Origin of the sequence: Actinotignum saccati (assembly GCF_051265055.1) — a bacterium.
Classification (GTDB): Bacteria; Actinomycetota; Actinomycetes; order Actinomycetales; family Actinomycetaceae; genus Actinotignum.
In genome coordinates, this window is sequence record NZ_JBOZCC010000001.1 from 287,672 (window position 1) to 345,342 (window position 57,671).

At 63.2% G+C, this 57,671-nt stretch carries 48 protein-coding genes and 6 tRNA genes (1 of these 54 cut by a window edge); 40 read left to right on the forward strand and 14 right to left on the reverse strand.

What is annotated here, in order from left to right:
- Positions 1–631 carry the 3' portion of a hypothetical protein gene (locus ACRQEC_RS01180; protein ID WP_284889551.1) on the forward strand. Its footprint begins 725 nt before the window's first position, so 631 of the gene's 1,356 nt are visible here — the last part of the coding sequence; its start codon lies beyond the left edge, outside the window; it ends in the stop codon at positions 629–631.
- Positions 632–924: 293 nt separating this feature from the next.
- A complete protein-coding gene (locus ACRQEC_RS01185; protein WP_435711546.1) occupies positions 925–2,715 on the forward strand; it encodes an RNA polymerase sigma factor in 1,791 nt (596 codons plus the stop codon).
- On the opposite strand, the gene ACRQEC_RS01190 is transcribed toward ACRQEC_RS01185, so the two are convergent.
- Complete coding sequence (locus tag ACRQEC_RS01190) at positions 2,663–3,418, reverse strand: 3'-5' exonuclease (protein WP_284889550.1); 756 nt, start codon at positions 3,416–3,418, stop codon at positions 2,663–2,665. The two genes, ACRQEC_RS01185 and ACRQEC_RS01190, sit on opposite strands and share 53 nt — an antisense overlap.
- Positions 3,419–3,499: 81 nt before the next feature.
- On the opposite strand from ACRQEC_RS01190, the gene ACRQEC_RS01195 reads away from it, so the two are divergent.
- From ACRQEC_RS01195 to ACRQEC_RS01205, 3 genes are all read left to right on the forward strand, one after another.
- Positions 3,500–3,694: a DUF7455 domain-containing protein gene (locus ACRQEC_RS01195; RefSeq protein ID WP_026428827.1), complete on the forward strand. Its 195-nt coding sequence runs from the start codon at positions 3,500–3,502 to the stop codon at positions 3,692–3,694.
- Between the two features lie 155 nt (positions 3,695–3,849).
- Positions 3,850–5,973, forward strand: a complete 2,124-nt coding sequence (locus ACRQEC_RS01200; protein ID WP_026428828.1) for a DNA gyrase/topoisomerase IV subunit B — start codon at positions 3,850–3,852, stop codon at positions 5,971–5,973.
- Positions 5,974–6,028: 55 nt separating this feature from the next.
- Complete coding sequence (locus tag ACRQEC_RS01205; protein ID WP_284889547.1) at positions 6,029–7,063, forward strand: hypothetical protein; 1,035 nt, start codon at positions 6,029–6,031, stop codon at positions 7,061–7,063.
- An 87-nt stretch (positions 7,064–7,150) separates the two neighbouring features.
- On the opposite strand, the gene ACRQEC_RS01210 is transcribed toward ACRQEC_RS01205, so the two are convergent.
- The gene (locus tag ACRQEC_RS01210; protein WP_284889546.1) at positions 7,151–9,583 is read right to left on the reverse strand and encodes a DNA gyrase/topoisomerase IV subunit A; all 2,433 of its coding nucleotides are present in this window, start codon (positions 9,581–9,583) and stop codon (positions 7,151–7,153) included.
- Between the two features lie 77 nt (positions 9,584–9,660).
- On the opposite strand from ACRQEC_RS01210, the gene ACRQEC_RS01215 reads away from it, so the two are divergent.
- Positions 9,661–10,806: an alkaline phosphatase family protein gene (locus tag ACRQEC_RS01215; protein ID WP_284889544.1), complete on the forward strand. Its 1,146-nt coding sequence runs from the start codon at positions 9,661–9,663 to the stop codon at positions 10,804–10,806.
- A 125-nt stretch (positions 10,807–10,931) separates the two neighbouring features.
- On the opposite strand, the gene sepH is transcribed toward ACRQEC_RS01215, so the two are convergent.
- Positions 10,932–12,182 (reverse strand): septation protein SepH, encoded by a 1,251-nt coding sequence (sepH, locus tag ACRQEC_RS01220; protein WP_284889543.1) that lies wholly within the window; start codon positions 12,180–12,182, stop codon positions 10,932–10,934.
- Positions 12,183–12,407: 225 nt separating this feature from the next.
- Here sepH and ACRQEC_RS01225 point away from each other — a divergent pair, with 225 nt between their 5' ends.
- The 4 genes from ACRQEC_RS01225 to ACRQEC_RS01240 all read left to right on the forward strand — a co-directional run bounded on the left by ACRQEC_RS01225 (position 12,408) and on the right by ACRQEC_RS01240 (position 14,701).
- Entirely contained in the window at positions 12,408–12,707 is a 300-nt protein-coding gene (locus ACRQEC_RS01225; protein ID WP_016442648.1) for a DUF4193 domain-containing protein, read from the forward strand.
- A gap of 182 nt (positions 12,708–12,889) precedes the next feature.
- Positions 12,890–13,681 carry a DUF3710 domain-containing protein gene (locus tag ACRQEC_RS01230; protein WP_284889542.1) on the forward strand — a complete coding sequence of 264 codons (792 nt, stop codon included), beginning with the start codon at positions 12,890–12,892 and terminating at the stop codon, positions 13,679–13,681.
- Positions 13,682–13,703: 22 nt separating this feature from the next.
- Positions 13,704–13,955 (forward strand): hypothetical protein, encoded by a 252-nt coding sequence (locus ACRQEC_RS01235; protein ID WP_026428833.1) that lies wholly within the window; start codon positions 13,704–13,706, stop codon positions 13,953–13,955.
- Between the two features lie 47 nt (positions 13,956–14,002).
- Positions 14,003–14,701, forward strand: a complete 699-nt coding sequence (locus ACRQEC_RS01240) for a DUF3159 domain-containing protein (RefSeq protein ID WP_284889540.1) — start codon at positions 14,003–14,005, stop codon at positions 14,699–14,701.
- Here ACRQEC_RS01240 and ACRQEC_RS01245 read toward each other — a convergent pair.
- Both ACRQEC_RS01245 and ACRQEC_RS01250 read right to left on the reverse strand, forming a co-directional pair.
- Entirely contained in the window at positions 14,653–15,378 is a 726-nt protein-coding gene (locus ACRQEC_RS01245) for a potassium channel family protein (RefSeq protein WP_284889538.1), read from the reverse strand. The two genes, ACRQEC_RS01240 and ACRQEC_RS01245, sit on opposite strands and share 49 nt — an antisense overlap.
- A complete protein-coding gene (locus ACRQEC_RS01250) occupies positions 15,375–16,022 on the reverse strand; it encodes a potassium channel family protein (RefSeq protein ID WP_035276902.1) in 648 nt (215 codons plus the stop codon). Before ACRQEC_RS01250 ends, ACRQEC_RS01245 begins: the two co-directional genes overlap by 4 nt.
- Before the next feature lie 51 nt (positions 16,023–16,073).
- Here ACRQEC_RS01250 and ACRQEC_RS01255 point away from each other — a divergent pair, with 51 nt between their 5' ends.
- Both ACRQEC_RS01255 and ACRQEC_RS01260 read left to right on the forward strand, forming a co-directional pair.
- Positions 16,074–17,861, forward strand: coding sequence for an APC family permease (locus tag ACRQEC_RS01255; protein ID WP_284889536.1), 1,788 nt, complete (start codon positions 16,074–16,076; stop codon positions 17,859–17,861).
- The gene (locus tag ACRQEC_RS01260) at positions 17,858–19,126 is read left to right on the forward strand and encodes a class I SAM-dependent RNA methyltransferase (protein ID WP_284889535.1); all 1,269 of its coding nucleotides are present in this window, start codon (positions 17,858–17,860) and stop codon (positions 19,124–19,126) included. The genes ACRQEC_RS01255 and ACRQEC_RS01260 overlap by 4 nt, the downstream gene beginning before the upstream one ends.
- A gap of 75 nt (positions 19,127–19,201) precedes the next feature.
- Here ACRQEC_RS01260 and ACRQEC_RS01265 read toward each other — a convergent pair whose 3' ends face one another.
- Both ACRQEC_RS01265 and ACRQEC_RS01270 read right to left on the reverse strand, forming a co-directional pair.
- Entirely contained in the window at positions 19,202–20,419 is a 1,218-nt protein-coding gene (locus tag ACRQEC_RS01265; protein ID WP_284889533.1) for an HRDC domain-containing protein, read from the reverse strand.
- 103 nt (positions 20,420–20,522) lie between these two features.
- Positions 20,523–21,095: a DUF3000 domain-containing protein gene (locus ACRQEC_RS01270; protein ID WP_284889532.1), complete on the reverse strand. Its 573-nt coding sequence runs from the start codon at positions 21,093–21,095 to the stop codon at positions 20,523–20,525.
- A 60-nt stretch (positions 21,096–21,155) separates the two neighbouring features.
- Between ACRQEC_RS01270 and ACRQEC_RS01275 the strand changes: the two genes are divergently transcribed.
- Complete coding sequence (locus ACRQEC_RS01275) at positions 21,156–22,199, forward strand: lipid II:glycine glycyltransferase FemX (RefSeq protein ID WP_284889531.1); 1,044 nt, start codon at positions 21,156–21,158, stop codon at positions 22,197–22,199.
- A gap of 58 nt (positions 22,200–22,257) precedes the next feature.
- Here ACRQEC_RS01275 and treZ read toward each other — a convergent pair whose 3' ends face one another.
- The 4 genes from treZ to ACRQEC_RS01295 form a co-directional block, all read right to left on the reverse strand.
- Positions 22,258–24,171, reverse strand: coding sequence for a malto-oligosyltrehalose trehalohydrolase (gene treZ, locus ACRQEC_RS01280; protein ID WP_435730290.1), 1,914 nt, complete (start codon positions 24,169–24,171; stop codon positions 22,258–22,260).
- On the reverse strand, positions 24,171–26,741 hold the full coding sequence (treY, locus tag ACRQEC_RS01285; RefSeq protein ID WP_284889529.1) for a malto-oligosyltrehalose synthase: 2,571 nt from the start codon (positions 26,739–26,741) through the stop codon (positions 24,171–24,173). The genes treZ and treY overlap by 1 nt, the downstream gene beginning before the upstream one ends.
- A 10-nt stretch (positions 26,742–26,751) precedes the next feature.
- On the reverse strand, positions 26,752–28,914 hold the full coding sequence (glgX, locus tag ACRQEC_RS01290) for a glycogen debranching protein GlgX (protein WP_284889528.1): 2,163 nt from the start codon (positions 28,912–28,914) through the stop codon (positions 26,752–26,754).
- 52 nt (positions 28,915–28,966) lie between these two features.
- Positions 28,967–29,038, reverse strand: a tRNA-Val gene (locus ACRQEC_RS01295).
- A gap of 213 nt (positions 29,039–29,251) precedes the next feature.
- On the opposite strand from ACRQEC_RS01295, the gene ACRQEC_RS01300 reads away from it, so the two are divergent.
- The 21 genes from ACRQEC_RS01300 to ACRQEC_RS01400 all read left to right on the forward strand — a co-directional run bounded on the left by ACRQEC_RS01300 (position 29,252) and on the right by ACRQEC_RS01400 (position 46,292).
- Positions 29,252–29,324 (forward strand) — tRNA-Gly (locus tag ACRQEC_RS01300).
- Between the two features lie 58 nt (positions 29,325–29,382).
- A tRNA-Cys gene (locus ACRQEC_RS01305) sits at positions 29,383–29,453 on the forward strand.
- A 3-nt stretch (positions 29,454–29,456) separates the two neighbouring features.
- Positions 29,457–29,531, forward strand: a tRNA-Val gene (locus tag ACRQEC_RS01310).
- A gap of 71 nt (positions 29,532–29,602) precedes the next feature.
- A tRNA-Gly gene (locus ACRQEC_RS01315) sits at positions 29,603–29,675 on the forward strand.
- A 1-nt stretch (position 29,676) separates the two neighbouring features.
- A tRNA-Val gene (locus tag ACRQEC_RS01320) sits at positions 29,677–29,751 on the forward strand.
- A gap of 487 nt (positions 29,752–30,238) precedes the next feature.
- Positions 30,239–30,685 (forward strand): Dps family protein, encoded by a 447-nt coding sequence (locus tag ACRQEC_RS01325; RefSeq protein WP_284889527.1) that lies wholly within the window; start codon positions 30,239–30,241, stop codon positions 30,683–30,685.
- A gap of 226 nt (positions 30,686–30,911) precedes the next feature.
- Positions 30,912–32,891 (forward strand): threonine--tRNA ligase, encoded by a 1,980-nt coding sequence (gene thrS, locus ACRQEC_RS01330; RefSeq protein WP_284889526.1) that lies wholly within the window; start codon positions 30,912–30,914, stop codon positions 32,889–32,891.
- Positions 32,891–33,622, forward strand: coding sequence for a phosphatidylinositol phosphate synthase (pgsA, locus tag ACRQEC_RS01335; protein ID WP_284889525.1), 732 nt, complete (start codon positions 32,891–32,893; stop codon positions 33,620–33,622). Before thrS ends, pgsA begins: the two co-directional genes overlap by 1 nt.
- Positions 33,619–34,626 (forward strand): phosphatidylinositol mannoside acyltransferase, encoded by a 1,008-nt coding sequence (locus ACRQEC_RS01340; RefSeq protein WP_284889524.1) that lies wholly within the window; start codon positions 33,619–33,621, stop codon positions 34,624–34,626. Before pgsA ends, ACRQEC_RS01340 begins: the two co-directional genes overlap by 4 nt.
- Positions 34,623–35,747: a glycosyltransferase family 4 protein gene (locus ACRQEC_RS01345; protein ID WP_284889523.1), complete on the forward strand. Its 1,125-nt coding sequence runs from the start codon at positions 34,623–34,625 to the stop codon at positions 35,745–35,747. Before ACRQEC_RS01340 ends, ACRQEC_RS01345 begins: the two co-directional genes overlap by 4 nt.
- Positions 35,744–36,337 (forward strand): hypothetical protein, encoded by a 594-nt coding sequence (locus ACRQEC_RS01350; protein WP_284889522.1) that lies wholly within the window; start codon positions 35,744–35,746, stop codon positions 36,335–36,337. The genes ACRQEC_RS01345 and ACRQEC_RS01350 overlap by 4 nt, the downstream gene beginning before the upstream one ends.
- A 9-nt stretch (positions 36,338–36,346) precedes the next feature.
- On the forward strand, positions 36,347–36,853 hold the full coding sequence (locus tag ACRQEC_RS01355; protein WP_284889521.1) for an NUDIX hydrolase: 507 nt from the start codon (positions 36,347–36,349) through the stop codon (positions 36,851–36,853).
- A 148-nt stretch (positions 36,854–37,001) separates the two neighbouring features.
- A complete protein-coding gene (locus ACRQEC_RS01360) occupies positions 37,002–37,757 on the forward strand; it encodes a YebC/PmpR family DNA-binding transcriptional regulator (RefSeq protein ID WP_087070704.1) in 756 nt (251 codons plus the stop codon).
- The gene (gene ruvC, locus ACRQEC_RS01365; protein WP_026428850.1) at positions 37,757–38,395 is read left to right on the forward strand and encodes a crossover junction endodeoxyribonuclease RuvC; all 639 of its coding nucleotides are present in this window, start codon (positions 37,757–37,759) and stop codon (positions 38,393–38,395) included. The genes ACRQEC_RS01360 and ruvC overlap by 1 nt, the downstream gene beginning before the upstream one ends.
- A 23-nt stretch (positions 38,396–38,418) precedes the next feature.
- Entirely contained in the window at positions 38,419–39,012 is a 594-nt protein-coding gene (ruvA, locus tag ACRQEC_RS01370; protein WP_087070705.1) for a Holliday junction branch migration protein RuvA, read from the forward strand.
- Entirely contained in the window at positions 39,009–40,028 is a 1,020-nt protein-coding gene (gene ruvB, locus ACRQEC_RS01375; protein WP_284889520.1) for a Holliday junction branch migration DNA helicase RuvB, read from the forward strand. The genes ruvA and ruvB overlap by 4 nt, the downstream gene beginning before the upstream one ends.
- A gap of 80 nt (positions 40,029–40,108) precedes the next feature.
- On the forward strand, positions 40,109–40,585 hold the full coding sequence (locus ACRQEC_RS01380; protein WP_284889518.1) for a preprotein translocase subunit YajC: 477 nt from the start codon (positions 40,109–40,111) through the stop codon (positions 40,583–40,585).
- A gap of 5 nt (positions 40,586–40,590) precedes the next feature.
- Positions 40,591–42,330: a protein translocase subunit SecD gene (secD, locus tag ACRQEC_RS01385; RefSeq protein ID WP_284889517.1), complete on the forward strand. Its 1,740-nt coding sequence runs from the start codon at positions 40,591–40,593 to the stop codon at positions 42,328–42,330.
- Entirely contained in the window at positions 42,330–43,430 is a 1,101-nt protein-coding gene (gene secF / locus ACRQEC_RS01390; RefSeq protein ID WP_284889515.1) for a protein translocase subunit SecF, read from the forward strand. Before secD ends, secF begins: the two co-directional genes overlap by 1 nt.
- On the forward strand, positions 43,427–43,969 hold the full coding sequence (locus tag ACRQEC_RS01395; protein WP_026428855.1) for an adenine phosphoribosyltransferase: 543 nt from the start codon (positions 43,427–43,429) through the stop codon (positions 43,967–43,969). Before secF ends, ACRQEC_RS01395 begins: the two co-directional genes overlap by 4 nt.
- 19 nt (positions 43,970–43,988) lie before the next feature.
- A complete protein-coding gene (locus tag ACRQEC_RS01400; protein WP_284889514.1) occupies positions 43,989–46,292 on the forward strand; it encodes a RelA/SpoT family protein in 2,304 nt (767 codons plus the stop codon).
- On the opposite strand, the gene ACRQEC_RS01405 is transcribed toward ACRQEC_RS01400, so the two are convergent.
- Both ACRQEC_RS01405 and ACRQEC_RS01410 read right to left on the reverse strand, forming a co-directional pair.
- Positions 46,289–46,768 carry a hypothetical protein gene (locus ACRQEC_RS01405; RefSeq protein WP_284889513.1) on the reverse strand — a complete coding sequence of 160 codons (480 nt, stop codon included), beginning with the start codon at positions 46,766–46,768 and terminating at the stop codon, positions 46,289–46,291. The genes ACRQEC_RS01400 and ACRQEC_RS01405 overlap by 4 nt on opposite strands.
- 89 nt (positions 46,769–46,857) lie before the next feature.
- Positions 46,858–48,150 (reverse strand): DUF349 domain-containing protein, encoded by a 1,293-nt coding sequence (locus tag ACRQEC_RS01410; protein ID WP_087070712.1) that lies wholly within the window; start codon positions 48,148–48,150, stop codon positions 46,858–46,860.
- Between the two features lie 141 nt (positions 48,151–48,291).
- On the opposite strand from ACRQEC_RS01410, the gene ACRQEC_RS01415 reads away from it, so the two are divergent.
- The 6 genes from ACRQEC_RS01415 (at position 48,292) to ACRQEC_RS01440 (ending at position 55,583) form a co-directional block, all read left to right on the forward strand.
- Positions 48,292–49,020 carry an MBL fold metallo-hydrolase gene (locus ACRQEC_RS01415; protein WP_284889512.1) on the forward strand — a complete coding sequence of 243 codons (729 nt, stop codon included), beginning with the start codon at positions 48,292–48,294 and terminating at the stop codon, positions 49,018–49,020.
- 13 nt (positions 49,021–49,033) lie between these two features.
- Positions 49,034–50,350, forward strand: coding sequence for a histidine--tRNA ligase (gene hisS / locus ACRQEC_RS01420; protein ID WP_087070714.1), 1,317 nt, complete (start codon positions 49,034–49,036; stop codon positions 50,348–50,350).
- The gene (locus ACRQEC_RS01425; protein ID WP_435725483.1) at positions 50,347–52,155 is read left to right on the forward strand and encodes a dynamin family protein; all 1,809 of its coding nucleotides are present in this window, start codon (positions 50,347–50,349) and stop codon (positions 52,153–52,155) included. The genes hisS and ACRQEC_RS01425 overlap by 4 nt, the downstream gene beginning before the upstream one ends.
- Positions 52,134–53,756 (forward strand): dynamin family protein, encoded by a 1,623-nt coding sequence (locus ACRQEC_RS01430; protein ID WP_284889510.1) that lies wholly within the window; start codon positions 52,134–52,136, stop codon positions 53,754–53,756. The genes ACRQEC_RS01425 and ACRQEC_RS01430 overlap by 22 nt, the downstream gene beginning before the upstream one ends.
- A 115-nt stretch (positions 53,757–53,871) precedes the next feature.
- Entirely contained in the window at positions 53,872–54,345 is a 474-nt protein-coding gene (locus tag ACRQEC_RS01435; protein WP_087070718.1) for an arginine repressor, read from the forward strand.
- 2 nt (positions 54,346–54,347) lie between these two features.
- Positions 54,348–55,583, forward strand: a complete 1,236-nt coding sequence (locus ACRQEC_RS01440; RefSeq protein ID WP_284889509.1) for an argininosuccinate synthase — start codon at positions 54,348–54,350, stop codon at positions 55,581–55,583.
- A gap of 268 nt (positions 55,584–55,851) precedes the next feature.
- On the opposite strand, the gene ACRQEC_RS01445 is transcribed toward ACRQEC_RS01440, so the two are convergent.
- The gene (locus tag ACRQEC_RS01445; protein ID WP_026428864.1) at positions 55,852–57,399 is read right to left on the reverse strand and encodes an MFS transporter; all 1,548 of its coding nucleotides are present in this window, start codon (positions 57,397–57,399) and stop codon (positions 55,852–55,854) included.
- Positions 57,400–57,671 lie beyond the last annotated feature (272 nt).

Consider the following 57,671-nt stretch of genomic DNA (forward strand, 5'->3'; position numbering starts at 1 on the left):
CGGCCCGCCGCGCATCACCACCCGCGAAGCGGGGCGGGCCCTGGCCGGGCTCACGCATATTCCTATTCGGGATAAAATCTTGCAGGTTTCCCTCGAACACGATCCGCTGCTACCGATGTCTTCCGTTGATCCCGCGGTGGGCTTCGCCACCGGGGTGGGGGAGCGCCCCAATATCGTGCGGGCTTTGGGGATGATGGCACTGCTGGATGAATTAGCTCGGCTGGCTCCGGAAGGAGTGGAGGTTCCCTATGCCTGCTCAGCGTATTTAGCCTGGTGGGTGGGGCAAAACTCCATGACCGCGCTGCGTGCTCAAGAAGCGCTGGAGATCAATTCCGGCTCACGCCTGGCGCGCATGCTCAAAGACGCTGCCGAATGGAACGCGCTGCCACCCTGGCTGCTCGGCCCGAACGGGGGTGGCAGGTGCTCGCGCGCCAAAGCTGGTAGTGGCGGTGAAGGGGACGCGGATAGCGACGGGCCTGGCAACGTGGATGGTGAAGGCCCTGCCAACGCGGATGGCGACGGGCCTGGTGACGCGGCCACATCGAGTGGTTCGGTGGATATTGAGCCGAAAGCTGTGGGCCAAGAGCCGGAAACTATGGATCGCTACGGACCTGGTAGGCAAGCAGCCTAAGTAGCTGCGTGCGTGAAAGAGGCACGTGCGCCGGCGGGGAAGTTCGCGCTCGCGGAGGTTCGCGCGGGCACGGAATTTCGCGGCGGCAGAAGTTCACGGCGAAGGGAAAGTTCGCGCTCGCGGAAGTGGGAGAACTATAGTCGCCGAGGATAAGAATGCTATGTGAGGATCGGCACGTTGGGGAGGCTGGGGAACAAAAAGCGGGTCGGGCGCGTTCCGCTAAGTAGCTCTTTGGGGTGGATACCCCGTGCCGGTTCTCGGCATTCGTTGATAACACTAGGGAAAGGTCTCACGTGGCCACAAAGTCTGCCAGTGCACAAGAAACCGCTGCCGTGGAAAAGGACACCGCGGTCTCCGCATCCGCTTCGGGTACGAAGAAGAAGGCGGCTTCTCGCTCCTCCAGTCGCACGGCATCGGCCACCTCGGCAGCTACCGCTTCCGAAAGCACAACGGCTGCGAAGAAGCCGGCCGCTAAGAAGGCCACTGCCACCAAGGCCACCACTACCAAGAAGACTGCCACCAAGAAGACCACCTCCAAGGCAAGCGAATCGAAGGCGGCTGAATCTAAAGCGGCCGAATCCAAGGCAGCTTCTTCGGCATCTTCCACCAAGAAGGCCACCACCGCGAAGTCCACCGCTTCAAAGTCCACCGCGGCTAAGAAGGCTTCCACCAAGAAGGCAGCCACTGAAGCCGAAGCTCCGGAAACTGCGGCGGCCGCTAAGGATGCGACCGCGGCCGCAGCGGAAGCCAAGGAGGAGAAGCCGGCCGCTAAGAAGTCGGCCACCCGCAAGACTGCCGCGAAGAAGACCACGTCCAAGGCGGCCGAATCCAAGGCGGCTTCCACCTCGAAGAAGGCTACCTCGAAGCGTGCTACCGCTAAGCAGGAAGAACCGGAAGATCCTGAAGAACATGAGGATCTCGAGGATGAAGATTTCGACGTCGATGCTGAGGATGTTGATGCCGAAGATCTCGACGACGATCTCGAGGATGACGAAGACGATTCTGAGGACTCCGAAGAGGAGCCCGAGGAAGAAGAGGACGAAGCCGATAAGGAAACGGATAGTGCCGCCAAAACGGAAACAACCGGGCGTAATTCCCGGGGTGGTTTCACCGTCAAGGATTCCGATGATTCGGATGAACCGGCGGTGCGCGTTCACGTTGCCGGTGCCACCGCGGATCCGGTTAAGGACTACCTCAAGCAGATCGGTAAAGTGCCTCTGCTCAACGCAGCGGAAGAAGTGGAACTCGCCAAGCGAATCGAGGCCGGGCTATACGCCCAGCATCTGCTGGACCAGGGCAATCTTGATAAGGAGAAAGACCACGCCTATATCCGTGAACTGCGGATTATTTCCCGCGATGGCAAGCACGCCAAGAACCACCTGCTCGAAGCGAATCTTCGCCTGGTAGTTTCCTTGGCTAAGCGCTACACGGGCCGCGGCATGCTCTTCCTTGATCTTATTCAGGAAGGGAATTTGGGGCTGGTGCGCGCCGTCGAAAAGTTTGACTACGCCAAGGGCTATAAGTTCTCCACCTACGCCACCTGGTGGATTCGCCAGGCCATTACCCGAGCGATGGCAGACCAGGCCCGTACCATCCGCATCCCGGTGCATATGGTCGAAGTCATCAATAAGCTCGCGCGGGTCCAGCGCCAAATGCTCCAGGAACTCGGGCGGGAACCAACCACCGAGGAACTGGCGAAAGAACTGGATATGACCGAAGAAAAGGTCGTCGAAGTTCAAAAGTACGGTCGTGAACCCATTTCCCTGCATACCCCGCTCGGTGAAGATGGCGATTCCGAATTCGGTGACCTCATTGAGGATTCCGAAGCGGTGGTCCCGGCGGACGCCGTGGGCTTCACCCTGCTCCAAGAGCAGCTCCATCGCGTTCTCGATACCCTATCCGAACGCGAAGCCGGGGTGGTTTCCATGCGCTTTGGCCTCACCGACGGCCAGCCGAAAACCCTGGACGAAATCGGAAAGGTTTACGGGGTCACCCGTGAACGCATTCGCCAGATCGAATCCAAGACCATGTCTAAGCTGCGCCACCCGAGCCGTTCGCAGGTGCTGCGTGACTACCTGGAGTAAAACCAGGCGTGGCAGGTTCCCGAGGCGCGCGGCGCACACCCGGGAACTCCACCTCGAATAGCGGGGTGGGCCAAATAATCTCAGCGGCGTGGCGGCGAGCATCGTCCCACGCCGCTGCTGTTATTTCCCGCCCGTCTCTGCTGTGCGCGCGGGTGGCGTAGCGTTCCCCGCGCGCCTCCCGGCGCAGATATTCCGCCAGGAGCCGCCCGCACATACGCGCATCCGTGATGGCGCGGTGGTGTTCTTCTATCTCAATGCCGGCCCGACGCGCCACGGCCATGAGGGAATGGCGCCCCTCAGGAACGTAAATGCGCGAGAGATCCATCGTGCACACGGCGGCGCTGAGCGGGATACGTAGCGGGCTTCCGGCCCGGCGGAAAGCCTCGTTGAGAAAACCCAGGTCAAAGCGGGCATTATGCGCCACGAGGATACGCCCGTGTAGCAACCGTTCCACGTGGGGGAGCAGTTGTGAGAACGACGGCGCCTGTGCCACTTCCGCAGCGTGTACCCCGTGAATTTCCGTAGCTCCCATGGGCCGCAGCGGGTTCACCAGGCTGTCCCATTCGCGCTCCGGGTTGCCCTGCTCATCCAGAAGCACCACCCCGATCTCCACAATCCGGTCAGTGCGCGCATCTAAACCGGTGGTTTCCAAATCGAGGGCAGCGTAGCCAGAAGAAATACCGTGCGCCTGAGAAACACCCATGCGTTCAGCTTACCGAGAGCACGGGCCCGGGGTGATCTTCTCCTCAGGAATAAGCGCGCCCTTTTATGCTTTGATAGGTATGTGAGTACTACATTGACTGAATTAGCTCCCTTGACCGCGCAGGATCGTTGCGATGCCTGCGGAGCCCAGGCTTACGTTCGGGTACGCCTGCCTTATGGAGAACTTTTCTTCTGCGGCCATCATGCTTCCCAGCACCTCGATAAGCTGCGTGAAGATGCCCTTGAGATTCAAGACGAACGCGAAAATATCGCCTAGCTTCTCTTCGATCTCACCACCAGCGGCCCACCCGGGCCGCTTTTGAGTTAATGTGCCCCGCTGGGACTGGTGTGAACCGTGGAATTCACGCACTTTCACACACCTTCACGCGCGCCGCGGCGGCTCGCGAACAGCCGTTCGCGTAAACTACCGGTGTGTCAACTTCCGAAGAATACTCAGCTCGTCATCTCCAAGTCCTCGAAGGCCTGGAAGCCGTGCGCAAACGCCCCGGCATGTACATCGGCTCCACGGATTCACGCGGACTCATGCACTGCCTCTGGGAAATCATCGACAACGGCATCGACGAAGCCCTGGAAGGATTCGCCACCCATATCACCGTCACCCTCTACGCCGACGGATCGGTTGAGGTAACCGACGACGGCCGCGGCGTCCCCGTGGATACTGTCCCCGGGGTGGGACTTTCCGGCGTGGAAGTTGTGTACACCCGCCTGCACGCCGGCGGGAAATTCGGCGGCGGATCCTATTCCGCTTCCGGCGGCCTCCACGGCGTGGGCGCTTCGGTCGTCAATGCCCTCTCCGCGCGCATGGACGTGAAAGTCCGGCGCGGCGGCAAGGTTTACCAGATGCAATTCAAACGCGGCGAACCCGGGCGTTTCCAGGACGGTGCCCAGCCCTCCCCGGAGGCACCTTTCGAAGCTTTCACCCACGGAAGCGAACTTGACACAGTCGGGAAAGTAGCGAAGAAAAACACCGGAACATCCGTGCGCTACTGGGCTGACCCCCAGATTTTCCTGGCCGAAGCAGAATTCTCCTATGACCTGCTCACCGAGCGGGTACGCCAATCCGCCTTCCTGGTGCCCGGCCTGACCATCACCATCCGCGATGAACGCGGCCTGGCGGGTACCCCGGGGGAGAACGGTCCCCATGAGGAAGTGTTCCACTACGAGGGCGGCGTCGTCGATTTTGCGGACTACCTGGCTACCGATCCGGCTCTCACCGCCACCATGCACCTCACGGGCAGCGAAACTTTCACCGAAAACGTGCAGGTCCTCGACCCGGAAAGCGGGCATTTGCGCGCCCAGGAAGTTGAACGCACCTGCGAAGTGGATGTGGCCCTGCGCTGGGGAACTGGCTATGACACCATCACCGAATCCTTCGTTAATATTATTCGCACGCCCGGGGGAGGGGCGCACCAGAGTGGCTTCGAACAGGGCGTGGTGAAAACCCTGCGCGCCCTGATCGACACTAATTCGCGGCGCCTCAAGCTCACCGCCAAAGATGCCAAAATCGAAAAAGACGATATTTTGGCCGGGATGACCGCGGTTGTCACGGTCCGGCTAGCCGAACCCCAATTCGAGGGGCAAACGAAGGAGATCCTGGGGACGGCGGCAGTGCGCCCCATCGTGGCGCGCGTCGTCGCAGCACAGCTCCACAGTATCCTGGCATCCACGAAACGCGACCAAAAAACCGAAACCTCGCGGCTCCTCGAAAAAATCGTGGCGGAAATGCGGGCGCGGGTGGCCGCGCGCGTCCATAAGGAAATCTCGCGGCGGAAAAACGCGCTCGAAAATTCCACTCTGCCCGCCAAGCTCGCCGATTGCCGCAGCGATGATATTGAACACACCGAGCTTTTTATCGTCGAGGGGGATTCGGCGCTGGGCACCGCGAAACTGGCGCGTTCCTCGGAATTCCAGGCGCTGCTGCCCATTCGCGGCAAGATTCTCAATGTGCAGCGCGCCTCGCCCGCGGATATTCTGCGTAACCAGGAGGTTTCTTCCATTATTCAGGTGGTGGGGGCCGGTTCTGGGCGCACTTTTGACCTCGCCGCGGCGCGCTACGGGAAAATTATTATGATGACGGACGCGGACGTGGACGGCGCCCATATCCGCACCCTCCTGCTCACGCTGTTCTTCCGCTATATGCGTCCCCTCGTGGAAGCCGGGCGGGTTTTCGCCGCGGTACCGCCGCTGCACCGCATCGAGGTGGCCGGGCGCGGCGGGAAAAAGGGCTCGTATATTTATACCTATTCCGAAGAGGAATTGCATCGGGAACTCAAGAAGCTCGAACGCGCCGGGAAAACCTATAAGGAACCCATCCAGCGCTACAAGGGCCTGGGGGAGATGGACGCGCACCAGCTCGCGGAAACCACCATGGATCCGGCCCACCGCACCCTGCGGCGCATCCGCATCGAGGATGAAGCCGCGTTGCGGGAAGCCGAGTCCGTTTTTGAGGTGTTGATGGGTAACGAGGTGGCTCCGCGCCGCGAATTTATTGTCGAAGGCGCCGAGCATATTTCCTACGACAAGATCGATGCCTAAGTTTCCCGGCCCGCGCTTCGCTACACTTGAGAGTCATACCCGTAAAGGAGGGCTCATGGGTAACGGCGCGATACGGTGGAGCGATCTCACGGCGGCGGACGCCCGCGCGATTTTCACGCTGCTGGACACCCACCAAAGTGCCGTGAACTCCAGTTTCCGCACCTCGCGCGAAGAAATCGACCTCATGTTTGAGCCCTCGGTTCCGCATAGCGTTTTTGGGTGGTACGACGACGCAGCACCGGGCCGGCGCCTCCTCGCCTTCGGTATTGTGCGCCTTTACGATGCGCGCACCGCGCATCCCACGGTCACGCTCTCGGCCAGCGTGCATCCCGAGCTCAGCCCGGAAGTGCGTGAACAGGCCGCCCGCGAGGTGCTCGCCGAACAATTACGCCGCGCCCCGGCCCTGGCGGCCGGCACCCTCCACCCGGTGGCCGTGGCGAATGTGGAAAGCTGGGACCCGGAACGGGGCCGGGCCCTGGCGGCCGCCGGTTTCACCGACCGGCTCTCCTACCTGCAAATGCGCCGCCCGCTCACGCGCGGGCCGCTGCCTCTGCCCGTTTCCGCGCATACGGACAATAGCGGCGTGGAGCTTGTTCCCCTCACCCCGGATCGGGACGACGCCGCGCTTCTCGCCCACAATTCCTTTTACGCAGATAAATTGAATTACCCGATTTACACCCGGGAGCAGTGGCGGATCGAATGTGCTTTTATGCGCCGGGAATGGAGTTTCCTGGCGGTAGATACCCGCGGGGATCGGCCCCGGGTACTCGGGTGCATTATGACCGCCGCTTATGAACAGGACTGGCCCGGGTTGGGATTCCGGGAGGGCTATGTTGATGAGCTCGCGGTGCGGGCCGAAAGCCCGGACGGGGTCAATGCCCGCCTGCTGGCCGCCAGTATCGCCGCCCAGGCGCATAGCGGCATGGATGCCACCACCCTGGATCTCACCGTCCACTACGAGCCGGACGGCAGCCGCCTGACTCCCGAAAGCGCAGCGCGCCTGAGCCTGTATGAGAGTTTCGGCTTCGAGGTCACCGAACGCACCCGGGTGGTGCACCACCCGCTCCCGGATCTGCCGGCGCGCTCCTAAGGAGCCGCGTTCCGCGGCGGTGTGCGGTGCCTAGCGGCATGTGGCGGTACATGCGCCAAGCGGCCGCGGCAACACCGCGCCGTGCGGCTAGCTTCCGATAGCTGCCACCGGGACCGTCAGGGCGCTGCCCGAAGCATCCCGCTTTTCTTCAACTTCGGGTAGCTCAACCGGCTGGCCGGAGGCCGTGATAGCGCGCAGCGGCTCGGGGCCAGTAGCGGCCACCGCCAACATATTTTCCCCGCGCAGGAAACGCTGGGCGCGCACCCCGCCCGTACCCCGGCCCTTCGCCGGGAAACGATCCAGCGGCGTCACCTTCGCGCTGCCCGGTTCGGTACCCGGAAGCGCCTGCGCATTCGAGGCAATCGTGGCCACCAGGGAACCGGCAAGATCATCACCGGGCACCACCCCGAGGGTAATCACCTGGGCGCCTTCCGCGCAGCGAATCCCGGCAATACCCTGGCCGGCCCGGCCCTGCGGGCGCACCAGTGATGCCTCAAAACGCAATAACTGCGCATCGCTCGTAATAAGAACCACCTGATCGGTATCGCGGGCCAGGGCGCAGCCCACCACGCTATCGCCCTCAGCCAGGGTAATAACCTCCCAGCTTTCCTTATTCGGGTACGCGCCGTTCACCCGTTTAATCCGCCCGTGCGCGGTGGCGAGGGTAAGAACTGGATCGCCCTCGGCCGCGGTAAGCGGGGCCAGCCCGATCACGCGCTCCCCGGAATCCAGAGAAATCAGATCCGCTATCGGGGTGGCCCCGGCCAGCGAGGGAGCCCCCACGGTATCGGGAAGCGCCGGGACGGTGAGCACATCCAGGTCGATCATGCGCCCGTGGCTGGTCACCACCCCGATATGCCCGCGGGCCGTGGCGGCAACCCGCGAAATGATCGCATCGTGGGCCCGGCGCGGGCCGCCGCGCTCGGGAGCATCGCCGCCCGCGGTGCGCGCCACCAGCCCCGTTCCCGAGAGCAGTACCCAGGTCGGATCATCGGAAACTTCCAGGGGGAGGGCGGCCGGTGCCGCCGCGCTGGCCGCCCCGTCCGATTCCAACAGCACGGTGCGCCGCGGGGTCCCGAACTGCTGGGCCACCTCCGTCATTTCGGAAGCGACCACGTCCCGCAGCCGCTCGGGCGAACCGAGGATTTCTTCCAGCTCCGCGATGGTGCGCTCCAGCTCCTCCCGGCGCCCTTCCAGCTCAATCTGGGAGTACTTGGTGAGGCGGCGCAGCCGCAGCTCCAAAATATAATCGGCCTGCGCCTCGGAGAGATCAAAAACAGCGATGAGCCGCTCGCGGGCCGCCGCGGTATCTTCCGAGGAACGAATAACCGCGATCACCTCATCAATATTGAGGACGGCAATGAGCAAGCCCTCCACCAGGTGCAAATCAGATTGCGCCGCCCGTAAACGGTGCTCACTGCGCCGGCGCGTCACTGTGATGCGGTGCTTAATCCACACCCGCAGCAGCTCCAGCAGCCCCAGGGTTTGCGGCTGGCCATCAACCAAGGCCACATTATTAATCCCGAAAGAATCTTCGAGCGGAGTGTGCTGGTAGAGCTGGGCGAGGACCGCCTCAGGGTGGAACCCATTTTTTACTTCGACGACGAGCCGCATGCCATGGTGCCGGTCGGTCAGGTTTTGTACCCCGGAGACCCCCTGAATTTTCTTGGCGTTAACGGCGTCCTTGAGCTTGTCAATGATCTTTTCCGGCCCCACAAGATAGGGCAATTCTGTAATAACAATTCCGCGCTTACGGGGGCTGATTTTTTCGATGCGCGCCGTCGCCCTGGTACGGAAAATACCGCGCCCGGTTTCGTAAGCCTCCCGGATACCGTCCAAACCAATAATTTTTCCGCCTTCGGGCAGGTCCGGGCCGGGGATAAAACGCATAATATCCTCGAGGCTCGCATCCGGGTGGCGCAGCAGGTGCTTCGCCCCGTTAATAACCTCAATAAGATTATGCGGTGGAATATTCGTCGCCATTCCCACCGCGATGCCGGAGGAGCCATTGACCAGCAGATTCGGGATGGCGGCCGGGAGCACCTCGGGCTGCTGGAGGGTGTTGTCATAATTGGGGACCATATCGACGACGTCCTCGTCGAGTGAGGAAATCATCGCCATGGCCGGGGCCGCCAGGCGTGCCTCGGTATAGCGCGAGGCAGCTGGCCCGTCGTCGAGCGAACCGAAATTACCGTGCCCGTCCACCAGCGGCAAGCGCATGGTAAAAGGTTGGGCGAGGCGCACCATCGCGTCATAAATAGCGGTATCACCATGGGGGTGGAGGCGCCCCATCACGTCACCCACCACGCGCGAGGATTTCACATGGGCGCGGTCGGGGCGCAGGCCCATCTGCCCCATTTGGAAGAGGATACGGCGCTGCACCGGCTTGAGACCGTCGCGAGCATCGGGGAGGGCACGCGCGTAAATCACCGAGTAGGAGTACTCGAGGAAGGAGGTGCGCATCTCCTCCGACACGTTAATATCGACGATATGTTCCGCGGGGCTCGTATTCTTGGGCATTGCTCAATTATCCCGCTTTTTGGCCGCGGGCGGGGCGGCGGCGCAGGAGTGTCGAGGCGGAAAGTAGACTGAGAGGCATGACTGAGCTTCCTGTGCTGCCTGCCGCGCGCTCGCTACGTGCCGTCCTGGGTGAATGTTTAGCCGCCTGCGGGGTGCTGCCCGAAACGGAATCCGCGGCGGAAACGGCGCGGACTGGCATGCTGGATTTGCCGCGTGCTAGCCGAGTCTGCCTCGTCCTCGTGGATGGCCTGGGGGCGGAAAACCTGGCGGCGCGCATTGGCCACGCACCCACCCTGCGGGCTCTCACCGCGCGCGAACCGCTCACCTCCACTGCGCCATCCACCACCGCGGCCGCCCTCACCACCCTGGGTACCGGGGAACTCCCCGGGCGCACCGCGATGCTGTCCTACTCCTTGCGCTCCCCGCGTACCGGCCGCAATTTCTCCCTGATTAGCTGGGAGAATAGCGGGCTCGATCCGGAGGAATGGCAGCCGGTCCCCACCTGGGCGCAGCGCCTGGAGGTCGCCCGGCCCGGGATAGCCAAGCAGCTGGGAGCCATCCAGGATCCGGACCATATCGGTTCGGGGCTGACCCGGGCCGCCTGGCGTGGTTTTACCGCGATCGGAGGCCCGGCCCTCGATGACCGGGTGCACCTAGCCGCGCGGTTCCTGCGGGAGGGCGGGCGTTTCGCCTACCTGTACTGGGGGGACGTCGATCACCGCGGGCACCGCTGGGGAGCCACCAGTGAGGAATGGACTATGGCGCTCGAAGATCTGGACGCTGGTATCCGCCTGCTCACCCGGCTGCTCCCCCCGGATACCCTGCTGGTCCTCACTGCTGATCACGGCATGGTCGATCCGAGCGAACGCATTGATGTGGCCACCACGCCGGCACTGAGCGAAGGCGTGGACCTGTATTCCGGGGAAGAACGCGCGGTGCATCTTTACACTCGGGAACCGGAAGCGGTGGCGGCACGCTGGCGGGACTACCTGGGGGAGCGCTCCTGGATTTACACCAAAGAGGAAGCCATCGCCACCGGCATGTTCGGGCCGGTCACTGCGCAGGCACGCGAAGCTATGGGCGATGTGCTCGCTTTCCAGCGCGGTCGCCTGAGCGTGGTGCACACCGGGCAGATGCAGCCGGGCACCACCTTTATGCGCGGGGTCCACGGTTCGCTTACCCCCACGGAAATGCTGATCCCCCTGCTCCTGGAGCTTAAGTAGTGCTTTGCAAATGCGTAGCGGCGCGTGCCGGAGGTTACGTGAGACTCCGGAATGGGTAGCGGTGCGCGCGGCTGCTGGGCACCGCGTGGCGTTAGCGTGCCAGAGCGGGCACTAGCGCGCTAACACTAGTCCTTTTTACCGAAGACGATCTCATCCCAGGATGGCATGGTGGGCCGATCCGTGCGCTTGCGCCCGCGCCGTGCCTCGGTAGCTGCCGGAGCGGCTTTCTCCGGCGCGCTAGCCGGGGCCGTTTTATTGGGAACCGGTGCGGAGGCTGCCTTAGGTGCCGGCGCGGGAGCGGGACTCTCTGTTGCTGTACCACTAGCCACGTCAGAACCGCTCGGTTCCGCGCTCGCACCGGAGACTGCCCGAGCACCCGCGTCAGAACCAGCACCCGCATCCGAACCGGAAGCCGGGCGGAGCACCGGGGCCTGCGCCAGCTCTTCGGGCTCCAGTAGCGCCCGCTGGCCGGGCAGCTGCCCCTCGCGCGAGGGCAGGGAAACAATGGTGGCCGGAGCTCGCAGCTCCTCCTCATCTTCGGGAGCCCGATGCGCCCCATCCCATTCATCGGGGTCAATATCATGATCGGCATCCGGCATGGGCCGTGACTTACCACGCTGAGAATCCAGCGAGGCCAGCACCTCATCAATAGAGGCACGCGCCGGGGGAGTATCCACCACGCTTGGGAGAGCCGCCGCCGGAGAGGCCACCGCGGCGGGAACCGCCGCGGGCGTCGTCGTACCGGAAAAAACAGGATCCGCGCTGCCCGGCACTACCGCGGGGGTGTGATCCGGGCGCCAAGGGCCGGCATCGGCCGTGAGGGACGTTTCCGAAAGCCAGGACGCCTCATCATTGCGGGCCTGGAGAGTGTGGCGATCCGTATCGATAAACCAGCGGGCCTCGTGCTCGCGCCCGGCGGAGATAAACCGCACAATCAGCGCCCAGGGCTGCCCGGCCTCACGCACCGCATCCCACGTAATCGACGCGGTATCCACATCGCGGGCAACCAACCGCGATGTGACGAGTTCTTCAACTGTGAAACCTCCCACATCGCGCCCGAGAGTGTAGTTCCGGGCCTGTGCGGCGGTGTAGTTACGCTCCGCAATAATGGGGTGAGCCAGGGCGGAGATACGCGAAGGGGGCAGTGCAGCCATCTCGGAAATATCGTCAACACTGCGGCCGGCCCGCACCAAAGCTTGGATTTCACGCGGCCCCATCGGAGTGATCTCCTCATCCGGAGCGCTGGGATGGGGATCCTTGCGCAGGGCCGCCCGCAGATCATCGGTGACGGGCAGCAGGTAGCGATTGCCCTCCTCATCATTAAGCGTGAGGTTGTGACCGTCGGGTTGCAAGCCGAGCAGCTCCAGCTTTTTCATCTCTTCCCTTACTCTTGGTACCACTCTTAGGGTGCCACCTCCGGGCCCGAAAAGCAGGCATTGGGCGCGGGTGTGTTTCCATGTGGCGCGGGTGCTGTTACACTAAGCGCGCAGTACCACCCGTCAGGACCATACGCGAGGGCGGAAAGATCCGTTTCTCGCGGGTGGACGCCGGTTCGTGCGGAATCCACCGCGTGGACCCCGGCACTTTTGGAGAGTGACTTTATGGCAACAGATTACGATGCTCCGCGCAAGCAAGACGAGGAGCTCCGCGAGGATTCCTTCGAGCAGCTCGCCGGGCGGCGCTCGGACCAGCAGTCCGGTGCGGTTGATGAGGACGAGGTCGAAGCGGCCGAGGGCTTTGAGCTGCCCGGCGCGGACCTGTCCAATGTTGAGCTATCCGTCAATGTGATTCCCGCCCAGGATGATGAATTCACCTGCTCGCAGTGCTTCCTGGTTCACCACCGCTCCCAATTGGATCACGTGGAAGACGGCCTGCCCGTTTGCGTGGATTGCGCGGGCTAGCGGGAAACGAGCATGCGTGCGGCGGTTACGTTTGCGGCACGCGAAGAAGAAGTACGACGACGCCGCGGCCCACGGGCCGCGGTATCTCACTACAGTGCATCCCTACGGTGGGTGAATTCCACGAGGGTGAGCTCCCTCAGTAGACTAGAGGGAATGAAGGAATCGGGACGAGGAGTATAAGCATGGCATGGTTCTCACGGCGGAAGAAAAACGAGGCCCCCGCATCGCAGCCGGGCGAACGTGACGAAGCCGGCCAGGACCTCGCCGCGGATAACTCCGGTGTGGCACATGGCGGCGCGGAGGGCGCTGGCGCCGGTGGTTCTGATGCCGGCGCCGCCGGCAATGCTGATGCCGATAGCGCAGATGCCGCGGCCGGCCCGAAAGAACGCGGTCCTTACGATGAATCGGAAGCCCCGGAGAATCCCGCTCTTATTGACGGCGGGGCTCTGCGCCTGCCGATCCTGCCCGATGCCACCATGCAATTCTCGGTGGATCGCGAACGCCAGGTCGTGCTCGGCGTGGTTTACATGATGGGCGATTCCGCGGTGCAATTACAGGTTTTCGCCGCCCCGAAATCCACCGGCCTGTGGGAGGACATCCGCGTAGAAGTTATCTCCTCCATCGCCAACCAGGGTGGGCGCTTCCAAGAAGCCGAAGGGGAGTACGGCCCCGAAATCCAAGCCCAGATGCCCGCGGAGAACGGCCGGGTGCCGGTGCGCTTCATCGGTATTGACGGCCCGCGCTGGCTGCTGCGGGTAGCCGTGACCGGGCGCGGGGCGGTAGACCCGGCCCGCGGCACCGAAGTACTCCACCGGGTTCTCGATGATCTGGTGGTGGTGCGCGGTACCCAGGCCATCCCGCCCCGCGAATTGCTTCCCCTCGCCCTTCCCCAGCAGGGCGAGCCAGAACCCGAAACACCCGATACCGGCATTGAACTGCCCAAGCGCGGCCCGGAAATCCAAGAGATCCGCTAGTTAGCTAGATAGTTAGGTACCTATGGCTACGCCGGTGTGGGTGACGGGGGATATTATCGCCATCACGTACCCGGGCGCCCCGGGAGGAAACGGGGCACACACCCCGGAGGTACGCATCGCCGTGGAAACCACCGCGGGGCTCCTCACCCTCATTTTCCAAGGGCGGCGCACCATCGATTGCGTGCGGGTCGGGGACCGCATTCGCGCCCGGGTGGTGCCATTGCGGCGCCGGGGCGTGCTGGTAGCATATAACCCGGAATACACGGTGCTCTAGCGAGCGCCCCACACCCGTACCGCCCACGTCACAAGCCGGGAGGACCCATGGATACCACCACACCCGGCGGCGGCCTGCGCGCGGTGCTCGGGGAAGAATTCGACGCCTGGAAAGCTATCGGCGGAGTACGCGGCGTTATCGAAGCCAATGTTCCCGCCCTCGTTTTTGTCGTTATTTATTTAGCCACCCGCAATATTCCCCTGGCGGTGCTCATACCCCTGGGCATGGCGGTCCTGGCTATCCTGGTGCGGCTCATCCAGCGCATTGATGTGATGCCGGCCCTCGGCGGGCTCTTCGTGGTGGGAATCTCCGCCTTCTTTGCCTGGCGTTCCGGGCGGGCGGAAACCTATTTCTTACCCGGCTTCCTCACCAACGCCGCCTACGCGGTAGGTGTGACGATTTCCCTCATCATCCGGCGACCCATTATGGGCTATATCATCGGGATGCTGCGCGGGGATATTGCCAGCTGGCGCAGCGCCACCCACCCGGCCGCCCGGCTCACCTACCGGCGCTACACCCGCATTACGTGGCTGTGGCTGGCCATGTTCGCTGGCCGCGTCGTCGTACAATTACCCTTCTTTATCAGCGGTAATACCGCGGCGCTGGGAGTCATCAAAATTATTGCCGGGCCGGTGCTGTTCTGCCTGATCCTGTGGGCCACCTGGCTGCTGGTACGCGGCCTACCGCCTGCCAGTACCTACTTGGAGCCTTCCGAATCCGCGGCGGATTCCCCGTCCGCATCCTGAGCGGGAGCCGCCGGGCGGGGCCGGAAATAGTTCTTGAGGGCGGACATATCCACATCGTCCCCGCCGTCAATGAGAAGCACCTGGTCATCCACGTCCACGATGAGATCGGCATCGGCCGTGAGGGGCACGCCGTCGCGAATAATAGCGTTAATGGCGACCCCGGCGGGAAGCTCAATATCGCTGATGGCGCTGCCCACCACCGGGGCCTCGGCGGATACCGAAACCTGCCACAGGCTCGCCCCGCTGCGGTGGAACCGCATGACCTGGGTGAGGGAGCCATCCGAGACCGCATCCTCCACCAGGGAAGCCATAATCCGCGGGGTGGATACGGTTACGTCCACACCCCAGGCATCGGTGAAAAGCCATTCATTACGCGGGTTATTCACGCGTGCGATGGTGCGGGCGATCCCGAACTCGGTTTTCGCCAGCAAAGACACCACCAGATTCACTTTGTCATCCCCGGTGGCGCAGACGATAATATCCGCCTCCGCGGCGCCCGCTTCGCGCAGCGCGGGAACTTCGCAGGCATCGGCCAGGTGCCAATCCGCATCCGAAGCGCTCGAAATACGCATGGCGGACGGCTTCTTATCCACAATGGAAATGGAATGCTCGGATTTGAGGAGTTCGCGGGCCACCGACACTCCAACCGCGCCGGCCCCAATAATGAGAATATTCACTGCGCCCCTTCCGATTTGAGCAGCACATGTTGCACGCCGGAGGCATTCTCGGAAGCGACGAGCACTTTGAGGGTGTCCCCGTCCTGGATCACGGTGTCGCTATGGGGGAGGAGCCCGGCCAGGCTGCGGATAATATAGGCGACCCGCGCCCCGGTTTCCTCTTCCACATCCGCCACGGTGCGCCCGAACCAGCGCCGGTCCACCGCCACTTCAATGAGGGAAATCCGGGCGAGGGGATCGCGGAATTCGTGGTGGGGGCCCAGCGGGATGAGTTCGCGCAGCACCCGGTCCGCCGTCCAGCGCACCGGGGCCACCGTGGCGATCCCGAGCCGTTCGTAGATAATCGCGCGGGTCGGATCATAGACCCGCGCCACCACATTGGTAAGCCCGAAAGTTTCGCGCGCCACCCGGGCGGCGATGATATTCGAATTATCGCCTGAGGAAACGGCGGCGAAGCCGGCGGCGTCGTCGATATTCGCGCGCGCCAACACATCACGGTCGAAACCCACGCCGGTGATCTGCTGCCCCGGGAAATCTTCGGGGAGCTTGCGGAAAGCTTCGGCGTCCTGGTCGATAATGGCCACCGAATGGCCGATGGCGGAAAGCGAGAGCGCCAGCGCGGCACCCACGCGCCCGCATCCCATAATTACGAAGTGCACTACATTACGCTACCGCAAAGCGGGTACCGTATCCTAGTGATGAGAAAATTATCCTTCCTGGGGATGTCCCAGTACGTGGGCGCGGCCACCTGCGTCTGCCTGGCGGTGGTGCTCCTCCCGCGCAGTATTCAACGCGGGGCGCCCTTCGCGAACCCCACCCTGGTGGGGGTGATGGCGCTGGCGGGGGCCGCGGTGCTCGCGCTCGTGGTGGCGGCCACCATTGCCGCCTCCCGCGTGGTGCCCGGGAAAGCCGCCCACCAGGTGGTTTCCCGCTATATCTCCCCGGCTTTCGGCACCGTTGCAGCCGCCGCACGCTTCGCCGCTTTCGCGCTGCTCCTGGTGCTGGCCGCCGGGCTGGTGGGCATGGCGGTCAATGCCCTCACCCCGCTGGCGGTGGACGGGCGGCTTATTCAAATCCCGCTGGTGGTGGTGTGCGCCCTGCCCGCGCTGGTGCACTGGCGCCTGCCCCTGGCGGGGGCGCTGCTTGCCGTGCTGGCGGCGAGCGGGGTGATTATCGCAACTCTGGTGACCGGGCTGGTGCGCGAGGCCCGGGGCACCGTTTCCCTCGCGGATCTCATCACGAACCGCGCCGAAGAACTCCCCGGTTCCCAAGCCATCCACCCGCTCGGAAATACCTTCGTCATTATGTGCTTCCTGGCCGCGGTGGTGCTGCTGGTGGGCGGACGCATCGGCACCGGGCGCGAACGTTTCCTAGGGCCGCGCGCCCTGAGCACCATTGCCGGGATCGCCGCGGTGGTCCTTTCGGGCACCTTCTATCTGGAAATGCGCCTGGATATTCTCACGGTCCCGGTGGGCCTGCCGAGCATCGTTATGGGCACCGCGTTCTGGGGGAGTACCGGGCGTATTATCACCGCGATTGCTTTCGGTTTCCTGGGTTTGATCTGCGTTTTCGTGGTGTACGAACGCCTCCCGCGCCTGTTGCGGGAACTTGCTTTCGACGGCGCCCTTCCCGCTCGCCTGGCTGCCCCGGAAGCTTCCCGGGCCCGCAGCGGCGTTGTTTTACTGGTGGCGGTACTTGCCGGCGCCCTCGGGGTATTTTTGTCGACGACGCACGCCGGCGTCGTCGCCCTTGTCTTTGTATGTTTCCTTATCTTCACGCTCCATTGCGCGGCCCTCTCCCTGCGCGGCGGGCAGATCCTCAAAACTTCGGAGCGGCGGGAAGAACGCCGGGCCGCGCATGCCTCCCGCTGGGGTTTTGCTTTCTTCGCGCTGGCGGGATTCCTTGTTTTGCTCGTCACGGTGGCGATGCAGCCGGCCTGGACCCTGACCTCGCTGGCGGCGGTGGCGGTACCCACGGCGGGGATGCTCATCGCTCAGCGCGGGCGCGGAAAAATGAGCGCCCACCTCAAACCGCTGGATCTGGGGGCCGGGCGGCGTCTGCCGGTCCGCACCCACGCCGTTGTGCTGGTTCAAGAACTCAATTTGCCGACCCTGCGGGCGGTCACCTACGCGCGGGCGCTGCGCCCTTCTACCCTCACCGCCCTCACCGTGGACCTGAGTGAAAGCCGCACGGCCGCGCTGCGCGCCGCTTGGAGCCAGTCCCAATTACCGGTGGGATTGACGGTGTTGGGCAATCCGACGAGCGGGGCGCGCGGGCCGCTGGTGGATTATATTCGTTTCCTCCTCGATACCCACCCGCAGGATATTGTGCTGGTTATCGCCCCGAAGGTGGTTTCCACCACCCTGTGGCACCGGGTGTACCTGCGCCGTTCCGTGCCCGCGCTTTTCGCTGACCTGTCCTATGACTCGCGCCTTATGCTGGTGCAAGTTCCCTATCAAATCCATTCGGGAGAAGACCTGTGACCACCCCTGCTGCTCAATCTCATCATTCGACCGTCGATATCACCCTGGAGGATATCGGCCACGGCGGTATTGCCATCGGGCGCGCCGAAGGCAAAGCAATCCTGGCTCGCTTCGGGCTGCCCGGGGAACGCGTGCGGGTGGCGCTCACCGAAGAACGTGCTCGTTTCGCCCGCGGGGATGTCATCGAGGTACTCGGCGAGCCCTCGCCCTACCGCCAAGCCCACCCCTGGCCGGAAGCCGGCCCCGGGGGCGTGGGCGGCGCGGACCTGGGCCACGTGATCTTCGACTACCAGCACGAGTGGAAAACCCAGGTGCTCACCTCCACGCTGCGCCGCATCGGCGGGCAAGCGCTCAGCGATCACCTGGCGGAGCAGGGCATTGTTCCCGAGGTCGTGGCCCTGCAATCCGACCGCGCCAGTGGTGGCTGGGCCAGCCGCACCCGCATCGACGTCACCGTGAGCGCGGGGCGTTTCGGAATGTTCCGGGAAGGTAGCCGCGAGGTTCTCCCCATTACCTCCATGCCCCTCGCGGTGAAGGACATCGAGGAACTGGGCCTATGGGACGGCAGTTACCTCACCCGGCTGGCCCGCACTATCGGCCCGCTGCGCGAGGGTCAGCGGGTGCGTATCCTTGCCCCTTCGGCCAGCCCGGTGGCGGTGAGCATCGGCGGGCGCACCTTCGACGCGACCGGTGCGGAATGTTCACCCTTCGCGCGCGAAGAAGTCACGGTGGGGGAGAACAGCTACCGCTACCGGGTACGGGCCTCCGGTTTTTGGCAGGTGCACCGCGAGGCACCGGCCACCCTCATCGATCTGGTGACCCGCGCGGCCGAGGTTGAACCCGGCGACCATATTCTTGAACTCTACGCGGGAGCGGGGCTGCTCACCGTGCCGCTGGCCCGCGCCACCGGGGCAACCGGCCGGGTGGAGAGCCTTGAGGGTGCGCGCACCGCGGTGGAAGACGCCCGCGCGAACCTGCGGCCCTACCCGTGGGCACGTGCCCGCACCGCCGCTATTTCCGTACGGGATATGAGCGACGCCGATATTCTCCTCGCCGATCCTCCCCGGAGCGGATTGGGAATCGCGGCGGCCCGCGCCGCCGCAGCCAGCCGCGCCCGCCGGATCGTCCTGGTGTCCTGCGACCCGGCCGCGCTGGCCCGCGACGTAGCCGCCATGGTTGAGTCCGGGCGGAGCGTGGAGTCCATGCGCGCCGTCGACCTTTTCCCCAATACCCACCACTTCGAAGTGGTGACAGCGCTGCGCTAAACTGCGGCGCACTAAGCTGGGCCGCGCCAGGCCGCGCAGGACGGCGCCAGGCCGCGCCGAGCTCGCTACCCGAGGCTAGGAGCGCACCGCGGCGGCAATCCAGCTGGCGGTATTCTCCACCTGCCACGGGCGGGCCCCCAGTTCAGCCAGCGCATCGCCAATGGCGGGAGCGGTGCGCGCCACCCGGTGGCGCAAGAGGCGCGCCAGTTCGCGCTGCACGGCCGGTTTGAGAAGCACATCGTGGCGGATACCTAAGTCCGCCGCGCGTTCCTGAACGGCGCCGCGCACGTGATCGAGCAGGTGCGGAATGCCGCGTTCGGCACGCCGAGCGGGGCGGGCCGGTGCCAGTTCGGGAAGCTCGGAACTCGGCAGCGCCCAGGCCTTCGCTACCGCCTGCCACAGGGCCGGCGCTAAGTACTGTTTGCCTCCGCTGCGCAGCGGCCGGGAGGTACGCACATCGGCCAGGGAGCGCGGGCGGCGACGCGCGAGGGCAGCGATATCGGAGCGAGAGAGCACCAGGTCGGGGGCGGTATCGGTGGTGCGGGCAATGCGATCCCGCTCCTGCCACAGGGCCCGCACCAGGGCAAGATCACGGCGGGAAGAAAAATCTTGGCGGTGGGTGGCGCGCCGCCACGGCTCCGCGGGCGCGGCTTTGGGCGGCCGGGTGCGGATCTCTTCAAATTCTTGGGCCGCCCACTCCAAGCGCCCGACCCGCTCCAGGCGCTCAAGCTGCACCTCGCGCAGAGGCGCGAGCAATTCCACATCGAGGGCGGCATAGGAACGCAGGTCATCAGCGAGCGGGCGTTCGGACCAATCCGCCTGCGAATGCTCTTTCGCCAGGAGCAACCCCAAATTTTCCGCCAGCTGAGTCTGTAAGGAAATATGCTCATCACCCAACAGCAGCGCGGCCACCTCGGTATCAAAAAGTTTGCCCGGCCCCGGGCGTAAACCGAGATCCCCCAGGGAAGGCAAATCCTGATCGGCGGCGTGCAAAATCCATACGGTATCCGCAAGAATCCCGGCCAGTTCCGGGTAATATTCCTCGTTTCCGATTGGATCGCACAGCAGCGTTCCCGAGCCCTCGCGGCGCAGTTGTATCAGGTAGGCCCGGGCTGAATAGCGGATACCCATGGCGCGTTCCACATCCACGGCCACGGGGCCGCTGCCGCGCCGCAGCCTCGTGAGCGCGGGGCGATAGGCGGAGCCGGTGGTGAGCGGCGGGATACCTTCGCGCGGGGTATCCACATGAATCAGGGTGGGATCCTCGCTCCAGCGAATAGAAGAAGACGTCATAACCTCACAACTGCTCAGACTAGGGGCCGCGGTTAATACTAGCGGGCCTGCGCGGGCGCGGGGCTGCCACGCGCAGGGGCGCCACTTCCTAGCGAGATTACCCCTAGCGGGCTGGCAGCGCCGTCGTTCCTTCCGGAGCTAAACCGCAAGCGAGCGCAATAAAATCCGCCCACGCCCGCACGTGATGATAAAGATCGGGGCTGCTCGGGGTCCAGGAAGCCCGCAATTCCAGTTCGGTGAGGGAGGAGGAAAGCTCCAGCCCGCCGAAAGTTTCGTTATACATGCGGGTGACGGTGCCGACCAGGTGGTGGTAATCAGCGCCGTGCGCATCCAGGGTATCGGCCAGCCACGCCCAGGCAACTTCGCCGAGCAGCGGATCGCCGGCCATGGCCGTATCCATCGGCGCCCCCATATGGCACACAATCCGGAAAGTTCCGTGCCAGGCCTCCTGACCGGCCGGGTCGTGCAGCACCACGAAACGTGCCCCGCCGCGATAGCTTTCCGGCTCCATCGCCGTCGAATCATTAATCTCAGCCTGCAGCGCAACCGCCCACGGAGCAATGCGTTTGGGGGGCGGTATCTGCACGATGTGCAGCTCGGGACGAAACTCGTGCCCGCGCAGGCTATCGAGCGCGGTGAGGAAGTCCTCGGGTGCATGAATCTGAGACACGCTCATTACCGTAATGCGCCCGCGCGCGGGTTTTAGCCAGGCGCGCCGCGCAGGTAGGATGGCGGCATGTCTACACTCTCGCTGTCGCGGATCGATGACACCACCTACCTGGACCTGGCTGCCGGCCACGGCCTGCCCCTCGAGCAGCTGCCCGCCTGGGACCGTTACGAGGATGCCCTGCCCGGCCACGCACCGTTCGGGCGTTTCCTGTGGCGCGATAGCGCAGGTGCGGCGCGTGCCCTTATTTCTCTGACCCGGATGGAAGGGCGCGGTTTCACCTACCTGTGGGCGAAAAAAGGCCCGGTGTGGCTCGGGGAACGGCCCGCGGCCGCGGAAGAACTGGAGTTCCGCACCGCGCTGGCGCAGCTGGTGCGGAGCGCGGATCGCAGCCTCGCCTTCATGCGGATTCACGCCTGGCACCCGGCTCCGGACCTGCACGAATTACTGCAAACGGTCACCTATGATCGCACCGTTATGGTCGACGTCGCACGCCCGGATGCGGAGATCCGGGCGAGTTTCTCCAAGTCGGGGCGCCGCCAAGCACGTAAAGCCGAGGCGGAGGGCCTGGAATTTTGCGATGAAACGGAGCGGGCCCGGGAGGTTTTCCCGGAGCTATACGCCATTCTCACCGAAACGGCCAGCCGGGATGATTTCGGGGCGGCACCCATGAGCCAATACGTGACCATGCTGGAATCCCTGGGCCCGGAACACGCCCGGCTTTTCGTGGCGCGCGCGGAGGGGCGGGCGCTGGCCTGGCAGATTGTGCTCGCTACCGATGACCTCGGGGAAGCCTATTACGCGGCAACCAGCGCGGAGGCTCGCCAGCGCCACGCCTCCATGTTTATGGATCTGCACACCATAACGTGGCTGCGGGAAACCGGGCGGAAAGCTTATGACCTGATGGGGGTGCATTCGGAGCGCGCCCCGCAATTGGAAGGCGTGACCGGCTACAAACAAAAATTCGCTGCCGAGTTCACCGAGGTGGCCGGTGCCTGGGATGTGCCGTTGCGCCCGCGCTACTACCGCGGTCTCAAGCTGGCTCTGCGCGCTAAGCGCGCCGCGGTGGGGGCGGTGCGCGGCGTGCGCGAACGCCTGGGCCGGCGCGCATAGGCACAGCTTCCTAGCCTCCGAGTCTCCTGGCCTCCTCAGCGCGGGCCGCGCCCCGCGGCTAGGCGGCATCGGGGGTGCAGGGGCTGTTGAGGTAATACGGGCTGTTGAGGCGGTAGGGGCTGAGTACCGCGAAACCGGGTCCGGAAAAATCAACATAGGATTCGGCCACGCTCACGCTACCCCAGGTGAGGAGCGTGTGGAGGTGGCCCGCCTCGAGCGGCAGCTGCACACGAGTGGGATGCGCGGCCGCGGTGGCGGTTTCTTCCGCTTGCGTTTCACCTGGTTTATTGGCAAGTGTTTCGCTTGGGAGCGGGGAGGCCGCGCCTATATGGAATACCACGAAACTGTCCCCGCGCCGGTAATACCCCGCCTCACCCAGGCGCACGATCTCCGAATCTTCCCGGTCGGGGGAAGAAAAATCGGGGTGTTCGCGCCGTAGCCGCAGCAGTTCCCGGGTCGCCTCGAGATAGCGAGCATGGGAGGGCTCCTCGAGCTCCGCCCAGTCCAGGTGCGAGCGCGTGAACGTGGAAAGCGCCTGCGGCGGGGGAATCTGGCCGGCATGCTCACCCCAATCCCAGTCGCTAAATTCCGCAATCCGTCCCGCGTCCACACGTTCCCCCAGCTCCGGAGTGTGATCGGTGAAGAATTGGAAGGGCGCACAAGCACTCCACTCCTGCCCCATAAAAAGGAGGGGCGTGAAGGGGGAGAGCAGCATGAGCGCATCAGCAACGATGGTGTGTTCTGCACTCAAGGTAGAGGAGCGCCTGTCACCCAGGGCTCGGTTACCCACCTGGTCGTGGTTTTCGGTGTAGGCGAGGAAACGGCGCGAATCAAGCGCATCGGGCACCGGGGCACCCCAGTTCTGCTTGCGGAAACTAGAGAAATTACCGTCGTGCACGAAGACGCGGCGCATGGCTTTTTCCAGGGCGCCGGGGAGCGCAAAATCCCCGTAATAGGCGAAATGTTCCCCGGTCACATAGACATGCAGGGCATGGTGGATATCATCAGCCCACTGCATATCCATACCGTAGCCGCCCGCCCTTGTGGGGCGCAGCATCCTCACATCATTGAGATCGGATTCTGCCACGAGGGCGATATGCCGGCCGGTCTGCGCGGCGAAAGCCGCGGCGGCGTCGGATAAATCCGCGAGAATATGTTTATTGGAGCGGTCCTGGATCGCGTGGACGGCGTCAAGCCGAAAAATATCCACGTGGTAATCACGGGCCCACTGGAGCATATTGTCAATAAAATAACGCCGCACCGGGCCGGAATCCGGGCCGTCCACGTTCACGCCCGGGCCCCACACCGAAGAATAGCGATCCGTGGTGTAGGGGCCGAACTCCGCTAAGAAATTCCCGTCGGGTCCGAAATGGTTGTAGACCACGTCGAGGCATACTGCCAGGCCAGCGTGATGCGCAGCCTCCACGAACCGTGCGAAACCCGCCGGACCGCCGTAATTTTCGGTGACTGCATAGATATCGACGCCGTCGTAGCCCCAATTGCGGGTGCCGGGCACCGGGCAAATCGGCATGACCTCCACGATATCCACCCCGAGCTCGCGCAGATACCCAAATTTTTGCGCCGCCGCATCGAAGGTGCCCTCCGGGGTGAAGGTGCCAATATGCATTTCGTAAAAAACCTTGCCGAGCGGATCCACCCCGGGGAAGGGCGATAACTCGAAGGCATCGAGATCAACAATTTCGGAGGGCCCCATGACGCCCTCGGGCTGGCGCCGGGTGCGCGGATCGGGCAGCCCCATCCCGTCATCCAGACTGATGCGGTAGCGGGTGCCGGCCGGCAGGGGAGTATCGAGGATCCACCATCCCGGCCCGCTGGCCAGGGCCGCGCCGTCGCGCCCCGCGCGCGCTGCCGCAATATCCGCAGCGGTGACCGGCCGGAAGGGGAGGCGCTCCTCGCCTACCAGGGCCTCGACTCTCGTGCGCCCCGGCGCCCAGACGCTCAGCGGTTCCATTAATCGGTGCTCCCTCCGGCGTCGGACCCGCAGGTCTCAGCGCGAACGTACACCGCCACCGGCAGATTCGCGCAGGCATCACGAACAAAGAGCTGGGGCCCTTCAACCTCGCCTTCCTCCAGCACACTGCGCCAACGCCCGGGCGGGAGCACGATATGCGCATCGCCCCAGCCCCCGGCCACCTCCTGGCGGTGCGCGAGGCGCGCGACCACCACGACCACATCCGGCTCCCCATCCAGGGTGCGGGTAAAAGCAAAAATATTGCCAGTGGTAACCGCGAGTGGCTCATAGCCCGAACGTAGCGAAACGAAAGTATCCGGGCGGTCGCGGCGCAGGCGCAGGAGGCGCGAGGTCACCCACATTTTTTCTTCATCGACGCTCGCCTGCGCGGGGAGTGCCCCGGCGCTATCGAGCTGCTCGAGCATGCTGGCGAGCCGCGGGTAATTCACCGGGCGGCGGTTATCCGGATCCACCAGCAGATTGCGGGTGATTTCCTCCCCCTGATAGGTATCGGGTACCCCGATCAGTGTGAGGGCCAGAACCTTCGCGGCGAGGATACGAGCGCGGCGCGTCGGGCGGGTATGTTCCCACCAGGCCGTGAGCTCAGCCACCGATTCCGGGGTGGAAATAACCGAGCGTGCATAAGCAAAAAGCCCGGTTTCCAGTGCTTCATCCGGTTCGGTCCAGGTGGTCCAAGATTTTTGTTCCCGGGCAGCCTTGCGCAGGTAGTCAATGAGGCGATCAGCTTCGATAGGCCCGTTATCCGTCCAGGTTCCCATAATGGTTTGCCACATGAGGTTCTCGATCTGGCCATCGAGTTCCGCCGGGCGGGAGGCTGCGTGCCGTTCGCGCAGCCGTTCCAGGAGCTCCAGCCATTCGGTGGGGTAATCCGCCAGGGTGGCAATAGCGGCGCGGGTATCTTCCCCGCGTTTCGTATCATGAGTGGTGAGCGTGGTCATCATCACGGGCCAATCGGCCATCATCTGCCGGGTCCAGGTATGCAGCTCATCGGGGGTTAGTGAGGCGCGCAGCGGATCGGATCCCACCTCGGTTGCCGAGGTAAGCGCGGTATACCGATAAAAAGCGGTATCCTCCACGCCCTTGGCCATAACCGCACCGCACACCTGCTGGAAGCGGATAATCGCCTCGTTTCGGGAAGCATCATGGCGTTTCGTCGCCGAACCGATTTCCCGCCCGAGCAAAATATCAACAACAACGTCCAGGGTTTCGCACCGGTCTTCGGAGAGCAGGCCCCGGGCGCGTTCGGCGGCTTCAAGCAGCGCAGTTTCAGCGCTGGCATGCGCTTTCTCCCCGGGAACTACGTAGGCCCGGTACCGGTCCATGCAGATGACGAGCGCGGAGACCGCATCGTACAAGGACCGCTGGGAATGGTCCCGCAGGCGCAGATCATCACGGCACACTTCCGCCATGAGCCGCGCCATCCGCTCCACTTCCGCCTGGAGGGAGGAATGCATAATCTGGCTTTTCGCTTCGCGCTCGAGGACCGGATACGGCTGGGTGGTATGGGAAAGATGCACGAAATTCGCGGTGAGGGCACGCACGCCCTCCGGGTCGGTCAGCAGCGCCCCGATACGCCACGAAGCCTCGTAGCCGGTACACCCCGCGCACTTCCAATCCGAAGGCAGCTTTTCGTCACCCTCCAGGATTTTCTCCGCCACGATCCACGCCCCGCCGGTCGCTTCGTGCAGACGCTCCATATACTGACGCGGATCGGCCAGCCCATCGGGATGATCGATCCGGAAAGCATCAATGAAGCCGGCGTGGAACAGCTCGAGCAGCAGCGCGTGGGAAGCCTGAAATACCTCCGGATCCTCCACCCGGATCCCGGCCAGGGTATCCACATCGAAAAACCGCCGGTAATTGAGTTCTTCCTCAGCGACCCGCCAATAGGCAAGCCGATAGTACTGGCGTTGCAGCAGTTCTGCCAGCGGCAGAAATTCGGTGCCTTTCCGGACCGGGTAAACGTGGTCATAGTAGCGCAAGACGGGAACTGCGCCGTCGTTCTCATAACCCGGTACGACGACGTGATCGAGGCTAATCGCCTCCCGGGCGAGCGCGGTACCCACCCGTTCGCCGAGCACCGGGATGAGGATCCCATCGTCGCTGGACTCCACGTCAATATCGAACCAGGAGGCATAGGGGGACTCGGGGCCGTCACGCAGCAGGGACCACATGGCGCGGTTGAGGTAGAGCGGGGTGGGCATGGCCATATGGTTGGGTACCACATCAACGACGACGCCGAGGCCGGCCGCGTGCGCGGCATTCGCAAAAGCCTCAAAACCGGCCCGCCCGCCCATCGGCTCGGAAATCCGGGTGTGATCCACCACGTCATAGCCGTGCGTGGAACCCGGGGCGGCCTGGAGAATGGGGGAGCAGTACACATCGGTAATCCCGAGCTGCACCAGGTAGGGGAGCAGGGCGGTGGCATCCGCGAAGGTGAAGTGGGGACCGAGTTGCAGCCGGTACGTGGACACGGGCTGGCGCCGCCCGGCGCTAGGCACGTGGGAACGTAGAGCTGGAATACTGGAGGTGTCAGTGATTGCGGTCATACTTTCGAGCTTAGCGCACGGCCTGCGGAGTTTTCTGGGCGCCGGCCAGGGCGTCGTCGATATCTTCCTCGGACGGCTCATGCACGAAGACGCGCAGGGAGCGCCCGATCACGATGGTGGTATCCCCGGAGGCGAAGACGATCTGGGGATTGACCTCCGCCGCGGTATTAACCACTTCCGTCCACTCGCGGTCATAGACACCGCCCGGGATGGCGAACTCAACTTCGTCGTCGCCGGCATTGAACATGAGGAGAACATCATCATCAATAATCGGGTTGCCGCGCTCATCGGGTTCGCGGATACCCGCACCGTTGAGGAACACCATGAGGGCTCGCGCGAAACCGGAATCCCAATCGGAATCTTCCATCTGGCTGGAATCGGGGCGGAACCATTCGATTTCCGGCAGGCAGCCTTCGCATACCGGGTCGAAACCGGCCACGAAGCGCCGGCGCCGGAACACCGGGTGATTCTTGCGGAAAGCAATAGCAGCCCGCGTGAATTGCAGAATATCCATCTGGCGGTCATCGAGATCCCAATCCATCCACGCGATCTCATTGTCCTGGCAGTAGGTGTTGTTATTACCGCCCTGGGTGCGCCCAATTTCATCACCGTGAGAAATCATGGGAACGCCTTGGGAGAGTAGCAGGGTGGAGATGAAATTACGGATTTGGCGTTCGCGCAGGTCGAGGATTTCGGGATTATCCGTGGGGCCTTCTTCCCCGCAATTCCAGGAGCGGTTATTCGATTCGCCATCCGCGTTGTTTTCACCATTGGCCTCATTGTGCTTCTCGTTATAAGAAACTAGATCACGCATGGTGAAACCATCGTGGGCGGTCACGAAATTAATGGAAGCGAAGGGGCGGCGCCCGGAGGATTCATACAGGTCCGCGCTGCCCGTTAGGCGGGAGGCGAATTCCGGCAGTGCGGCCGGTTCCCCGCGCCAGAAATCACGCACGGTATCACGGTACTTTCCGTTCCATTCCGTCCACAACGGCGGGAAGCCACCCACCTGGTAGCCGCCTTCGCCCACATCCCAGGGTTCAGCGATGAGTTTGACCTGGGAAATAATGGGATCCTGCTGGATGATGTCAAAGAAGGAAGAAAGCTTATCCACCGCGTGGAGTTCGCGAGCCAGGGTGGAAGCCAAATCGAAACGGAAACCATCCACATGCATTTCCGTCACCCAGTACCGCAGCGAATCCATAATGAGCTGGAGGGTATGCGGGGAGGTCATATTCAGGGAGTTCCCGGTCCCGGTGGTATCGAAATAGTGCCGCGGATCATCTGGGACCAGGCGGTAGTAGGAGCGGTTATCAATACCCTTGAAGGACAGGGTGGGGCCCATGTGGTTCCCCTCCGCCGTGTGGTTGTACACCACGTCCAGGATGACCTCAATATCGGCTTCGTGGAAAGCTTTGACCATGGCCTTAAACTCATCGACCTGCTCCCCGCGCGAGCGGGTGGCGTAACCATCGTGGGGTGCAAAGAAACCGATGGTGTTATAACCCCAGTAATTGCTCAGGCCCCGATCCTGGAGCGAGGTGTCATTGATGAACTGGTGTACCGGCATGAGCTCAATAGCCGTCACCCCCAGGGAGGTGAAGTAATCGAGAACGGGCGGGTGGGTGAGGCCCTGGTAGGTACCGCGTAATTCTTCGGGAACATCCGGGTGGCGCTGGGTGAATCCCTTCACGTGCGTCTCATAAATAATGGTCTCGTTATATTCATGCTTGGGTGGGCGGTCATAGCCCCAATCGAAGTAGGGGCTGATGACCACGGAGACCGGCACGTGGCCCAGTGAATCCAAGGTGCACGGTTGCGAGGGATTGTTGAAGTCATAGGAAAAGACTTCCTGAGCATTGGTGATATTGCCTTCGATGGCTTTGGCGTAGGGATCCAGGAGGAACTTGGAAGGATCGCAACGCAGGCCCTGAGCCGGATCGTAGGGGCCGTAGACGCGGTATCCGTAACGCTGCCCGGGCCGAATTGAGGTGAGGTAACAATGCCAGACATTGGCATCAACTTCCCGCAGTTCCACGCGGGTTTCTTTGTTGTTATCGTCAAGCAGGCAGAGTTCGATTTTCTCAGCCACGGAGGAGTAGATCGCGAAATTCGTGCCGGTGCCGTCGAAAGTAGCGCCCAGCGGATACGGGTGTCCAGGCCAAATTCTCATACCTGAGTATCTCATACGAAAATGGGAATCTACTGAAAATCTAGCGAGACGGTGGGCGATACTGGGTTCGAACCAGTGACCTCTTCGGTGTGAACGAAGCGCTCTACCACTGAGCTAATCGCCCGGGCGACCGTAACGGCCCGTGCATCACGCAAGCTTATAGGGGGCGGGCGGGGAAACTCAAATTTAACTAACGTGGTGTGCACCTCACTGCCTCGGTTTGACCGGGTGCGCGGAATGTCGCTATAGTTTTTCGATGTCATCGACGTCGCCGCGGCGGTTCCCGCCACGGTTAACCCGGCCAGCGCGGCTTGGTTAGTGATTGTTGATCGGCCACGCGGATGTAGCTCAGTTGGTAGAGCGCAACCTTGCCAAGGTTGAGGTCGCGGGTTCGAGCCCCGTCATCCGCTCGGATGTGAAGAAAGGCAAAGCGGCACACGTGCCCATACTCCTCTCACGTATCCGGACGGTGGGTTGGCCGAGAGGCGAGGCAACGGCCTGCAAAGCCGTGTACACGGGTTCGAATCCCGTACCCACCTCGCGGGCGATTGGCGCAGCGGGAGCGCGCTTCCCTGACACGGAAGAGGTCACTGGTTCGATCCCAGTATCGCCCACCACTATTTCCTTGCAGCGCCATTTTGACCCGGCTCTCACGGTTGGGTAAGCTAGTGGCTCGCTGTGAAACAGTGCGGATGTAGCTCAGTTGGTAGAGCGCAACCTTGCCAAGGTTGAGGTCGCGGGTTCGAGCCCCGTCATCCGCTCGGGCGATTGGCGCAGCGGGAGCGCGCTTCCCTGACACGGAAGAGGTCACTGGTTCGATCCCAGTATCGCCCACCATATTTATTCACCGCATATCGCCCTCCGTACCCACGTCCGACCGAAATCAAAGTGCAACGGCAGCTACGTTAAGAAATTGTTTTGATGTCGTGGGGTTGCATCCTGTGGCGCCCACTGTCGTGAGGTTGCATTCTGTGGGGGCCGATGTGGTGTGGTTGCATCCTGTGGGGTCCGATGTCGTCAGGTTGCTTTTTATGGGCACCACCGCTCACATCGTCCATGCTTGTCCGTGTCGAGCGGGTGATCGCACCAGCGCCAGCTAACCGAATGCCTAGGAAGTAAATGACCAAAGTCCCGGGTGTCCGCCTCAAGCTGGAAGCAATCATGCCATGAGCGTAAAAGCGCGCAACCATGCGGGAAAGCGGCGTCGTCGTGCGGAAAAAGCAGGTGAAAAAAGAACGGTGCACAGCCCTGCGTTAGGTCTTCCTGACTATATTTTCCGCAATCAAGCGGGTAGACCTATAGACGTAAACGAAAGGATGGATCAATGGCCGAAAAAGTTGTTATCGATGCTCTTCAGCGCACGCTGACCGATCTTATTGACCTCTCCCTGCAAGCCAAGCAGTACCACTGGAATATTCAGGGTGCGCGTTTCCGCGCCCTCCACCTCGCTCTTGATGAAGTTGTGTCCGTGACCCGCACCGACCTTGATGAGGTTGCTGAGCGCATTGCCACCATCGGGGGCTTCCCGGATGGTCGGGCCGTGACCGTCGCCAAGGAAAGCGGTCTGGATGATGCGGGTACCGGTCCCTTCAATGTGGACGATGTTTACACCGTGATGGCGGAGAAGCTCTACGGGGCCTCCCGGCGCATCCAGAATGACCTGTCCAAGGTGGACGAAGCCGATCCGCTCAGCGGTGACCTGCTCATCGGGGTCGCCCGCAACCTGGAGCTGCAGGGCTGGTTCATGAAGGCCGCCTCGGTCGAAAACTAAATCGCTCGCGCTGACGGGCGCACGCCGGCGGCTAGCGCGCGTCGGCACCGCGCCGCGCCGCAGCCGTGACTCATAGCGAAGGGGACCATCTCACCAGGCGTGAGGTGCGTCCCCTTCGCCGTGTTCGCGGTAGGGCCGGCCGGGCGGGCCCGAAGCGAAACAGGTATCCTGGTGGGCGGGCATCCCCGGTCTGGATGCCGTGAAAAATAGAACTAAGGAGAAAACTATGCCCGCACGTCTATCCGTGGACGGCACCCTCGTCACCCTTGACGAACCGTGCCCGGGAACCGCCTACTTCGCCGCGGATCGCGCGATTGTCGCCCTGAAAGTTAACGGGGAACTCAAGGATTTGGCCACGGATTTGACCACGCTGGACGGTGCCGAGGTGGAAACCGTGCGCATCGACTCCCCGGACGGGCTCAATATTCTCCGCCATTCCGCCACCCACGTGCTGGCCCAGGCAGTCCAGCAGATCTACCCGGATGCGAATCTGGGCATCGGCCCCTTCATCGAGGATGGCTTCTACTACGATTTCGGCAATATTGATCCGGTTACCCCGGAGATGCTGAAAGAGCTCGAAAAGCGCATGAAGCGCATCGTCAAGGAAAATCAGCGTTTCGTGCGCCGTGAAGTCACCGAGGAAGAAGCGCGCCAGGAAGAAGCCTCCCAGCCCTACAAGCTTGAGCTCATCACCACCAAGGGCCACGATGCGGACGGTGCCAGCGTGGAAGTGGGCCACGGCGGGCTCACCATGTACGACAATGTGAACCGCCACGGCGATGTGGTGTGGACCGATCTGTGCCGCGGGCCTCACCTGCCTTCCACCAAGTTCATCGGCAACGGTTTCGCGCTCACCCGCGCCTCGGCCGCCTACTGGAAGGGCGATCAGAATAACGATCACCTCCAGCGCATTTACGGCACCGCCTGGCCGAGCAAAGAAGAACTGGATGCCTACCAGACCCGCATTGCCGAAGCGCAGCGCCGGGACCACCGCCGGCTGGGCACCGAACTCGACCTGTTCTCCTTCCCCGATGAAATTGGTTCCGGGCTTCCGGTATTCCATCCCAAGGGCGGCATTATCCGCATGGAAATGGAAAATTACTCCCGCCAGCGTCATATTGAAGCCGGCTACGATTTCGTCAATACCCCGCATATCACCAAGGGGCAGCTCTTCCAAACCTCCGGGCATCTGTCCTGGTACAAGGACGGCATGTTCCCGGCCATGCGGGTGGATGAGGACCAGGATTACTACCTCAAGCCGATGAACTGCCCCATGCACTCCCTGATTTATAAGGCGCGCGGGCGCTCCTACCGCGATCTGCCGCTGCGGCTCTTCGAATTCGGGACGGTCTACCGCTATGAAAAGTCCGGTGTTATCCACGGCCTCACCCGCGCCCGCGGCTTCACGCAGGATGACGCCCATATTTACACCACCCGCGAGCAGATGCGCGAGGAACTTTCCTCCCTGCTCACTTTCGTGCTGTCCCTCCTCAAGGACTACGGCCTCAACGATTTCTACCTGGAACTGTCCACGAAGGACCCCAAGAAGTTCATCGGGGATGATGCCCTCTGGGAAGAAGCCACCCGCACCCTGGAAGAAGTGGCGCTCTCCTCAGGCCTAGAACTGGTGCCCGATCCGGAAGGTGCGGCGTTCTACGGCCCCAAGATCTCGGTGCAGGCCCGCGACGCTATCGGCCGCACCTGGCAGATGTCCACCATCCAGCTTGATTTCAACCTCCCCGAGCGTTTCGGGCTGGAATACACCGCGCCGGACGGCTCGCGCCAGCGCCCGGTTATGATCCACCGGGCCCTCTTCGGTTCCATCGAACGCTTCCTGGGCGTGCTGGTTGAGCACTACGCCGGGGCTTTCCCCGCCTGGCTCGCCCCCGTGCAGGTGCGTCTGGTGCCGGTGGCCGAAACCTTCAACGACTACTGCGAAGATATTGCCCGGCGCCTGCGTGAGCAGCATATCCGCGCCGAAGTGGATACTTCCGATGACCGCTTCGGTAAGAAGATTCGTAACGCCGCGAAGGAGAAGATTCCCTTCACCCTCATTGCCGGTGGGGACGACGTCGATGCCGGCGCCGTGTCCTTCCGTTTCCGCGACGGCGAACAGCATAACGGGGTCGCTATTGACGAAGCGATCGCGCATATCGTGGATGTGGTACGACGGCGCGCTAACGAGCCGGAAGCGGAGAAGTTCTAATGCTCTCTCGGAGCGGGCGGCCCCTGGCCCAGGCAATTTTCGGTCCCATCGCGCGCCTGTGCGTGCGCGCGGGGATCAGCGCCGATGCCGTAACGATCACCGGGACCGTGGCGGTGGTGGCCTGCGCGCTCATCCTCTATCCCCTCGGGCACCCGGTGTGGGCCTCCTGGATTATCGGTATCACCGTGATTTTCGATAGCCTTGACGGCCAAATCGCCAGGCTCACCGGAACCGCCTCCCGCTGGGGTGCCTTCCTGGATTCCACCCTGGACCGCCTGGCAGATTCCGCGATATTCTGCGGGATCCTGCTGTGGATCGTGCGCTGGAATATCGGTGCCGGCGCGGGGCTCACCGAGTGGCTGGCCCTGGCCTGCCTGGCGGCCCTGCCGGCCGCGCTGTGTACCTCCTATGCGCGTGCCCGCGCCGAAGCTGTGGGATTCACCGCGAATGTGGGGATCAGCGAACGCGCTGACCGGCTCGTGATTGTGCTCCTCGGGGCGCTGATCACCGGCTACGGGGCGAGCGCCTGGGTGCTGCTGGTGGCCCTGGCCTACCTCGCGGTAGCCGGGTGGATTACGGTGGCCCAGCGCATGGTGACCGTTTACCGGCAGTCCCGCGTAGCCGCAACGCAGACCCGCGCCGAGCACGGTGCCGATGAATGCGTCGCCGGTGATCTGAATTACAGTGAGCGAAATACCGGTGAGCGGGCCGGCCAGGGGAGCGGCCAGTGAATCTCGGCAATCTTCTTTTCCGCGCCACCGGGGCGGTGGCCCGGCTCCCCGAACCGGTGGGCCGCGGCCTCTTCGCCGCGGTGGGGACGGTCGCCGGAACCCTGCCGCTGCGCGGAACCCAGCAGCTGCGCCGCAACCTGGCGCGGGTACGGCCAGATATGCGCGGGCGCGCTGCCCGCCGGCTGAGCCGTGCGGCCATGCGTTCCTATATGCGTTACTATTACGAAGCTCTGCGGCTGGGAACCTGGGAAGCTGATGATTTCGCGGCGCGGGTTATCGAGGACGGCCTGGATTCCGCCCGCGCGGAATTCGCCCGCGGCCACTCCCTCATCGGTGCACTCATGCACATGGGGAATTGGGATATGGCCGGGGCCTGGTCGCGCTATTTCCTCGCCCCCGTGCACACCCTGGTCGAAAAGCTCGAACCGGCCGAGGTATTCGAGCGCTTCGTGCGCCTGCGTGAAAATATTGGGATGGTTATCTATCCCGTGGTCAAAGGCGGTGGGGCCATTCACCGCCTCGCGGAGGACACCCGGCAGGGCCCCATTCTGGCCCCGGTTCTCGCGGATCGTGACCTTACCGCTTCCGGGGTGGAAGTGGAATTCTTCGGGGAGAAGATGCTCGCCGCGGCCGGACCGGCCATTCTTGCCATAGATACCGGCTGCGCCGTCGTTCCTATTTTTTCCTACTACGTGAAAAAGGAACGTACCCGGGCCGTACCCACCCGGTGGCGCATGGTGTTGCGCAGCGGCGCACCTATCCGCGCCCGTGTGGATGCCGCGGCCTCCCCGCGCGAGCGCCACGCGGACATCGCGCGCATCACCCAGGAATGGGTCGCGGCTTTTGAAAGCGTGCTGGTCGAGCACCCCGAGGACTGGCATATGCTCCAGCCCGTTTTCGTTGCCGATTTGGATCCCGAGCGCTACCGTACCAACCGTGAGAAAGCCGCCCGGGAGCTCGCGCGCCGGCAAGCAGAGTACGACGCGAAGGAAGGAACGCCGTGAACATCGGGATTGCCTGCCCCTATTCGTGGGACGTGCCCGGGGGAGTGGGATTCCATATCCGGGATCTAGCCGAGGAACTCATCGCCCGCGGGCACAGTGTTTCGGTGATCGCTCCGAGTGAAGAAAACGAGGCACTGCCCGATTACGTGGTGCCGGTGGGTGCCTCCGTGGCGATTCCCTATAACGGTTCGGTGGCGCGCCTCTCCTTCGGGCCGCGCGTCAATCGGGCGGTGCGGCGCTGGCTACGCGACGGGAATTTCGATGTGCTCCACGTGCACGAACCCTTCGTTCCCTCCGTGTCGATGCTCGCGCTCATGAGCGCGGAATGCCCGGTGGTCTCCACCCACCACACCGCCATGGATCGCTCCCGGGCTTTCGACCTTTTCTCCCCGGTGCTGCGCCCCATCCTGGAGAAAATCCAGGCGCGGATCGCGGTTTCCCAAGAAGCACGCCGCACCACCGTGCAATATTTAGGCGGGGACGCTTTTATTATTCCCAACGGCGTGTACACCGCGGATTTCGAGGTGCCGCGCGATGCCCGCTTCACCGGAACGCCCGATTCGCCCACCTTCGGATTCCTCGGCCGCCTGGACGAACCGCGCAAGGGCCTGCCCGTACTGGCCGCCGCAGCCCCGCTCATCCTGCGCGACTATCCGCAAGCGCGCTTCTTCGTGGCCGGGAAAGGCGATGAGGCAGCCGCCCGGGAACTCTTCGGGGAGGCGGCCGCTCAGGTGACCTTCCTCGGGCCGGTCAGCGATGCTGATAAAGCCGCGATGCTCGCCAGTGTGGACCTCTACGTTGCCCCTAATACCGGCGGTGAATCCTTCGGAATTATTCTTATCGAAGCGATGAGCGCGGGCGGCTTCGTGCTCGCCTCGGATATTCCCGCCTTCCGCGCGGTGCTGGGCGGGGGAACCTTCGGGGATCACTTCGCCAATGAAGACCCGGAGGATCTGGCTCGGGTTGCGCTGGCGGCTTTGCGTGATCCGCAACGCCGGGCCCGGGTAGCCCAGGCCGGCCAAGCCGAAGCCCAGCGTTACGACTGGTCCACGGTGGCCTCTCAAGTTTTCGCCGTGTACGAAACCGCGGTCCGTACCGCCCAGATGGAGGTAGAGCAGTGAATCTTTGGTGGTCCCTTGCCCTTCTCGCCGGTGTGGTGCTCCTTCTGCTCGGGTTCAGCGCGGCTCTGGCGGCCCGCCGCCTCGACCGCCTCCACACCACTCTTCTGAAATCCCGCCGGGCGGTGGAACAGGCCCTCGCTGCCCGGGCCCGCACCGCCTACGATATGGCGATGTCCGGGGAGCTGGATATGGCCGGGGCCCTTATCCTCACCGATAGTGCGCAGCGGGTACTTTCTGCTTCCATGCTCCCGGTGGTGGCGGACGGATTGGAGGCCCTGCCCGGTGATATGCGCGCAGATCTGCCCGATCCGGCGGTGGCCGCCCGGGAGCGGCGCGCGGTGGAATCCGAGCTTTCCCGTGCCCTGCGCCTCACCGTGGATGAGCTGGACCCGAACGATATCACCGATGCGGCGGCCCGCGAATTTTACCGGCGCTTGGAGCGCGCCCGCCTCGATGTGCGCATGACGCGCTCCTTCCATAATTCGCATGTGGATCAGGCCCGCCGGGTACGCAATTCCCGGGTTCTCTCCATTTTCCCCATTGCCGGGCACGCACCGGTCCCGCAAACCATCGATATTGATGATGAATAAGAGCACCCGATGACCACTACCCCGCGGCGCGCCGCGCGCATTCTTGCCCTGGATGAGGCCGGCCGTGTCCTCCTCATCCGCGGCCACGACCGGGATGACCCCACGCACCGCTGGTGGTTCACGCCCGGTGGGGGATTGGAAGATGCGGAAAGCCCCCGGGCGGCAGCGGTACGGGAATTTCGGGAGGAGACCGGCGTCGTCGTAACTGAAACGGAACTCATTGGGCCGGTCCTGCGCCGGTACGCAACTTTTCGTTTCGCGCGTGCCACCCTCAACCAGGACGAAGTATTTTTCGCGGTGCGCCTCGACGCGGAGCGCGCCCGCGCGGCGGTGACCGGACGTGGGCGGGCCTGGACCGCGGCGGAAGAAGAACTCCTCGACGCCATCCACTGGCGCGCCGGCGCGCAACTGATCGGCTCGGCGAGCGAGCGGGTTTACCCGGCGGGCCTCGCGGAGCTCGCCGCCCAGGTGCATGCCGGCTGGGACGGCATCTGCCGCGAGATGTGGGACAACTGAAGCGCGGGAAAACTGAGGCGCGGGAAAACTGAATACCGAGAGAACCGATCTTCGGAACAATTGTGGCGCGCTGCGGCCCGGGTAATAGTTCCCGGGCCGCGAACCGCGTACAATGGCTCCGGAAGTTTTTATCTACTCGGGAGGACACGTGTCAGGACACTCCAAGTGGGCAACCACCAAGCATAAGAAAGCCGCTAATGACGCCAAGCGCGGCAAGCTCTTCGCCCGTCTGGTCAAGAACATCGAAGTGGCGGCGGCAACCGGTGGTGGCGATCCCGCGGGTAACCCCACGCTCTTTGACGCGATCCGCAAGGCCAAGCAGAATTCGGTGCCGGCCGATAATATCGATCGCGCCGTCAAGCGTGGTTCGGGTGAAACTGATGATTCCATCCAGTACGAAGCCATTACGTACGAAGGCTACGGCCCGGGCGGGGTGGCTATCCTCATCGAATGCCTGACCGATAACCGCAACCGCGCCGCATCGGATGTGCGCACCGCCCTCACCCGCAATGGCGGAACGCTGGCGGATCCCGGTTCGGTTTCCTACCTCTTTAACCGCCGCGGTGTGGTGGAAGCGGTCAAGGGGGAGAACACTGAGGACGACGTCCTCATGGCCGTTCTTGACGCCGGCGCCGAAGAAATTGAGGACGACGGCGATACCTTCACCATCTACTGCGCCGCCAGCGATGTGGTAGCCGTGCGCACCGCGCTTCAGGAAGCTGGAATTGACTACAATTCCGCAGAGTCGCGCTTTGTGCCCTCCACCAATGTGCCCCTCGACCGGAGCGGCGCGGAAAAGCTCCTCAAGCTCACCGATGCCCTCGACGATGTGGACGATATTCAAGAGGTCTACACCAACGCGGATATTGCCGACGACATCCTCGCCGAGCTCGAGGGTGAGTAGTGCGCATTCTGGGGATTGACCCGGGACTCACGCGCTGCGGGTTGGGAACCATTGACGCCGATGTGACGCGGCGGGTACGCCTGGTGGATATGCGCGTGGCGCGTTCGCCGGTGGACCTGGCCCCGCATCGGCGCCTCCTCCTCATCGCGGATGAAATTGACGCGGTGATCGCGGAATTTTCCCCCGAAGTCGTGGCGGTGGAACGTGTTTTCGCGCAGGAAAATGTGCGTTCGGTAACCTCCACCGCGCAGGTGGCCGGTATCGCGATGCTGGCCGCCGCCCGCGCCCAGCTGCCCCTCGGCCTGCATTCACCCTCCGAAGTGAAGGCAGCGGTGACGGGCTCGGGGCGCGCCGGGAAACTCCAGGTGCAAAATATGGTCCAGCGGATTTTGGGTTTAGCGGAACTGCCACGCCCCAAGGATGCCGCGGACGCCCTGGCCATCGCGATTACCCACGCCTGGCGCGGGGGCGCCCACGCCTTGGATGCCACGGTGGATAACGGACAGCACGGCGGGGCCGGCACCCTCCCGCGCGCCGAAGGAGCCGATTTAACACCGGCGCAGCGCATGTGGGCGGGAGCCGAACGCATGAGCCGGCGCGCCGGGGCGGTTTCCCCGCACCGCTCCGCTAGCGGTTAGAGTCATGAGGAAGGGAGCCCGGAGTGATTGCAAGTATTCGCGGAACTGTAAGCCGTATTACCACCACCTTCGCGGTGGTGGAGGTCGGCGGGTGGGGCGTCAAAGTTTTTGCGACGCCGGATACCCTCTCGCGCCTGCGCGAAGGCGCGGAAGCTTTTCTCTACACCTCGCTGGTCGCCAGCCGTGACGATCTGCCCTCCCTCTACGGTTTTAGCGAAGCCGACGAGCGCGACGTTTACGAAATCATGCAGACGGTTTCCGGGATCGGCGCCAAAGTTGCGCTCACGCTCCTCTCCGTCCACACCCCGAACGCCCTGCGCGCCGCCGTGCAATCCAAGGACGAGGCGGCCCTCACCCGGGTCCCCGGTATCGGTAAGAAAAGCGCCCAGCGCATTATTTTAGAACTGGGTAATAAGCTCGGCCCGGCTCCGGTGGCCGCCGGTGAAGCAGCCAGCCCCGAGGCGGATCCGAGTGCCGTAGTTGCCGGTCTGGTGGGACTGGGGTGGAAGGAAAGCGACGCCGTCGCCGCTTATGAAGAAGCGCGCACGCAAATACCGCAGGGTACCGTGGCCCAGCTGCTGCGCGCCAGTCTGCAAGTACTAGGGGCCCGCCGATGAGCGAAGATATGTCCTTCGACGCCGGCCTGGTCTCCCCGGAAGCCAGCGAAACGGAACGCGCCGCCGAAGCGGCCCTGCGCCCGCGCCAGCTCTCCGAATTCGTGGGCCAGGATACCGTGCGCGACCAGCTCTCCCTCGTGCTCCAGGCCGCGGTGCAACGCGGGCGCACCCCCGACCACGTGCTCCTTTCCGGGCCGCCGGGCCTGGGGAAAACCACCCTCGCCATGATTATTGCCGCCGAGGTGGGCGGAGCGCTGCGCCTGACGTCCGGGCCGGCGATCCAGCATTCGGGCGACCTGGCCGCGATTCTTTCCTCCGTGCAGGAAAACGACGTCCTCTTTATCGACGAAATCCACCGCCTGGCCCGCAACGCCGAAGAAATGCTCTACCTGGCCATGGAAGATTTTCGGGTGGACGTGATGGTGGGGAAGGGCCCGGGTGCCACCTCGATTCCGTTGCCGCTACCGTTCTTCACGGTAGTAGGGGCGACGACGCGCGCCGGCTTACTGCCCGCTCCCTTGCGTGACCGCTTCGGCTTTACGGCGCACCTGGAATATTACGAACAGCGCGATCTGGCCCGTATTGTGCGGCGTAATGCCGTCAAGCTCGGACACACCATTACCGAGGATGCGGCCCAGGAAATTGCCGGGCGTTCGCGCGGCACCCCGCGTATCGCCAACCGGCTGCTGCGGCGCGTGCAGGACTGGGCGCAGGTGCGCGGCACCGGGGATTTGGATCTGCGGGCCGCGCGGGCTGCCCTCGATCTTTTCCAGGTGGATCCGGCCGGACTGGATCGGCTTGACCGGGCGGTGCTCGAAGCGATCTGCACCCGTTTCGGGGGCGGGCCGGTGGGCCTGACCACCCTCGCGGTATCGGTCGGCGAAGAACCCGAAACGGTGGAAACCGTGGTGGAGCCCTATTTGGTGCGTGAAGGCTATCTGGTGCGTACCCCGCGCGGGCGGATGGCGGCCCCGCGGGCCTGGACACACCTGGGTTTAACTCCGCCTACAGATTAGTTTCGTCACGGCTGCCGGTGTTTTCAGCTATGCACGGTAAACTGGCACGGTAATTATTGTCTTTTCCAAGGAGCTTTCGCGTGGAATTCGCCATCATGGGCGTCATCCTGGTGGGGATGGTGCTGTTCATGTCCCAGTCCAATAAGAAGGCCCGGGCACGTGCTGAAGAACACCGCAATAGCATTCTGGTGGTCGGCACGGATGTCATGACCACTGCTGGTTTTTACGGGCGCATTGTTGCGATTGACGGAGATGCGGTGACGCTCGAAAGTCCCTCCGGGGATGAAACTGTGTGGTCGCGCCTGGCCATTCGGGAGCAAGCCTCCATTCCCTTTGCGCCGGTCAGTGAAGAAGAAGCGGCGGCGGAAGATGCCGCGGAAGCCGCCCGCCTGAGCGCTTCGGAAGAATCCGGGGCCGGGGCGATTGCGGATAATGCCGCGGGAACCGGTGCGCCCACTAGCGCGGCCACCCCGGAAGTGACCGGTCACGTGACTCCTCGGAGCACGGACTCGGCTTTTGGTGAAAAGAAAGATGAGTCGGGCTCGGCCTGGAAGTAAACACTATGTCTCAATCTAAAAATTCCGGCGTCCGGTTATCCTGGCGCCGGATCATTACCCTTGCGATCTTGGCGATCGCGCTCTTCGTCTCCCTGGGCGTGGGCTCGGTAACGGGATCCGGATCGGACTCCCGGTGGACCCCGAATTTCGCCCTCGACCTCGAAGGCGGCACGGAGCTTATTCTCACCCCGAAGACCACGGACAATTCCGAGATCACCTCGGAAGATGTCAACCAGGCGATTGAAATTATTCGCCAGCGCGTGGACGCCTCGGGTGTGGCAGAAGCGGAGATCACCTCCCAGGGTGGCTCGAATATCGTGGTGGGTCTGCCCGGGCACCCCAGCCAGGAAACCCTCGACCTCGTGCGTAATTCCGCGGTGTTGCGGATGCGCCCGGTGCTCGCCATGGCGAACCCGGGAACCATGAAGGGCGAAGGTGAGAACGCCGCGCCTCTCACCGGTACTGCGCTGGAAGAAGCCGCCATGAAGGCCGCCGACGCGGACGGGGACGGCAAGCTCTCCACCACTCCGCCTAGCGAGCCCACCAGCGCCTCGGATCCGGCCTGGGCCAAAACCGAGCGGGTTACCTACGATGCGCTGACCTTGGATTGCACCGCGGAAAACCCCGCCACCGCCCCGGAAGATAATCCGGATACCGCGCTGGTGGCCTGCGGGCAAAGCGAAGATTCCAAGACCGGTGAAGTGACGCCCTTCAAGTACGTGCTCGGCCCGGCCGAAATCGCCGGAACGAACCTGACGCGCGCCACCTCCGGTTTCGACCAGCAGCAGGGCCAGTGGATCGTGCAGCTGGAATTCGATAACGAAGGTGCCCAGAAGTTCTCCGAAGTGACCGGGCGGCTGGTGGGCTTGCAAAGTCCCCAAAACCAATTCGCTATCGTGTTGGACGGGCGCGTTATTTCCGCCGCGGTCCCGCAAACCCAGATTTCGGGTGGGCAGGCCAGTATTAACGGTTCCGGTATTAATGCGACGACGTCGCGTGTGCTGGCCAACCAGTTGCAATTCGGTTCGCTGCCCCTGGAATTCGAGGTGCAATCCGAACAGCAAATTTCGGCCACCCTCGGTTCTGAATCGCTGCGCGCGGGCCTGGTGGCCGGGCTGATCGGTCTTGTGCTTATTGTTCTTTACCTCGTCTGGCAGTACCACGCCCTCGCCATTGTGGCGGTGGGTTCGGTGGTGCTTGCCACGGGCCTGTCTTACGGGGTTATTTGTTTGCTCTCCTGGGTGATGGGTTACCGATTGTCGATGGCCGGCGTCGTCGGCCTGGTTATTTCTATCGGTATTACGGTCGATTCCTTCATCGTGTTCTTCGAACGTATCCGCGATGAGATTCGTGACGGGCACGCTGTCCGCACCGCGGTGCAACGCGGCTGGAAGCGCGCGACCCGCACGATTATCGCCTCTGACTCCGTCAACCTCATCGCGGCCGGGGTGCTCTACTTCATCGCGGTGGGTTCGGTGCGCGGTTTCGCCTTCACTTTGGGGCTCACCACCATCCTCGACCTCGTCGTCGTCTTTATGTTTACCTATCCGCTTATGACGCTGCTGGTGCGCACCAAGTTCTTCGGCGGGGGGCACCCGGCATCGGGTATGTCCGCCAAGCATTTGGCGCATACCCCGGCGTACCGCGGCCGTAAGGTTCCCGGGGAAGGTTCGCTCGCCGAGCGGCGCACCCGGGAACGCCGGGCCGCTCTCCCCGCGAGCAGCGAGGGAAAGGAGAACGCCTAATGTCGATGTACAGCTTAGGTAATGATCTCTACTCCGGGCGGCGCAGCTTCAAAATTGTGCAGCGGCGCAAGACCTGGTACACCATCGCGATTATCTGCGTGATCGCCTCGTTTATCGCGCTGTTCACCCGCGGACTCAATATGGGTATTGAGTTCACCGGGGGATCCCAGTTCACGGTCTCGGAAGCGCAAACCACCGATCAGCGCCTCGCCTCGGATATCATGGCCCGCCACGGCGGGGATGAAGCCGCGCGCGTGGCGCAGGTAGGGGAGAATTCCCTGCGTATCCAGACCTCGGCGAATGCCGACGGTACCGGGGTGGGGAATGCGGAAACGGAAGCGATCCGCACGGAATTGGCCGAAGCCTACGGCACCTCCGTTCAGGATGTCACCTCCACCTATATCGGCCCGGTATGGGGTCAGGATATTTCCACGAAGGCCCTCCAAGGATTCGTGGTCTTTATCGTGCTGGTGCTGCTGGCCCTGTGGGCCTATATGCGGTCCTGGCGTAATGCCCTGGGCGCTATCGTTGCGCTCTTCCACGATCTTGTGGTGACAGTGGGGATTTACTGCCTCTTCGGTTTCGAATTCACGCCGTCTACCGTTATCGGCCTGCTGACCATCCTCGGGTACTCCCTGTACGACACCGTGGTGGTCTTCGATAAGGTCCGTGAAAATACCGAACACGTGCTGCGCCAGCACCGCGTGACCTTCGGGGAATCCACGAACCACGCCGTCAATCAGACCCTCATCCGCTCCATCAACACGTCCGTCACCTCGATTATGCCGGTGGCATCCATCCTCTTCATCGGGGTCTACCTCATGGGCGCGGGCACGCTGCGCGATCTGGCGCTGGTGCTCTTCGTGGGTCTGCTGCTCTCGGCTTATTCCTCCATCTTCCTGGCCGCGCCGCTCGCCGTCACCCTGACGAATGCCGATCCGCGCATCAAGGCTCATAACGCGGAAGTGGCCGCCGCGCGCGCCGAACGCGTTGAGGCCGGCGGCGTTGCCGAAGAAGACGTGGTATCCGCGGTTCTTGAACCGGGTCACCATCTCGGTAATGCAGCGCAGCCGCGCCGCAAGAAGAGGAGCAAGAAGTGAGTAGTGCGTTTTCTTCGCAACTCGTGGAGCTAGCGGCCAGCCGGGTGCGAGAACGTGAAAACTTCCCGGCCCCCGGGGTGATCTTTCGCGATATCACCCCGCTCATAGCCGACGGTGAAGCGTTCCACCTCTTTATTGATGAGCTGGCGCGCCATTACGAAGGTAAGATCGACGCCGTCGCCGGGCTGGAATCACGCGGATTTATTTTGTCCGCTCCGCTGGCCTACGCCATGGGTTTGGGGATGGTCACCATCCGCAAAGCCGGGCGCCTGCCCGGGCCGGTGATCGGGGTCGATTATGAACTGGAATACGGTTCGGCCCGGATGGAAGTTCAGCCCTTTAATATTGAAGATGGACAGCGCGTTCTCATCATCGATGACGTTCTCGCCACCGGTGGAACCGCACACGCCGCCTGTGAGCTGGTAGAAAGCTCAGGCGGGATTGTGGCCGGCCTGTGCATGCTTATTGAGCTGGCAGGCATGGGCGGCCGGGAGCGTCTGGCCGGTAGGCAGGTCGAAGCGGTGCTAACCTTCGATTAAGTCAAGAGGGGAGTAGGGCATGTCGGAATCGCAAGGTCCGCGGGTACTATCGCGGCTATCGTGGTTGACCGGACGCACGGCCAGCCAGGTTCCTGATGCCCTGGAACCCCTCATGCGCGCCCTGGGAAATGTGGATAAGGAACGCATTATCCGGGCGTATAACGTGGCGGAGGAATGCCACCGCGGCCAGAAGCGGCGCTCGGGAGAGCCGTATATTACGCATCCGGTTGCGGTGGCAACCATCCTCGCCGAACTCGGTATGGATGAGGACACTCTCGTGGGAGCCCTCCTCCATGACACGGTGGAAGATACCGGGTACACCCTCGAGCAGGTCCGGGAGAATTTCGGTTCCACCGTGGAACTCCTCGTGGACGGGGTCACGAAGCTCGATAAAGTCGAATACGGGGAAGCCGCGCAGGCTGAAACCGTACGCAAAATGGTGATCGCGATGTCTAAAGACATCCGCGTGCTGCTCATTAAACTTGCCGACCGGCTTCATAATGCCCGCACCTGGCGTTTCATGCCGCAGGAAAAGGCGCGCTCCAAGGCGCATGAAACCCTGGAAATTTACGCGCCTCTCGCGCATCGCCTCGGCATGAATTCCATTAAATGGGAGCTTGAGGATCTTTCCTTCAAAACCATGTACCCGGAGGTCTACGCCGAAATCGAATCCCTGGTGCAGGAACGCACCCCGGAACGCGAAGCGTATATCGCGAAAATCAAGGCGATCTTGGAGCGGGAACTCAAGAGTTCCCATATCAAATGCACGATCACCGGCCGCCCCAAGCACTATTACTCCATCTATCAGAAAATGATTTTGCGGGGTAAGGACTTCGAGGATATTTACGACCTTGTGGGCGTGCGAGTGCTGGTAGAAACCATCCCGGATTGCTACGCGGTTCTGGGCGTGGCCAATACGATTTTCACGCCGATTCAGGGGCGAATCAAGGACTATATCACCACCCCGAAATTCAACCTCTACCAGTCGATTCACACCACGGTTATCGGCCCGGATAACCGTTCCCTGGAAATCCAGATCCGCACCTACGATATGCATCGACGCGCCGAATACGGCGTGGCCGCGCACTGGCGTTACAAGGAAAACCCGAATGCCACCAAGCGCGGGGGCGGGGCCGCGAAAGTCGATGAAGAAACAACGCAGCTTAACTGGTTGCGCCAGCTGGTCGATTGGCAGCGGGAAACCGCGGACCCGGCGGAATTCCTCGAATCACTCTCCTATGAGATCTCCGGCAATAAGGTTTATGTGTTTACCCCGGCCGGGGAAGTCATGGAACTTCCCACAGGTGCCACCCCGGTCGATTTCGCCTATGCCGTCCACACTGAAGTGGGGCACCGCACCGTGGGTGCGCGGGTGAATGACCGGCTTGTCACCCTGGACCACAAGCTCGAATCGGGGGATACGGTCGAGATCATTACCGCGAAAAGCCCCGATGCCGGACCTTCACTCGGTTGGCTTGATTTTGTGGCCAGCCCGCGTGCCCGCGCCAAGATCCGGGTGTGGTTCAAGAAGAGCCGCCGGGATGAAGCGGTGGAAGAAGGCAAGGATAAGCTGGCCCGTGCTATCCGCAAGCGCAACCAGCCCGTCCAGCGCCTCATGAGCCATGACACCCTCGCGGAAGTCGCGCGGGAAGCCGGGCGTAGTTCCGTGGATGATCTGTACGCCGGTATCGGGGAAGGGGATATCTCCCCCGAAACCGTGGTGCGTAACCTTATTACCTCCCAGGGCGGGCAGGCCGGGGTGGAAGAAACCCTGGCGGAGGCCGTGACCCCGAACCGTATTTCGCGGCGGCGAAGCACCGCGAGTACCGATAACGCCGTGGTGGTCCAGGGCATGGAAGCCGGCGATGTTATGGTCAAACTGGCCCGCTGCTGCACCCCGGTTCCCCCCGATGCCATCGTCGGTTTCGTGACCCGCGGCTCGGGAGTATCGATTCACCGGGCGGATTGCCCCAATGTGGAACAGCTGCAAAAGCAACCCGAGCGCTTCCTCGAGGTGCATTGGGCCGATGATTCCGAAGCTGTCTACGTGATCCAGGTCCAGGTGGACGCCCTCGATCGCCAAGGCCTGCTTTCCGATATTTCCAGGGCTCTGCTGGATAACGGGGTGAATCTCCTGGCCGGCAATATGATGACCACCAAGGAACGCATGGTGCGTAACACCTTCACCTTTGAGATGGCCGATCCCCACCACCTGGCCCGGGTGCTCGCGGATCTGCGCAAGATCGAAGGCGTGTACGACGCCTACCGGGTCACCAATTCGAAGCCCGCCAATCAGCGCCGGGTGGAACCCCCGCGCGGCTAGCGCAGGGCAATGGCACGCAACGCACTGCGGGCGGCGGCATGCTGCCGCCCGGCGAGGCTGCGTGCTACCGCGTCCCACTCATCAGCGTTGAGAAGGCGACGCCGCGCCACGTCCAGCGCGCAGGTAATCGCGAGGTGAAGTTCTTCCTGGTGGAAAATATCCGCGATCGTGCGCGGCAGGGTAGTCAAGCACAAGCCGGCTATTGATTGGCGTTCCTCGGGTGGCGGCTTGCGGCGAGCCCGGGACTTCACCCGCACGCTACAGACCCGCACCAGCCGGTCCGCCGGCCAATACCCGGTATGAACCCATAATGCGCTCAGGGTGATGGCAATCGCGCCTCTTCCCACCAACGGGGCAAGAAGAGAGGCCCGCAGCGCCCGATAGGCAGCGCAATCAGCCGCGCACACCAGCCCGGGCGCATATTCCACCAGCAAACCAGCATTGATATCCAGGCGTTGCACCGCATCCACATACATACCGAGAGTGTGCGATGGCGAAGAAAATAGCGCAAGCCGCTATCCCCAGGCGGGGAGAGCGGCTTGCGTTTATCCACAGGTAGGAAAAGTTACAGATCCTTATTGACCTGCTCGAGCCAGGCCACGCGAGCGGCCCGTGCTTCGTTCAGCTCGGTGAGCTTCTTTTCATCACCGGCTTGCTGGGCCTGGGCGATTTCCTCATCGAGTTCGGCAATAAGCGCTTCGAGCTGGGCGGCCATCCCGGAAGAACGCTGCTGCTTTTCCGGATCGGTGCGATTCCAGCGGTCGTTTTCCGCCGCGCGGACCTTCTCTTCAATTTCCCGCATGCGGCCTTCGGTCCGGGCAATATCACCGCGGGCCACGAAGCCGATCTCATCCCAGCGTTCCCCGATTTCACGGAGCTTTTCGCGGGCTTCATCCACATTGGTAATGGGAAGGAGAGCTTCGGCTTCCGCCACCAATTCGAGCTTGGCGGCCAGGTTTTCCGCGTACTGGCTATCCACCTGGCTGAAATGCGCGTCCCGGGCATCGTAGAAAGGCTGACGGGCAGCCATGAAACGCTCCCAAAGCTTATCGTCATCACGGCGCCCGGCCCGCCCGGCCCGCTTCCACTCATCCATGAGTTCGCGGTAGCGATCCCCGGTTTCCCGCCAATCGGTGGAGGAGGAAAGCGCGGCAGCTTCCGCGATGAGCTTCTCCTTAGTGGCCTTCACCTGGCTGCGGCGCACATCCAATTCCTTGTAGTGGTTGCGCCGGGCCCGATCAAAGGTGGAGCGGGCGGTAGCGAAACGCCGCCAGAGCGCTTCTTCGGTGGGGCGATCAATACGGGCACCCTGGCGCTGGGCGCGCTTCCAGTTTTCAAAAAGATCATTGAGCTCAGCGCGGGTATTCTGCCAGTGGATGGTATGCGGATTCGCGTTGGCGATTTCCTCAGCGCGTTCCACAATCTGGGTGCGCTCCTGAAGGGCAGCTTCCTTGGCCGCGGCACGCTGGGCCGCGTATTCCTTGGCCCGCACCGCCACGACTTCTTCGAGCTTATCGAGGCGGGTGCGCAGCGCCGCGATATCACCCACGGCGGCTGGTTCGGCCAGTTCCTTACGCAAGGATGCGATTGACTTGCGGCTTTCTTCGGGAGATACGTGGTGGGCGCGCGTTTCTGCCAGGCTCACCTGGGTATCCAGGTCAATATAGCGGCGGATATAGAATTCCAGGGCATCATCTTCGGTGCCGGAAGCCGCGTAGTGGCCAACGACCCGTTCGGTATCCCCATCCTTGAGCCACACCTTCCCTTCGTCGTCCACACGCCCGAACGGACGGGCTTTGGCGACGGCGGCCGGATCCAGCGGCGCGGGAGCGGGCTGAGCGGGATGAGCTGTGGACATTGTTACTCCTTGTGGAGAAAGAGGCGTGCGGTACACGCCGCGGGACAATTTTAATTCTTACGGTATACCACAATTGTGCCACGGTAAAAGGGATTCCGGGTGTCAGTAGGAAAAAATCGGGAGAAAGGATACGGTTAATGCATGATTTTCTTGCGGTATTCCGATACTGCCCTGGAGGCGAATTGCTATATTATGGCCGACCCTACTCACCGGGTCGCCCTGGTTATTGATGCGGGAGCGGGAAGCGCGCCCTGGGTGGAGCGCGCCCTGGCCTCCCGTAACCTGCGCCTGGGCGCGGTGCTGGCCACCCACGGGCACGGGGATCACGTATGGGATGCCGGGGTGGTAGCCGGCTCGAGCGTACCGTGCTATATCGCCGAAGGTGATGCCTACCGGCTGGATAATCCCATTGCCAATGCTTTTTACGCGCCGCTTGTTCTGGCTGCCACCGGGGGGCGCGCCTGGGTGAAACCGGAGAAGATCGTGCCCCTTCCCGAAGAGATATACGGGGAAGGAACGGAGCTGGTTCCCGGCGTGCACCTGCGCGCCATCGCCGCCCCCGGGCATACCGAAGGCTCAACCGTGTTCCTCTTCTCGGGGCGTTTTGAAGCGGATCCGGAAACTCCGCAGCTTCCCGATTGGGGCTTCGGGGAGAATTTCATGATCACCGGAGATGTGCTCTTCCGCGACGGGGTGGGCCGCACCGACCTCGCGGGCGGGAACGATGCGCTGATGCGCGCCTCCTTGCGCACTATCGTTGCCGAGGTGGACGGCTCCACGATTTTCTTCCCCGGCCATGGCAAACCCTCCACCCTGGCGCGCGAACTCAAAGCCTCGCCGTACCTGCGCGCCTATATTGCGATGAAGTGAAAGAATAGTACCTATGAAAATTGCGCCGATCTCCGGTTTTCCCGAATGGCTCCCGCAAGCCCGCATTGTGGAGCAGAAAGTTCTTGACACCCTGCGCTCCACCTTTGAACTGCACGGTTTTTCGGGGGTGGAAACTCGCGCTGTCGAACCTATGGATCAGCTGCTGCGCAAAGGCGAAACCTCCAAAGAAGTGTATGTGCTGCGCCGCCTCCAGGGGGAGGAGGGCCAGGATTCCGGCCTTGGCCTCCACTTCGATCTCACCGTGCCGCTGGCCCGCTACGTGCTGGAGAACGCTGGGAAGCTCGATTTCCCCTTCAAGCGTTACCAGATCCAAAAGGTCTGGCGCGGTGAACGCCCCCAGGATGGGCGTTTCCGGGAGTTTTACCAGGCCGATGTTGATGTGGTCGGCCAGGATACCCTCGCCTTCCACCACGATATTGAGCTGCCCCTCGTCATGGTGGATGCGCTGAGCAAGCTCCCCATCCCACGGGTGCGGGTGCGTGCCTCGAACCGCAAACTCGCCCAGGGCTTCTACGAAGCCATCGGCCTGGAAAATACCGAGGAAACCCTGCGCATCCTCGATAAGCTCGACAAGGTCGGCCCGCAGGTGGTGACCGAGCTGCTCTCCGAACACGTGGGAGCAAGCGAGGAGCAGGCGAAACTTGCCTTGAGCTTGGCGGGTATCACCACCGAAGATGCCTCGTTCGTTGACAAAGTCCGCGCGCTCGGCGCGTCGTCGTCGCTTTTGGAAGAAGGTCTGGAAGAACTCGCAACGCTCGTGACCGAAGCGAACTCTCTTATCCCCGGGTCGGTGAGCGCCGATCTGTCCATCGCGCGCGGCCTGGACTACTACACCGGTTCCGTTTTCGAATCGACGGTGGAAGGGCACGAAGATCTCGGCTCGGTGTGTTCGGGCGGGCGCTACGATAACCTGGCCACGGCCGGGAACCGCAGCTACCCGGGCGTGGGGCTGTCCATCGGGGTCTCGCGCCTGCTCGCGCGCTTCCTGCACCAGGATCTGCTGCGCGCCAGCCGCAAGGTTCCCACGGCCGTGTACGTGGCGGTCAATGATGAATCCGAGCGGCACCACGCCTCCACCATCGCGGCGCGCCTGCGTGCCCGCGGTATTCCCGCGGACGTTTCGCATAACGCCACGAAATTCGGGAAACAGATTAAGGCAGCCGATAAGCGCGGCATTCCTTTTGTATGGTTTACGACGTCGGAAGGTGAACAGGTCCGCGACGTGCGCTCGGGCACCCAGGTCCCCGCTGACCCGGATACCTGGACTCCGCCGGAAGAAGATCGCTTCCCGCGGGTGATTATGCCGTGAGTCGCCTGCCTTCTCTCGAGCGGGTCCGCCAGGCGCTGGGAAACCTGAGCTTCCCGCTGCCCACCCCGGGCGCGGCCGACGGGCGCGATGCCCGCACGGACGGGTTGCACCAACTCGATGACTACGTGCTCCCGCGCCTGCGCTGCCTGGATGCGCCGCTGGTGGCGGTGGTGGGCGGGTCCACCGGTTCGGGTAAATCAGCCCTGGTGAACGCCCTGGTGGGTGCTCCGGTTACCGCGTCCTCGGCGCTGCGCCCCACCACCCGGATCCCGGTGCTCGCCCACGCTCCCGGGGAGGAGGCGTGGTTTTCCGACGACCGTATTTTCCCCGGGCTCGCGCGCCTGAGCGGCGACGGCGCAGCTGCGGCTAGCGGCGCTCCGGCAGCGAAGGCGAGCGGCGACATTCGCCTGGTGGAATCGCCTCAGGTGCCGCGCGGTTTGGCGCTGGTGGACTCCCCGGATATTGACTCGGTCGAGGGGGATAACCGCAGGCTGGCCGGGCAGCTGCTCCAGGCCGCTGATCTGTGGATTTTTGTTACCACCGCCGCGCGCTACTCGGATGCGATTCCCTGGGCCCTCCTGGATGAGGCCGCCGCGCGCAATATCGTTATCGCCGTGGTTCTCAATCGGGTTCCGGTGGGGGATGCCGCGGTGATTCGCCCCGATCTCATCCGCCGGCTCGAGGAACGCGGCCTGGGCAGCGCCCCGCTTTTTGTTATCACGGAGTACCCGGAGGCGCCGGGCATTCCGGAAGCCGATGTGGCTCCGCTGCGCGAATGGCTTGCCGGGCTCGCCCGCGACGAACGCTCCCGCGCCTCGGTAGCGCGCCAGACCCTTTCCGGGGCACTCGGCAGTCTGGCTGACACCTGCGCGCAGGCGCGCGCCTCGTACCGTGAACAGGTCGAGGAAGCCGAGCGTTTAGAAGCGGATGTCACCACCGCGCTGAAAGAAACGCGCGCCGGTATCGAGTCCGCTATTGCGGATGGCACCGTGCTGCGCGGCGAGGTGTTGCGCCGCTGGCATGAGATGCTCGGCAGTGGGCAGTGGGCCCGCGCCCTGCAATCCGGCGTGACGCGCTGGCGCGACCGGCTGAGCCTGCGGCGCACCGCTGGCCGAGATTCGAGCGAGGAGGCCGTGGGGGAGGCCATCGAAGATTCCCTCACCGAGATGCTCCTCACCGCGGACGCCAGCCTCGCCACCCGCCTTGCCACCGAATTAGAACGCAGCGCGGCCGGAGCCGGAATCGTCCTCGCGGTCGAAGCCCGCGGTGCAGATACCACGGCCGGGAATAATGCGTCGGCGGCAGATACCGGGCATGATACCGCGGCCCAGAGTACGGATACTGCGGCCCGTCCTCATGCCGCGGCGCGCCGGGAAGCCGCCGGGGCCCTGGTGCGCGATTGGCGCCGCTCCCTCATGGATATGCTCGGCGAGCGCGGACGCGGCAAACAGCTCACCGCGCGCATCCTCTCCCTCGGCATCAACGCGGTGGGCGTGGCGCTCATGCTCGTCGTCTTCGCCCACACCGCCGGCCTCACCGGCGGGGAAGTCGCGATCGCCGGGGGAACGGCCGTGGTGGCGCAGCGCGTTTTGGAAGCTATTTTCGGCGACGACGCCGTTCGCCGCATGGCCACCGCCGCCACCGAGGATCTCCTCGGGCGCACCGACGAGTTCTTCGCGGCCACCGCCGCACCCTACCGAGAGGAAATCGCACGCTTGGGAATCAGCACAGATGCTCTAAACGAGCTAGACGAGGCGATGCGCAGCGCGGAAGGGAGGCGCGGATGGATCTCCCCACTGGATTAAAGAACCTGGAGCAGGCCCTGGATCTGGGCGGTGACTACCTCGACGAATCGGTGCGCAGCCAGGTGCGCGATGTGCTCGACCGCGCCCGCCAACGCGGGCTGCTAGGAACCGACCGCACGGTGGTGGCCCTGGCCGGCGCCACCGGCTCGGGTAAATCTTCCCTGCTCAACGCCATTGTGGGCCAGGAGGTGGCCGGGGTGGCTGCCACCCGGCCGGCCACCCGCGCACCCCTCGGGGTCTCGGGGCGTCACGCCTCCGATGTGCTCGATTGGCTCGGGGTGCACGAACGCAAAGTTCTACTCCAGCTAGCTCCCGATACCACCGCGAACCTGGTGCTCGTGGACCTTCCCGATATTGACTCCACGGCGGAGACCCACCGGGCCCAGGCCGAGCGTATTATCGCCCGAGCCGATGTGGTGATCTGGGTACTCGACCCGCAAAAATACGCCGATGCCGTGGTGCACGAAGATTTCCTGGCCGCGATGGGCGAATATCATTCCTCCCTGCTCATCGTTATCAACCAGGTGGATCGCCTGGGCGCGGCCGATGAACAAGCAATTGTGGCGGATCTGGGGCGTATCCTCGCCGCGGAAGGAGTAAGCGCGGATATTGTGGCGGCCTCCGCGCTCACCGGGCGCGGTATTGATGAGATCCGCGGGGCGCTCGTAGAAATCGCGGCGGGGAAGAGCGCCGCGGCGGAAAAGCTCGCCGCGGATGTGCGAACCGCGGGAGCCGCGCTCACGGAGAACCTCATTGACCAAGGCGGATATCCGCGTGACCTCACCGATATTGCCGGGGTAGGCGAGCTTGTTGCCGGCCTGGCACGCGCGGGCGGGCTCAGCGCCGCAGCACGCGAAGCGGCAGGCCATTACCGGAAGGCAGCGCGGCGCGCCACCTCCTGGCCACTGCTGCGCGGATGGGGCAGGCGAGCCCGTCCCGGCAGCTGGAACGGCGGTGGGAAGGGAAGCGGTACGGATGCTGTGCTGAGTTCCACAGCGGGAGTCACGTCGCATTCGGATGCCAGGTCATACGTGACAGACAGCTCTGATGCGGTGGCCAGCTCCGGAGCGGTGGAAAAAACTCGGGTGGCGCTGGCGGAATTCACGGTCCAGGCCACCCGTTTCCTCCCGCGTGCCTGGCGCGGGGCGATGCGGGATGAAAATTCCCGGCAGGCCGCGCGGCTTGCCGATAGCGTCGCCCGGATTATCGCGCGGGAAAGCCAGACCTGGCATAAGCCCCGCTGGTGGGGCTGCGCCGCTGCCCTCCAATGGCTCGCTTTCGCCGCACTGGTGCTGGGCGCGCTGGGGCTCGGCGTTGGAATCATTACCGGGGCCGGGGGAGTGATCCTCCCGCTGGGGCTGCGCCGAGCGAGCCTTATCTGCTTGGTGGCCGGCGTGGTGTGCGGCGTCGTCGTAAGTATGATCGCGCGGGCCGCGCGCACGCGGGGAGCGCAGCGCCTGGAACGGCAGGTGACCATCCGGGCACGTGCCGCTATTGAAACGGAAGTCCGCGAAAACGTGCTGGCGCCGTTCCGTGCGGAAATGGAACGTTACCGAGACTTTGCGCGCGCCGTGGCATCATTAATGCGGGTGTCTGCCTGACTCGGGCCGGCACCCGCCGCGTGTAATGCAAAAACTTGCATTGGCGCGTATGATTATAATGCAAGGGGGACGCGGGTCGTCGGTTCGCGTGCCCCGGTGATGCGAAAGGATCATTGTGACCGCCGGAATTCCTTCGAGTCGCACTGCCCGCCAAGGGCTTATCGCCTCGATTCTGGATGCTCATCTCATCGGTTCCCAAAATGAACTGCGGGAGTATCTCATTCGTGCCGGGGTGGATGTCACCCAGGCTACGCTCTCCCGCGATTTAGACGATTTAGGGGCCGTTAAGATCCGGGTGGACGGATCGATGGCATATCGCATCGCTGACCAGACGATGGATACGGGGGAGCGCCTGGCGCGGTGGGCTCGTGAAATACTGCTCAGCGCCGAATGTGCTCTCAACCAGATCGTGCTGCGTACCCCGCCCGGGGCCGCGCAGCTACTCGCCGCCGGAATTGACCGGGCGCGCCTGGACGGTGTGCTCGGTTGCGTTGCCGGAGATGACACCGTGCTGGTTATTGCCCGCAGCGAAGAACGCGCGGTAGAGATCAGGCAACACCTCCTCGCGATGGGGGAGAAAAAGGAGTAATAATGGCGAAGGAGCGGGTAGTTCTCGCCTATTCGGGCGGACTGGATACCTCGGTGGCGATCGGCTGGATCGGGGAGCGAACCGGAGCCGAAGTCATCACGGTTGCCGTGGATGTGGGCCAGGGCGGCGAGGATCTGGAGACCATTCGCCAGCGCGCCCTCGATTGCGGGGCCGTGGAAGCCTATATCGCCGATGCCCGCGATGAATTCGCCAGCGAGTACTGCATGCCGGCCCTCAAGGCCGGGGCGCTTTACATGGACGCCTACCCGCTTATTTCCGCTATTTCCCGCCCGGTTATCGTGAAGCACCTGGTGGCCGCGGCCCGGCAATTCGGGGCCACCACGGTGGCGCACGGATGCACCGGCAAAGGCAATGACCAGGTCCGTTTCGAAAACGGCATTACCCAATTGGGACCGGATCTGGCCTGCCTATCCCCGGTGCGCGACCTCGCGCTCACCCGCGAATTCGCTATTGATTACGCCAATAAGCACAATTTGCCCATCGAAACCACCCACCATAATCCCTTCTCCATTGATCAGAATGTGTGGGGCCGGGCTATTGAAACCGGGTACCTCGAAGACCTGTGGAATGCACCCACCAAGGATGTGTATACCTACACGGACGATCCCACTTACCCGCCGCTGCCCGATGAAGTGATCATCACTTTTGAGGGTGGTATTCCGGTCAAAATCGACGGCGAAGCCGTGACCCCGCTGCAAGCTATTGAACAGCTCAATAAGCGAGCTGGAAAGCAGGGGATTGGCCGGATCGACGTGGTTGAAGACCGCTACGTTGGCATCAAGTCCCGTGAGATTTACGAGGCACCGGGCGCCATGGCGCTGCTCTCCGCCCATAAAGAGCTGGAAAATGTGACCATGGATCGCGAGCAGGCGCGCTTCAAGCGCACGGTCGCGGATCGCTGGGCGGATATCGTATACGAAGGCCAGTGGTTCTCCCCGCTCAAGCGCTCCCTCGATGCCTATATCGAAGATACCCAGCGCTATGTCTCCGGCGATATTCGTATGGTTATGCATGGCGGGCGTGCCACCGTGACCGGGCGGCGTTCGGACGCCTCCCTCTACGATTTCAACCTGGCTACCTACGACGCCGGTGACTCCTTCGACCAGTCCCACGCTAAGGGCTTCATCGAACTGACCGGGTTGCCTGCCAAGCTCGCCGCCGCGCGCGACGTAACCTTCGGGCGCGGGGTGGCTATCCCGCCGGCGCGCTTGAACTAAGCGGCTGAACTAATGTGCTCGCCCGGTTGAACTCGGGCGTATGAGCGCGGCTGAACTAGTTTCGCCCGTACAGCCGAGCTAAGGTTCGCGGATTAGGCGATACGACATATAGAGAACGGGGCCGGGGTCGTTATGCACGACCTCGGCCCCGTTGATGATGTGCGGAGCTATCCCGCTGCGAATAGAGTCCTACAGGCGCTGCGAATAGAGGTGTCCAGAGCGCCTGCGCTGGCGATTCCGGCTTACTTCCCCGGCTTACTTCCTCGGCTTACTTCCCCTCGCGGGCGCGCAGCATCGCCGGTGAGGCGGGCCGTCGCATGAAAATAATCGAGACAGTCAGGGCGAGCGCCACGATAACGCAGATCGTCCCCATGGAAGCCGCGTAACCGGTGAACCAAGCCCCATCCCCACGCGGGGTGCCCTCGTTAACGAAAGCGAAGAGGATTGCGGTCACCATGGCATTGCCGATAGCGGTGGTAATACGCTGGCTAGTCTGCTGGACCCCGCCCGCGGTACCGCCGTGGGCGCGCGGAACGTCGATCATCGCCTGGGTCTGGTTGACCGAACCGATCACGCCAATCCCGAAGCCGAAAACGCAGATCGGCAGGGAAATCCACCACGGGCTCCAGCCCGCGTACGCGACCCCGGCGGCCAGCGGAATGCTGGAAGCGAGCGAGACCAGCGCGAGCGCGAAAGCCCCGGCCTGGACATGCCGGCCCCAGGCCACCGCGTAGCGCCCCGCCCACACCGAGGCGTAGGCCGAAGCAATCGCATTGGGCAGGCCGAGCAATCCGGCCTGCAAGGCATTGAATCCCATGCCCTGCTGGAGATACATCGCCAGTACCACGAAAACAGAGGTGGTTCCCAGGAATTGGATCGCGGTAATCGAGGTGCAGAAGCTGAATGATTCGATGCGGAAGAGGCGCAAATTGACCATGGGGATACGCCCGCGCTTGGCATAAGAATGCTCCCAGAGCACCCAGGCCAAGCCAAGGAGAGCCCCACCGCCCAGCAGCGCCCAGCGCCAGGCGAAATGAGACATAAAGGGCAGCATGAGGCAGAGCACCGCGAGGGTCAGCAGGGTCATTCCCATCGGGTCAAGGTCGAGGCGATGCCCGCGCCGGCGGCCAACCGGTTGGCCCCGGCGTTCCATTTCCGCCCGGTAGGCGGCGTCGATCTTGGCGGCGTCGTCGCCAATAGCGCGCCGTTCCTTCAGGAACGGCAGCAAGAAAATACCCAGCCCCAAACCAAGCAGGCCAAGCGGGACGTTGAGAATAAAGGACCACCGCCACCCCACGGGGCCGAAGAGCTGGACGAGGCTACCCGAGAGCAGCGGCCCCACGGCCACCGAAGCGGAAATGGCCAGGCCCATATAGGCAAAAGCTTTCGCGCGGGCGTGCCCGTCGAAATACTGCATAATCATGCCGGTGACCTGGGGCGAGAAAATCCCCGAACCGATGCCCTGGAGGGCTCGTGCGATATTGAGGATGAGGGCGTCGCTGGCAACCCCGCACAGCAGGGAGCCGAGCGTGAACACCGCCATCCCGATCATCCACAGCGAAGAGCGCCCGAAAATATCGCCCATGCGGCCCGCGGGCACCAGCAGCAGCCCGAAGGCCAGGGAATAGCCGGAGAGCACCCATTGAATATCGCCGCGGCCGGCATTCAGCCCCGTTTCGATAATGGGAAGCAGATTATTGACCGAGCTGACCTGGATAAGCGACATGACCAGCGCAACGATGAGCACCACGAGGAGCTTATTGCGGTCATACGTTCGGTCCGAACCCGGAATCGTGAAATAACGCGTATTTTCCATTCCATCCTTCACAACAACGCGCACGTTTCCGGCATAGTTCTAGCCGTGAGACGAGCGCACACTAGCTCCGGTAACTCTGCGATGCTGTGGTGTACAAAGGTGAGCGGCGGGAGAGCGGCAGAACCGGCAATCCCGGGCGCATGCACAAAAAGAGCCCGCACGGAGGCGAGCAAGCAGAGACAGCAGTCCCGGTACGGGTGCCAGCATAGCAGCATTCCCCGCGAACCTCAGCTGTGACGAATCTTGCGCCCCGGCCCAAGCGTGGGACAATA

Excerpts from the sequence above, each read along its gene's own strand:
- treZ (WP_435730290.1), bottom strand. The coding sequence starts at position 24,171 with ATGGAACCGCTGAGCGTCTGGGCGCCGGGGCGCACGAGAGTCGAGGCC.
- ACRQEC_RS01415 (WP_284889512.1), top strand. The coding sequence starts at position 48,292 with ATGATTTTCTTGCGGTATTCCGATACTGCCCTGGAGGCGAATTGCTAT.
- ACRQEC_RS01225 (WP_016442648.1), top strand. The coding sequence starts at position 12,408 with ATGGCAACAGATTACGATGCTCCGCGCAAGCAAGACGAGGAGCTCCGC.
- ACRQEC_RS01190 (WP_284889550.1), bottom strand. The coding sequence starts at position 3,418 with ATGGGTGTTTCTCAGGCGCACGGTATTTCTTCTGGCTACGCTGCCCTC.
- ACRQEC_RS01430 (WP_284889510.1), top strand. The coding sequence starts at position 52,134 with ATGGATCTCCCCACTGGATTAAAGAACCTGGAGCAGGCCCTGGATCTG.
- ACRQEC_RS01275 (WP_284889531.1), top strand. The coding sequence starts at position 21,156 with ATGTCTACACTCTCGCTGTCGCGGATCGATGACACCACCTACCTGGAC.
- ACRQEC_RS01445 (WP_026428864.1), bottom strand. The coding sequence starts at position 57,399 with ATGGAAAATACGCGTTATTTCACGATTCCGGGTTCGGACCGAACGTAT.
- ACRQEC_RS01235 (WP_026428833.1), top strand. The coding sequence starts at position 13,704 with ATGGCTACGCCGGTGTGGGTGACGGGGGATATTATCGCCATCACGTAC.
- ACRQEC_RS01230 (WP_284889542.1), top strand. The coding sequence starts at position 12,890 with ATGGCATGGTTCTCACGGCGGAAGAAAAACGAGGCCCCCGCATCGCAG.
- ACRQEC_RS01405 (WP_284889513.1), bottom strand. The coding sequence starts at position 46,768 with ATGTATGTGGATGCGGTGCAACGCCTGGATATCAATGCTGGTTTGCTG.
- treY (WP_284889529.1), bottom strand. The coding sequence starts at position 26,741 with ATGACCGCAATCACTGACACCTCCAGTATTCCAGCTCTACGTTCCCAC.
- secF (WP_284889515.1), top strand. The coding sequence starts at position 42,330 with ATGTCGATGTACAGCTTAGGTAATGATCTCTACTCCGGGCGGCGCAGC.
- pgsA (WP_284889525.1), top strand. The coding sequence starts at position 32,891 with ATGCTCTCTCGGAGCGGGCGGCCCCTGGCCCAGGCAATTTTCGGTCCC.
- ACRQEC_RS01250 (WP_035276902.1), bottom strand. The coding sequence starts at position 16,022 with ATGGGATGCGGGCGCGTGGGTGCCGCGCTGGCGCTCTCGCTTTCCGCC.
- ACRQEC_RS01210 (WP_284889546.1), bottom strand. The coding sequence starts at position 9,583 with ATGCCCAAGAATACGAGCCCCGCGGAACATATCGTCGATATTAACGTG.
- ACRQEC_RS01240 (WP_284889540.1), top strand. The coding sequence starts at position 14,003 with ATGGATACCACCACACCCGGCGGCGGCCTGCGCGCGGTGCTCGGGGAA.
- ACRQEC_RS01205 (WP_284889547.1), top strand. The coding sequence starts at position 6,029 with ATGGGTAACGGCGCGATACGGTGGAGCGATCTCACGGCGGCGGACGCC.
- ACRQEC_RS01265 (WP_284889533.1), bottom strand. The coding sequence starts at position 20,419 with ATGACGTCTTCTTCTATTCGCTGGAGCGAGGATCCCACCCTGATTCAT.
- ACRQEC_RS01410 (WP_087070712.1), bottom strand. The coding sequence starts at position 48,150 with ATGTCCACAGCTCATCCCGCTCAGCCCGCTCCCGCGCCGCTGGATCCG.
- ACRQEC_RS01270 (WP_284889532.1), bottom strand. The coding sequence starts at position 21,095 with ATGAGCGTGTCTCAGATTCATGCACCCGAGGACTTCCTCACCGCGCTC.
- ACRQEC_RS01440 (WP_284889509.1), top strand. The coding sequence starts at position 54,348 with ATGGCGAAGGAGCGGGTAGTTCTCGCCTATTCGGGCGGACTGGATACC.
- hisS (WP_087070714.1), top strand. The coding sequence starts at position 49,034 with ATGAAAATTGCGCCGATCTCCGGTTTTCCCGAATGGCTCCCGCAAGCC.
- secD (WP_284889517.1), top strand. The coding sequence starts at position 40,591 with ATGTCTCAATCTAAAAATTCCGGCGTCCGGTTATCCTGGCGCCGGATC.
- thrS (WP_284889526.1), top strand. The coding sequence starts at position 30,912 with ATGCCCGCACGTCTATCCGTGGACGGCACCCTCGTCACCCTTGACGAA.
- sepH (WP_284889543.1), bottom strand. The coding sequence starts at position 12,182 with ATGAAAAAGCTGGAGCTGCTCGGCTTGCAACCCGACGGTCACAACCTC.
- ruvB (WP_284889520.1), top strand. The coding sequence starts at position 39,009 with ATGAGCGAAGATATGTCCTTCGACGCCGGCCTGGTCTCCCCGGAAGCC.
- ACRQEC_RS01400 (WP_284889514.1), top strand. The coding sequence starts at position 43,989 with ATGTCGGAATCGCAAGGTCCGCGGGTACTATCGCGGCTATCGTGGTTG.
- ACRQEC_RS01215 (WP_284889544.1), top strand. The coding sequence starts at position 9,661 with ATGACTGAGCTTCCTGTGCTGCCTGCCGCGCGCTCGCTACGTGCCGTC.
- glgX (WP_284889528.1), bottom strand. The coding sequence starts at position 28,914 with ATGAGAATTTGGCCTGGACACCCGTATCCGCTGGGCGCTACTTTCGAC.
- ACRQEC_RS01355 (WP_284889521.1), top strand. The coding sequence starts at position 36,347 with ATGACCACTACCCCGCGGCGCGCCGCGCGCATTCTTGCCCTGGATGAG.
- ACRQEC_RS01325 (WP_284889527.1), top strand. The coding sequence starts at position 30,239 with ATGGCCGAAAAAGTTGTTATCGATGCTCTTCAGCGCACGCTGACCGAT.